Source organism: Acidovorax sp. FG27, from assembly GCF_040365715.1.
Taxonomy (GTDB): domain Bacteria; phylum Pseudomonadota; class Gammaproteobacteria; order Burkholderiales; family Burkholderiaceae_C; genus Paracidovorax.
The window spans coordinates 53,738-108,433 of the sequence record NZ_BAABVY010000007.1; the positions used below are offsets into that span (position 1 = coordinate 53,738).

Here is a 54,696-nt window from a genome sequence, read left to right on the forward strand (position 1 = left end):
GAAGGCGCGCAAAGCGCTCCGGGGGGAAGCCGCTGCTTACTTGATCCAGAGGCGGATCGCGTCCCAGGCGCGGCCGAAGATGCCGGCCTGGTCCACCGCCTCCAGCGCCACCAGCGGCACCTCGGCGATGGGCTGCTCGCCCAGGGACACCTTCAGCGTGCCCACCGGCTGGCCCTTGGTGAACGGCGCGACCAGCGGATCCTGGCGCACGATCTGCGTCGTGACCTTGCCGGCGCTGCCCGAGGGCACGGTCACGACGATGGCGTCGGCGCGGCCGATCTTGAGCGTGTTCTGCGTGCCCTTCCAGACGGCGGGCGTCGCGGCGGGCTGGCCGGCGTCGAACAGCTTGACGGCGTCGAAGGCGGTGTAGCCCCAGTTCAGCAGCTTCTGGGTTTCGTTGGCGCGGGCATTCTCGCTCGTGGTGCCGAGCACGATGGACAGCAGGCGGCGCTGGCCGACGTTCGGGAATTCGCGCTTGGACGTCGCCACCAGGCAGTAGCCGGCCGCCGCCGTGTGGCCGGTCTTCAGGCCGTCCACCGTGGGGTCGCGGAACAGCAGCGAGTTGCGGTTGCTGCCGTTGGACACCGGCGTGCCCGGGTAGGCATACTGCTTGGTGGCGTAGTAGTGCATGTACTCCGGGAAGTCCTTCATCAGCCGGGTGGCCAGCACGCCCAGGTCACGCGCGGTGGTGGTGTGGCCGGGCTCGGTCAGGCCCTCGGGGTTCTTGTACGCCGTGCCCTTCATGCCCAGCGCCTGGGCCTGGTCGTTCATCAGCTTGACGAAGTTCTCTGCCGTGCCGCCCACGCCTTCGGCCAGCGCCATCGTGGCGTCGTTGCCCGACTGCACGATCATGCCCTTGATGAGGTCTTCGACCGGCACCTGCATCTTGGGGTCGATGAACATGCGCGAGCCGGGCATCTTCCAGGCGCGCACGCTCACGGGCAGCTTCTGGTCGAGCGTGATCTTCTTGGCGCGCAGCGCGTCGAACACCAGGTAGCCGGTCATCAGCTTGGTGAGCGAGGCCTGCTCCACCGGCGCGTCGATGTCCTTGGCCGCAAGCACCTGGCCGGCGGTCACGTCCAGCAGCAGGTAGTTGCGCGCGGCGATCTCGGGCGGCTGCGGCGCCTGCACCTGGGCCCACAGGGCGGCAGGCGCGAGCAGGACGGCGCAGACAAGGGTTCGCAGCGAGGGCAGGAAGGACTTCATGGAGGACACGGGCACTTGAGGGAGACGACAGAAAAAGAACGGGGAAAGGCAGGCACCTGCGGTGGACGCCGCAGACGCCGGCGGGCCGGGTCAGACGCCAGCGCCCGGCATCACAGGTCGGACTGCAGGTGGCGGGTGACCAGGTTTTTCAAAAGCGGCAATTGTCCGTGAAAGAAATGGCCGCCTCCGGGCACGACGGTAACGGGCAGTATCTGCGGGCGGGCCCAATCCATCACCGCGGACAGGGGCACGGTGTCGTCGGCCTCGCCATGCACGACCAGCGTGCGCGGGTGTGCCTCGGGCGGTACCGGGGCCACAGTGAAGCGGCTGGCGGCCGTGCCGACCAGCACGGCGCGCTGGATGTCGGCCTGGCGCTCGGCCCAGAGCCGCTCCAGCGCATGGCTGGTGACGAAGGCGCCGAACGAGAACCCGGCCAGCGCCAGCGGCCCCTGCGGCGCGACCTGGCGCACCACGGCCAGCAGGTCGTCCAGCTCGCCCCGGCCTTCGTCGTGCGTGCCGGCGGTGGCGCCCACGCCGCGGAAGTTGAAGCGCACAGCCGTCCAGCCGCTGCCGACGAAGGCGCGCGCCAGCGTCTGCACCACCTTGTTGTCCATGGTGCCGCCGAAGAGCGGATGCGGATGGGCGATGACGGCCACGCCGCGCGGTGCGGCACCCTCGGCCACGGTGGCGGCGTCGCGCAGCGCCTCGATGGCGCCGGCCGCGCCTTCCAGGGTGAGCCGTTCTGTCTGGGAATTCACGATTTTGCTATTAAATCAATAGCTGCCGGCGCTGGATGATCGGGCGCCGGCGGCCTAAAACACTCTGAATCGCTCGATGGTAGGAGCGTTGCGCGGCTCAGCGGCCCACGTCCGGCGGCGTCAGCAGGCGCTCGACGATCTGGCCGTTCTTGAGGTGCGACTCGACGATTTCGTCGATGTCTTCCTTGTCGACGTAGGTGTACCAGGTGCCTTCCGGGTACACGACGGCGATGGGGCCGCCGGCGCAGCGGTCCAGGCAGCCGGCCTTGTTCACCCGCACCTTGCCGGGTCCGGACAGCTTGGCGGACTTGACCTGCGACTTGCAGCGGTCGAAGCCGTCCTGCGCGCCGTAGCGGGCGCAGCTTTCCTCGCCCTTGCCCCGGTCGTTCAGGCAAAAGAAGATGTGGCGTTCGTAGTATTGCGGCGCGGCCGGTGCGTTGTCGGCGGCGGCAGCAGCGGCAGTGGTGGGGTGGTCGCTCATGCGGTCATTCTAGGACGCGCCCCGCAGGGCGCCGGCGCACTCGGGCACTCGGCCGACACGCCGGCCCCGTGCCTTCAACCCGCCGCCGCGGCGGCGGCCGCCGTCTCCCGGTCGCGGCGCGACACGCGCTGCACCACGTAGACCAGCGCCGCATAGGGCCAGAGCCAGCCCAGCCATTGGCCCAGCCCGAAGAAGCGGATGAAGCGGCCCTGCTCCCAGGCCTGCAGCGTCTCGGCGAAGTACGCGCTGGTAGGCGCCTGGTTCAGCAGGTTCAGGTGCAGCGCCAGCGCCAGCAGCAGCAAGGCCGCGCAGGCCCGGCGCGGCACGGCGACGAGCAGCAGCGCCACCACCAGCCCCGCCCAGAGGCCCAGGTTCGCGGGCACGGTGATCCACTCCCAGGCATGGGCCGGCCCCCAGCTCATGGCGGCCGACAGCGCGGTCGCGCCCACCCCCACGGCGACCGTGCCGAGGGCGAACACCGCCCGCCGGCCCAGGTGCCGCATGATGCAAAAGCCCAGCAGGCAGGGAATGAGCACGCCCAGCAGCACGGCCAGCAGCTCCGCGCCCGGCGACAGCGCTTCCAGCGGCTCGGTGCGCACCGGCAGCCATTCCAGGAAGGGCGTGTCCTCCAGCCAGTCGATCAGCGCCCCCTCCAGCCGCTCCCACATCTGCCCCAGGCCGAACGGGACGGCGGCGGGAAAGAGCAGCGCCAGCGGCCAGAGCGCCAGCAGCACCAGCGCGCCGCGCGCGTCGTCGACGAACCAGCGGGCGCGCAGCCGGCTCCAGCGGTCGATGGCGCCCAGCCGCTCCAGCAGCCAGGCCAGCAGCGCGCCCACCAGGGTGCCGGCGGCGTTCAGCGCCAGGTCCATGTTGGACGGCACGCGGCGCGGCAGGTAGATCTGCAGAAACTCCATCGACAGCGACAGCAGCGTGCCCGCCAGGGTGGCCAGCAGCAGCGCCCAGCGCGCCCAGCCGCTGCGCATCATGGCCAGCGCCAGCAGGAAGCCGAAGGGCGCGTAGCCGCCCATGTTGATGTTGACGTCGAACCACGTCCAGTAGGGCGGCGGCATGCGCGCGGTGAGGAAGACCCAGGGCGAGATGCCCTGCTCGCGCCAGCCCTCGAAGGGAAACAGGCTGGCGAAGACGATCAGCGCCGCATAGAGCAGCGCGAGCGGCCAAGCGGAGGTCTTGTGCACGGCGGGTGTCGCTGCGCGGCGCCGGGGCGCGGGTCAGAACGGCTTGACGACCACCAGCACCACGGCCGCCACGAGCAGCAGCACGGGCACCTCGTTGAACCAGCGGAACCAGCGGTGGCTGCGCCGGCTCTGGCCGCTCGCCAGCTTGCGCAGCAGCACGCCGCACGCATGGTGGTAGCCCACGGCCAGCACCACCACCGCCAGCTTGGCGTGCATCCAGCCGTTGCCCGGGCCCCGGCCGATGCCGTAGCCCAGGTAGAGCCAGAGGCCCAGCCCCAGCGCCGGCACCGCCAGCAGCGTGGTGAAGCGCAGCAGCTTGCGCGCCATCAGCAGCAGCCGGTCGCGCTCGGCGGCGGAGCCCGGCGCGACCATGGCCAGGTTGACGAAGATGCGCGGCAGGTAGAAAAGGCCCGCGAACCAGCTGGCCACGAACACGATGTGAAAGGCTTTGACCCAGAGCATGCGGCCAGTGTACGGGCGCCCCATCGGGCCCACGTACCGGCTGCCGCAATGTGGCGCACAATTTCGGCATGCATCTGTCCAGCCCCACCCCGTTCCCCGCCCATCGCCCCCGCCGCCTGCGCCGCGATGCCTTCACCCGCAACCTGGTGCGCGAGAACGTGCTCACGCCGCACGACCTGATCTACCCGGTGTTCGTGCACGAGGGTACGAACCTGCGCCAGCCCGTCACGTCGATGCCCGGGGTGGACCGGCTCAGCCTGGACCTGTTGCTGCCCGTGGCCGAGGACTGCGTGAAGCTCGGCATTCCGGTGCTGGCCCTCTTTCCCTCCATCGACCCGGCGCTCAAGACGCCCGACGGCCAGGAAGCGCTCAACCCCGAGGGCCTGATCCCGCGCGTGGTGCGGGCGCTGAAGAAGGAATTCCCCGAGCTGGGCGTGCTGACCGACGTGGCGCTGGACCCCTACACCAGCCACGGCCAGGACGGCATGCTCGACGAGGCCGGCTACATCATCAACGACGAGACGGTGGAAGTGCTGGTGGGCCAGGTGCTGACGCATGCCGAGGCCGGCGTGGACATCGTGGCGCCCAGCGACATGATGGACGGGCGCATCGGCGCCATCCGCGACGCGCTGGAAGTGCAGGGCCACATCCACACCCGCATCATGGCCTACAGCGCCAAGTACGCCAGCGCCTTCTACGGCCCCTTCCGCGACGCCGTGGGCACGCGCGGCGCCCTGGGCAAGGCGGACAAGAACGTTTACCAGATGGACCCGGGCAACACCGACGAGGCCCTGCGCGAAGTGGCGCTGGACATCGCCGAGGGCGCCGACATGGTGATGGTCAAGCCCGGCATGCCCTACCTGGACGTGGTGCGCCGCGTGAAGGACGAATTCCGCGTGCCCACCTTCGCCTACCAGGTCAGCGGCGAATACGCCATGCTCAAGGCCGCCGCCGCCAACGGCTGGCTCGACCACGACGCCGTGATGATGGAAAGCCTGCTGGCCTTCAAGCGCGCCGGCGCCGACGGCGTGCTGACCTACTTCGCACGCGACGCCGCCCGCCTGCTGCAGCGCCGCTGATCCCACGGCGCCGGACGCCCGGCACTACTAAACTCGTAGCTGTTGGCGCCCGACGGACGGCGCTGGAGCCTGTTTTGACCGAAGAAGCCTCCGCCGGCGCCATCCGCGTCTTCCACATCCAGCAGGGCGCGGCGCGCGAACTGAACGCGCTGCCCACCGCACCGCCCGCGCACGGCTTCTTCTGGATCGCCTGCACCCGCCCCGCCTTCAGCGCCCGGCTGCCCCGCCTGCAGGCCATGCTGCAGGCCACCGCCGGCCTGCACCTGGTGGACCTGCACGTGTCCGACCTGCTGAACGCGCACCTGCCCTCGCACTACGACTACACCTCGCAGTACGACCTGCTGGTGTTTCGCCGGCTCACCGCCACCCAGTGCGACACCGCCGTGCCGCCCGGCGCGGGGGATGCGGGCCCCCCGCAGCGGGGCGGGCCGCCGGTGCTGCGGCGCATCGACACCAGCCCCGTGGGCTTCGCCGTGTTCGACCAGGTGCTGCTGACCGTGCACCCCGAGGACTGCACCGTGCGCGACGCCTTCGCCGCGCGGCTGCTGTCGCCATCGCAGCCGGGCAACGGCGCGGTCGCGCCCTCACCCGGGGCGGCCCCCCCCGGCGCGGCGGCGCAGACGGCACCCCCGCCGCCGCCGGCCGCGAGCGCGGCGGCCGTCACCGCCAGCGAAACCGCGCTGCGCGAGGCGCGCGGCGGCTTCGCGGCCGGCTCGCGCCTGCCCACCAGCCCGGCCGACCTGATGCTGCGGGTGGTGAACCTCATCGTGGACAACTACCTCGATCTGCGGCGCGAACTCTCGCGCCAGCTCGACCACTGGCAGGCCGAGCTGCTCAAGCCCCGCGCCCGCTTCGCCAACTGGAACGCGCTGCTGGAGGCACGGCTCACGCTGCACCAGCTCGACGAGATCTGCGAAGACCAGCGCGCCGCCGTGCAGGACTGGGTGGACACGCTGGAAACCTGGGCGCTGCCGGACACCGTGCCCGCGCTGCGCGAACTGGACCTGCTGAAGGTGCGCAGCCGCGACGTGCTGGAACACATCGAGCGCGTGGTGCACCACGTGCGCCGGCTGGAACAGAGCACCGAGACCGCCGTGCAGATGCATTTCAGCGTGCAGAGCAACCGCACCAACGACATCATGCGCACGCTCACGGCGCTCACCGCCGTGTTCCTGCCGCTCAACCTGATCGCAGGCATCTTCGGCATGAACTTCGAGTTCATTCCGCTGGTGCACAAGCAGGACGGCTTCTGGTGGGCCATGGGCTCGATGACCGTCATCGCCATCGCGCTGATCGCGCTGTTCTGGCGCAAGCGCTACCTGGCCCGCACCGGGCAGGGCTGACGCCCGGGACGGCGGCGCCCGCTCCCCTCACGGTTTTTCCGCGGGCCACGCTACCGGCCGCATTGACCCTGCGCGCATGTCAGACATGGCAAAGGGTGCCGCAACATTAATTGCTTAGTCAATTAATATCGGGGTCATGCAATCCGACGCTTCCGAAGACATCGCCGCCTGCCTGGACCCGCAGTGGCCCGTGCCGCACCCGATCGAGCAGCACCTGGGCTACCAGCTGCGCCGCATCGTGACGCAGCTGAGCGCGCACATCGACCGCCAGGTCGAGCCCCTGGGGCTGACCGATGCCCAGTGGAAGCCGCTGCTGCGTCTGCTGCTGGACCAGACCGGCACCGTCGCCGCCCTGGCGCGCATCTGCCAGCTGGACGCGGGCGGCATGACGCGCCTCCTGGACCGGCTGGAGACCAAGGGCCTGGTGCGCCGCGAGCGCTCGCAGGAAGACCGCCGCGTCGTCAACATCGAACTGACCGACGAAGGCCGCACCGCCGCCCAGCAGCTGCCCGACATGCTGCAGGGCATGCAGCGCTCGCTCCTGCAGGGCTTCAGCGCCGAGGAAGAGGCCCAGCTGCGCGGCTTTCTGGGCCGGCTCTACGGCAACGCCCTGGCGCTGGAGCCGGGCAGTGCGCCGGCCGGCCCGGACAGCTGACACGGCGCAGCACCCCACGCCCCTCCCTTCCCTTCGCCTGTCCCCAGAGCACAACATCATGAAAAACCAGCTCACCCCCTCCCTTACCGCCTCGACGCCGGCGCCTGCCGCCCGCAGCGACGCGGACCAGCCCAGCCCCTTGAAGGGCGCGGCGCTCTACTTCGCCACGCTGGCGCTGGCCATCGCCGCCCTGCCGGGGCTGACCGGCTGCGCCGACATGTCCGGCATCGCGTCGCATGCCCAGATGCGCGACGCGGCCTCGCTGGGCCTGCCCGCCGCGCCGCCGCCCGGCACGCTGCAGGTGGATGCCGCCGTGCCCGCCGACTGGTGGCGCGGATTCGGCGATGCGCAGCTGAACGCGCTCATCGACCGCGCCCTGGCCCAGAGCCCCAACCTGAAGGTGGCCGAAGCCCGCGTGGCCAAGGCCAACGCCTTCACCGAGACCGCCCGCGCCGCCACCGGCCCGCGCCTGAACAGCAGCCTGGACGTGAACCGCCAGCTCTACAGCGCCAACGGCCCCTACCCGCCGCCGCTGGCCGGCAGCACGCTCAACAGCGGCACGGCGCGCCTGACCGGCAGCTGGGAGATCGACTTCTTCGGCGAGCACCGCGCCGCGCTGCAGTCCGCCCTGGGCACGGCCAACGCCGCCCAGGCCGAGGCCCAGTCCGCCCGCCTGCTGCTGGCCGCCAACGTGGCGCGCAACTACATCCAGCTGGCCCGCCTGCAGGCGCAACTGGGCGTGGCCGAGCGCACGCTGGCGCAGCGCAGCGAAACCCTGCAGCTGGTCAAGGACCGCGTGGCCGCCGGGCTGGACACGCAGCTGGAGCAGCGCCAGAGCGAGGGCGGCCTGCCCGAGGCGCGCCAGCAGATCGAAGCGCTGCGCGAACAGATGGCGCTGACCCGCAACGCCCTGGGCGCGCTGGTAGGAGAGCCCAATCTGCCCCTGGCGCTTGAAGATCAAGCGCTGGCAGCTATACATTCGATAGCAACACCCGCCCAGCTGCCGGCCGACCTGCTGGGCCGCCGGCCCGACGTGGCCGCCGCCCGCTGGCGCGTGGAAGCCAGCGCGCAGAACGTGGCCGTGGCCCGCGCGCAGTTCTACCCGAACGTGAACCTGACGGCCTTCGTCGGCCTCTCGTCCATCGGGCTGGACCGCTTCGTGCAGGCGGGCAGCAAGGAATGGGGCGCGGGCCCCGCCATCCGCCTGCCGATCTTCGATTCCGGCCGCCTGCGCGCCAACCTGCGCGGCCAGTCGGCCGACCTGGACGCCGCGGTGGGGAGCTACAACGCCGCCCTGCTGGACGCAGTGCACGACGCGGCCGACCAGATCGCCTCGGCCGCCGCCATCGACCGCCAGGCCGCCGAGCAGCGCCAGGCCGAGGCCGCCGCCGAGAGCACCTGGGCCATCGCCCGCCAGCGCTACCAGGCGGGCCTGGGCACCTACCTGAGCGTGCTGGCCGCGGAAACCACCGTGCTGGCCCAGCGCCGCCAGGCGGTCGACCTGGCCGCCCGGCGGCTGGACAACCAGGTGGCGCTGATGCGCGCCCTGGGCGGCGGCTGGCAGGACACCACCGTGCCCGCCGCGCCCGGCGCCGTCGCCGCCCGCTGAACACCCCCCCATTTTTCGAGTCACGACCATGAACGCACCGCAAACCGCTTCCGCGAACTCCGCATCCCCCGCCCCGCCCCCCGCCGACAAGAAGGCCGGCCGCCGCAAGGCCCTCATCACCCTGGCCGCCGTGGTCGTGCTGGCCGGCGCCGGCTGGGGCGTGTACGACTGGCTGGTGGCCAGCCATTACGAGAACACCGACAACGCCTACGTGCAGGGCAACGTCATCCAGATCACGCCGCAGACCGGCGGCACGGTGATGTCCATCCTGGCCGACGACACCGACTTCGTGAAGGCCGGCGCGCCGCTGGTGCAGCTGGACCCGGCCGACGCCCGCGTGGCGCTGGCGCAGGCCGAGGCGGGCCTGGCCCAGGCCGTGCGCCAGGCGCGCACGGTGTACGTGAACAACGGCTCGCTGAACGCGCAGATCACGCTGCGCCAGGCCGAGGTGACCAAGGCCCGGTCGGACGTGGCCCGCGCCCAGCAGGACCTGCAGCGCCGCCAGTCGCTGTCGGGCAATGGCGCCGTCTCCAAGGAAGAGCTGCAGCACGCGCAGAACCAGGTGGACGCGGCCCGCTCGGCCCTGGCCGCCGCCCAGGCCGGCGTGGAGGCCGCCCGCGAGCAGCTCTCCAGCAATCAGTCGCTGACCCAGGGCGTGCCGGTGCAGGAGAACCCCAACGTGCTGGCTGCCGCCGCCAAGGTGCGCGAAGCCTATCTGGCCGAGCGCCGCACCGCCCTGCCCGCGCCGGTGGACGGCTACGTCGCCCGCCGCACCGTGCAGCTCGGCCAGCGCGTGGCGCCCGGCGCGCCGCTGATGACCATCGTGCCGCTGGGCCAGGTGTGGGTGGACGCGAACTTCAAGGAAAACCAGCTGCGCAACCTGCGCCTGGGCCAGCCCGCCACGCTGACGGCCGACCTGTACGGCAAGAAGGTGGAATACACCGGCACCGTCGCCGGCCTGGGCGTGGGCACCGGCTCGGCCTTCGCGCTGCTGCCGGCGCAGAACGCCACCGGCAACTGGATCAAGGTGGTGCAGCGCGTGCCCGTGCGCATCGCGCTGGACGCGGCCCAGGTCCAGGAACACCCGCTGCGCGTGGGCCTGTCGATGGACGTCACGGTGAACACGCAGCAGCGCGGCGGCGCCCTGCTGGCGGGCGCGCCGCGCACCGAGCCCGTGGCGCAGACCAGCGTCTACGCCGGGCTGGACCAGGGCGCGGACGCGGAAGTGGCCCGCATCATCGCGGCCAACACCGGCGGCGTGAAGACGGCCCGGTCGGTCCACTGAACGGCCGGGCAAGGCAAGAGCGCGCATGACCACCGCCACCGCATCTCCCGCAGACGCCGCCCCGGCACCTCGTGCCGCGCCGGCCGCACCCGCCCCGGGCCCGGCGCCCGGCGCGGCCCACCCGCCGCTGGAAGGCAGCGCCCGCCTCTGGGGCACGCTGGCCTTGTCGGCGGCCACGTTCATGAACGTGCTGGACACCTCCATCGCCAACGTGTCCCTGCCCGCCATCGCGGGCGACCTGGGCGTGAGCCCCACGCAGGGCACCTGGGTCATCACCAGCTTCGCGGTGGCCAACGCCATCGCCGTGCCGCTGACAGGGTGGCTGTCGCAGCGCTTCGGGCAGGTGCGCCTGTTCGTGGCCAGCGTTACCCTCTTCGTCATCGCGTCGCTCTTGTGCGGCATCGCGCCCAACATGGCCACGCTGATCGCCTTCCGCGCGCTGCAGGGCTTCGTCGCCGGGCCGATGATTCCGCTTTCGCAGTCGCTGCTGCTGTCCAGCTACCCCAAGGCGCTGGCCGGGCTGGCGATGGCGATGTGGTCCATGACCACGCTGATCGCGCCGGTGATGGGGCCGCTCCTGGGCGGCTGGATCACCGACAACATGAGCTGGCCGTGGATCTTCTACATCAACGTGCCGGTCGGCATCGCGGCGGTGCTGGTGACCTGGAGCATCTTCCACAAGCGCGAGTCGGAACGCCGCGCGCTGCCCATCGACTCCATCGGCCTGGCGCTGCTGGTGATCTGGGTGGCGGCCATGCAGGTGATGCTGGACATCGGGAAGGAGCACGACTGGTTCGCCTCGCCCTGGGTGGTGGCCTGCGGCGTGGTCGCGCTGGTGGGCTTCGTCGCCTTCATGATCTGGGAGCGCGGCGACGACCACCCGGTGGTGGACCTGACGCTCTTCAAGATCCGCAACTTCTGGGCCGGCGCGCTGGCCACCTCGGTGGGCTACGGCCTCTTCTTCGGCAACGTGGTGCTGCTGCCCCTCTGGCTGCAGCAGTACATGGGCTACACCGCCACGCAGGCCGGCGAGGTGCTGGCGCCGGTGGGCCTGCTGGCGCTGGTGCTCTCGCCCGTGGTGGGAAAGAACATCGCCAAGGTGGACCCGCGCCGCTTCGCCACCTTCGCCTTCCTGGTGTTCGCGCTGGTGCTGTGGATGCGCTCGCGCTTCAACACCCAGGCCGACCTGATGACCATCATGGTGCCCACCATCATCCAGGGCGTGGCCATGGCGTTCTTCTTCATCCCGCTGGTGACCATCACGCTGTCGGAGATCGCGCCGGCCCGCATCCCGTCGGCCTCAGGCCTGTCGAACTTCATGCGCATCACGGCCGGCGCCATCGGCACCTCCGTGTCGACCACGCTCTGGGAGCGCCGCGCCGAGCTGCACCACGCCCAGCTGACCGAAGGGCTGCAGCAGGGCGGCACCGCCGTCACGCAGACGCTGCAGGGCCTGCAGGCCGGCGGCCTGGCGCCCGACCAGGCGCTGGCCCAGGTCGAGCGGCTGGTGAACCAGCAGGCCTATATGCTGGCCGCCAACGACATCTTCTATGCCTCGGCCGTGCTGTTCCTGCTCCTGATTCCGCTGGTCTGGCTGGCGCACCCGGTGCGGGCGAGCGCCGGCAGCGCGGACGCGGCGGCCGGGGCGCACTGATCCGGTGAAGCCGGGGGGGCGCCTCGAACGGATACGCTCGGGGCTGCTCTTTCGCCGCCTTCTTCACGACCCATCATGACCACGCCCGCCGCCACCGAACTCGCCGCCTTCCACACCGCCCTCGCCCGGCTGCGCCAGGGCGAATTGCGCCCGCATGCCTTCAGCGACACGGCGCGGGCGCTGGGCGCGCTGCGCGGCGCACTGCCCGCCCGGTACGACGAGGTGCTGCTGGGCCTGCTGGACCGGCTGGAGTCGGGCGCGCTGTTCGCCGAGGAGAGCTGCTCCTTCAGCCAGCAGGATCTGGTGGACAGCTTGCAGATGTGGGCGGACAAGGCGGGTGCGACGGTCGCGGCACAAACAGGCACCGGGTAGCATGCACCGCTGATCCCAGTACCCCCGGATCAATCCTGGAAAGACACTGCCGCCTTGGCGCGCCCATCCACCGAGAGCGAGAACACATCCGGCCGCGCGTAATGCCCTACGACGTCGAAGTCGTACTTCGCGCGTGTTAGCTCGGCAAGGTCGATCTGCGCAGTCAGCAAGCCTGTCTCGTTCTTCAATGGACCCGCCAGGACATCACCCAGCGGTCCGACGATCATGCTGTTGCCTTGAATCAGCGGCCGGTCTGCGTCCCAGTGCGGCGCGTCGATGCCAAGGGCCTTGGGCGACGGTTTCACTTGGCACGCGCAAACGAGGAACATCCGGCCTTCATGCGCGATATGTCGCATGGTCGCCTGCCAGATGTCGCGGTCGTCGACCGTGGGCGCGCACCAGACCTGCACACCCTTCGCGTACATCGCCGTTCTCAGCAGCGGCATGTGGTTTTCCCAGCAGATCGCAGCGCCGATGCGCCCCGCTGCCGTCTGCAGTACCGGCAGGGTCGAGCCGTCGCCCTGCCCCCAGATCAGCCTCTCTGTCCCGGTGGGCATCAGCTTGCGGTGCTTGGCGGCCAGCCCGTCCTGCGGGGTGAAGAACAGAGCGGTGCAGTACAGCGTGTTTCCGTCTCGCTCGATCACGCCAATGACAATGGCGGCTCCCGTCTTCTCGGACATCGCGGCCAGCGCATCGGTCTCGGGGCCTGGCACATCGATGGCCTCGTGGAAGTAGCGGGCGAAAGCCTCTCGACCCTCAGGTGTGCGGTAACCCAGGTGGGTGCCGAACAGCTCCCCCTTGGGATATCCGCCGAGCAAGGCTTCCGGCATCACCACCAGCACTGCGCCGCTGGCCTTGATCTCGTCCTGATAATCAAGAATGTCTTGCAGCGTTTGCGCAGTGCCCAATGGCGAAGATCCGATCTGGAGAGCGGCAACGGTTTGAGTGTTCATCGGTCGGATGGCTGGTTGGCAGTGAGTGAATGGATGCTTCGATGCTGCACGCGGGCGTCTCGACGATCAACGGTCCCAACTGGCTATCAGATATGAATCCCATCGATTTCTCTCGAGTAGACCTGAATCTGCTGAAGGTCTTCGAGGCGCTGTATGAAGAAGGTGGAGCGGGCAGGGCGGGCGTTCGGCTGCACCTGACCCAGTCGGCCGTCAGTGCCGCGCTGGCGCGCTTGCGGGTGCTCTATGCGGACCACCTCTTCGAGCGAACCGGCCGGGGACTGCGGCCGACACCGCGTGCGCTGGAACTGAGGCCGCTCATCGCGCAAGCGCTCGACGATTGCCGCCAGAGCCTGGCAGCGTCCGCCCAGTTGTCCGGCCAGGCCTCGCGCACGCTGAGGCTGGGCCTGTCGGACGACTACGAAGTGGCGATTGGCGGCCGGCTGATCCAGCTGGTGGCAGCCCACATGCCCGGCCTTCGCCTGATCTTCAGGCAGACGCACAGTCTGGTGGTCAGTGACATGCTGATGTCCCGCGAGATCGACCTGAGCCTAACGGCGGGAGGCACCACGTCCAGCACGCTGGGCCGCGAGGTCATCGGCATGGCCGGATACGCCTGCGTGGGCGACAGCCGCTGGCTGCGCGACGGCCCCCTCCCGCTGGAGGAATACCTGCGCAGAGGCCACCTGCTGGTGTCCGCGCAGGGCTATGTGGGAGTGGTCGACGAAGCCCTCAAGGCGCGCGGCGCGAGCCGCCGGGTGCATGCATCGACCACGCATTTCGCGGCGCTGCCGTACCTGCTGGTGGGAAGCGAGTGCATCGCGACCCTGCCGCAACACGCCGCTCGGGCACTGGCTCGGGCAAGCCCGCTTCACTGGACGGAGTGCCCGCTGCCCCTGCCCCGTTTCGCCGTCGAACTGGGCTGGCGCAAGGACAGTGTCCGCGATGCTGCCATCCAGCGCTTGAAGGCGCTGGTGAGACAGGCCTGCGAGGATCCAGTCCACGGCCTGCAAGGCGGCACGCGCGCATCCTGACTTAGCCTATCCAGGACCCGGTCTCAGCGCCCTGCGCACGCCTTGCACAGCTGCAGCGCCAGCCGCTGCAGCGCCTGCCAGCCGTCGGTGGGCCAGTCGGGCACTTTCAGGCCCTTGACGATGCCGTCCACGGTGTGGGCCGACTGCAGCAGGCGGGCGGCGGCGGCGTCGGAGAAGCGCGGGACGATGCGCTCGAAGAGCCGCTCCTTCGCGCCCCAGACCCGGTTCTCCCGCAAGGCCATGGGCAGCGGCTTGCCGGCGTTCACGGCGTCTTTCACCCGTTTGAGCGCGCGGATGTCTTCGGCCAGCGCCCAGTGCACCAGCACCTCGGCCTCGCCTTCGGCCTGCAGGCCGTCGAGCATGCGCTGCACGCGCAGCACCTGGCCCGAGAGCACGGCCTCGGACAGCTTGAAGACGTCGTAGCGCGCCACGTTCAGCACGGCCGCTTCGACCTGGGCGAGCGACAGCTCGCCCGGCGGGTGCAGCAGGGCGAGCTTGGCGATTTCCTGGTGCGCGGCCAGCAGGTTGCCCTCCACCCGGTCGGCGAAGAACTGCAGCGTGCGCTGGCCTTCGTCGCCCGGCGCCACGCGCTGGCCCTGCGCGCCCAGGCGCTGGGCGATCCAGGTGGGCAGCGCGGCGCGCTCCACCGGGTCGATCTGCACCGTGGCGCCATTCGACTCCAGCGCGGCGAACCAGGCGCCGGTGCGCGTGGACTTGTCGAGCCGGGGCAGCAGCACCAGGGTGAGGGTGCTGTCGTTGCCCTGCGCGGCGGCGGCGATCTGCTGCAGCGCGGTGCTGCCGTCCTTGCCGGGTTTGCCGGAAGGGATGCGGATCTCGACGATCTGCTTGTCGGCAAACAGCGAGAGCGAGCCGCCCGCCGCCAGCACCGCGCTCCAGTCGAAGTGCGCGCCGGCGACGGTGAAGCTGCTGCGTTCGGTGTAGCCCTGCGCCCGCGCCGCCGAGCGGATGGCGTCGGCCGCCTCCTGCTGCAGCAGCGGCTCGTCGCCGTGCAGGGTGTAGAGCGGGCGCAGGCCTTTGTGCAGCTGCGCGGTCAGCTGGTTCAGCGCAATCTGCATGGCAACGGCCCCTTTTCAGAACAAAAACTGGCTGCAGCGCTTATTCCATAAGCGCAACCAGCTATACAAACCATAGCAAATCCGATGAGGAATGGCTGGCCGGCCGGTGGGGCTGGCCCGCGCCGGAACGCCATGGGAGGGGGCTGCATGCCCCCGTCAGGAAGCGGCACCGACCTTCACGGCGGCCAGGCGGCGCATAAGCTGCTGCACCAGGTCGGTCTGCATGTTGCGGAACAGCAGGGCTTCCTCGCCTTCCTTGGACAGCGCCACCGACTCGTTGTAGCTCACGTCGCGCTGCTGCAGCAGATCGGTCGGCGCGATCAGCTCCACGCCCTGCGGGGTGCGCAGGCCGAACCGCAGCCGCAGTCGCAGCTGCAGCTCGCGCACCTGGCCGGAGGCGTTCAGGCCCACCACCACGCGCTCCTGCTGCTCGGAGAGGATGTCGAGGATGGCCTCGGCCTGCGGCAGCTGGGCGGGCTCGGTGAGCAGCGTGAGGTTGCCGCCCGAGCCCTGCAGCGTGCGCCGCAGCTCGCGCGCGATGGCGGAGCCGGGCTGCGACTGCACGTAGAGCGAGCGGAAGCTGAAGTCCGGCGCGCCGCGCAGGCGAAAGCCGCAGGCGGCGAGCGGCGCGGCGGCCAGCCAGACGAGAAGGGAGCGTTTTTGCATGGCGGTGTCGTTCCGGCTCAGATCACGATGTTGACCAGGCGGCCGGGCACCACGATGACCTTCTTGGGCGTGGCGTCCGGGGCGAACTGGCGGAAGGCCTCGCTCGCGACGGCAGCCTGCTCGATGGCGGCCTTGTCGGCCGATGCCGGCACGTGGATGGAGCCGCGCAGCTTGCCGTTCACCTGCAGCATCAGCTCCAGCTCGTCCTGCACCAGCGCGCCGTCGTCCACCTGGGGCCAGGCAGCGTCCAGCAGGTCGCCCAGCACGCCGGCGTAGCCCAGCTCGCTCCAGAGCGCATGGGTGATGTGGGGCGTCGCGGGGTAGAGCACGCGCAGCAAAATGCCGAAGCCTTCGATCAGCGCGACGGCGGCGCCGGCGCTGTCCATCGCCTTGAAGTCTTCCAGCGCGTTGATCATCTTCATCGCGCCGGAGACCACGGTGTTGTACTGCATGCGCTGGTAGTCGTAGTCCACCTGCTTGAGCACGGTGTGGATCTCCAGCCGCAGCGCCTTGGCCTCCTTGCCGAAGACCACGTCCTGCAGGGTGGCGGCGCCGGCCACGCTGTCGAGGGCAGCCGACTTGTCCAGCGCGCCCAGCTTCACGCCGAAGTTCCATACCCGGCGCAGGAAGCGGTAGCTGCCTTCCACCGCCGCGTCGTTCCACTCCAGCGTGGCTTCGGGCGGCGCGGTGAACATGGTGTAGAGGCGGGCGGTGTCGGCGCCGTACTTCTCGATCAGGTCCTGCGGATCGACGCCGTTGTTCTTGGACTTGGACATGGTGCCCACGCCCTCGTAGTCGATGGGCATGCCCGCGGGCAGCGTCACGCCACCGCTTTCGACCGCGTTCTTGAGCTTGGCGCCGACGATCTTGCCGCCGTCATCGAGCACGTGTTCCACGTCGTGCGGCCAGAAGTATTCCTTGCCGCCCTTGTCGGTGCGGCGCGAATAGATGTGGTTGAGCACCATGCCTTGGGTGAGCAGCCTGGTGAAGGGTTCGTCCACCGACACCAGCCCCAGGTCGCGCATGACCTTGGTCCAGAAGCGCGCGTACAGCAGGTGAAGAATCGCGTGTTCGATGCCGCCGATGTACTGGTCCATCGGCATCCAGTACTTCGCGCCGTCGGCCACCATGGCTTCGTCGTTCTTCGGGTCGCAGTAGCGCATGAAGTACCAGGACGAGTCCACGAAGGTGTCCATGGTGTCGGTCTCGCGGCGGGCGGGCTTGCCGCAGACCGGGCAGGTCACGCCGGCATGGAAGCCCTCGTGCTTGTGCAGCGGGTTGCCGGAGCCGTCCGGGATGCAGTCCTGCGGCAGCACCACGGGCAGGTCCTTCTCGGGCACGGGCACGGCGCCGTGCTCGTTGCAGTGGATGATGGGGATGGGCGTGCCCCAGTAGCGCTGGCGGCTCACGCCCCAGTCGCGCAGGCGCCAGGTGGTCTTCAGGTCTCCCAGGCCCTTCTGGTGCAGGGCGTGGGCCACGGCGGCCACCGCGTCCTTGTGGTTCAGGCCGCTGAAGCTGTCCGAATTGATGGTGACGCCGCGCTGTTTGTCGCCGTACCAGTCCTGCCAGCGGTGGTAGTCGTAGTGCTCGCCATCGACCAGCACGACCTGCTTGATCTCGATGCCGTATTTCAGCGCGAACGCGAAGTCGCGCTCGTCGTGCGCGGGCACGCCCATCACGGCGCCGTCGCCGTAGCTCATCAGCACGTAGTTGCCGACCCAGACCTCCACCGGCTCCTCGGTCAGCGGGTGGGTGACGAAGAGGCCGGTGCGCACGCCCTTCTTTTCCTGCGTGGCGAGCTCGGCCTCGGTGGTGCCGCCGGCCTTGCATTCCTCGATGAAGGCGGCGATGGCGGGGTTGCCGCGCGCGGCGTGCGCGGCCAGCGGGTGCTCCGGCGCCACGGCGCAGAAGGTGACGCCCATGATGGTGTCGGCGCGGGTGGTGAAGACGTACATGCGGCCGTCGCCGATCAGCGTGCCGTCTTCGCCGCGGATGTCGTGCGGGAAGGCGAAGCGCACGCCCTCGCTCTTGCCGATCCAGTTGTCCTGCATCAGCTTCACGCGCTCGGGCCAGCCGGGCATGCGGTCGCCGCGCACGTTGTCCAGCAGCTCTTCGGCGTAGTCGGTGATCTTCAGGTAGTAGCCCGGGATCTCGCGCTTTTCCACCAGCGCGCCGGTACGCCAGCCGCGCCCGTCGATCACCTGCTCGTTGGCCAGCACGGTCTGGTCCACCGGGTCCCAGTTGACGACCTGGGTCTTGCGGTAGGCGATGCCCTTTTCCAGCATCTTCAGGAACAGCCACTGGTTCCAGCGGTAGTACTCGGGGTCGCAGGTGGCGACCTCGCGCGACCAGTCGATGGCGAGCCCCATCGCCTGCATCTGCTTTTTCATGTACGCGATGTTCTCGTACGTCCACTTCGCGGGGGGCACGCCGTTCTTCAGCGCGGCGTTCTCGGCCGGGAGGCCGAAGGCGTCCCAGCCCATGGGCATGAGCACGTTCATGCCCTTCATGCGCAACTGGCGCGTGAGCATGTCGTTGATGGTGTAGTTGCGCACGTGGCCCATGTGCAGCTTGCCGCTGGGGTAGGGCAGCATCGAGCAGGCATAGAACTTCGGCCGGCTTGCGTCTTCGGTCACACGGTAGGCGTCTGCGGCGGTCCAGTGGCTGTGCGCTGCGCGCTCGACTTCGGCGTGGTGGTACTTGTCTTGCATGGAAGGGCGGGCCGACGGGGCGCGGCCGCGAACAAAGGGGTAGGCGGGAGTCAGCCGGCGATTTTAGGCGCGATGCGCCGCCAAGCCGGCAGCGGCTAGCGCGCCGGGCGCGGCTCGGCCACGAAGCCGATGCGCGTGAGCCCGGCGGCGTGGGCCAGGCCCATCACCTCCACCACGCGGCCATAGGGCACGGCGGCATCGGCGCGCAGCTGGATCTCGGTGCCGGGGCGCTCCTGCGCGGCCCGCGCCAGCCGCTGGGCCAGCGCGCCGGCCTCCACCGCCTCGCCCTCCACGAACACCTGGCCGGCGCGGTCGATGGCGAGCGCGAGCGACTGCGGCGCGGCGCCGGTGGCGGTGCCCTCGGCACGCGGCAGCTCGAGCCGGATGGAGCTGGCGAGGAGCGGCGCGGTGAGCAAAAAGATGACCACCAGCACCAGCATCACGTCCACCAGCGGGGTGACGTTGATGTCGCTGAACGGGCGCGGCCCGGCGGGGGTGCGGTCGATGCGGCCGAATGCCATGGGGGCGCGTCCCGGGGTCGCGGTCAGGGGTGCGCGCAGGCAGGGGCGGCGGGCGCGCCCGGCGCATCGAGCACCAGCTCGCGCAGGTCGTGCGCGAAGCCTTCCAGCTCGGCCTCCACGCCGCCGATGATGCGGCCGAAGACGTTGTAGGCCAGCACGGCGGGCAGCGCCACGGCCAGGCCGGCGGCGGTCATCACCAGCGCCTCGCCCACCGGGCCGGCCACGCGCTCGATGCTGATCTGCCCGGCCCCGGCGATGGCGGTGAGCGCATGGAAGATGCCCCACACCGTGCCCAGCAGGCCGACGAAAGGCGCCGTGGCGCCCACGGTGGCCAGCAGCACCTGGCCGAACTGCAGGCGGCGCAGCACGCCGTGCAGCGCGCCCCGCAGCAGGCGGGTGAGCTGCTGCGCGCGGCTGGCGCGGGTGGCAAGGGTGGTGGCGGGGTCAGCGGGGTCCACGGCCTTGTTTGCTATATTTTCAATAGCAACAACCATAGGCAGCACCAGCGCCAGGGCATCGAAGGACTCCAGGCGCTGGCGCGCGACCGCCAGGCTGGGTGCCTGCCAGAACGCCGCCGTGCCGCGCAGCACGCCCTGCCGGGCGCCGCGCAGCAGCCAGGTCTTCCAGCAGATGACGACCCAGCTGGCGACCGACATGGCCAGCAGCAGCAGCGCCGTGCCGCGGGTGACCGCATCGCCCTCGCGCCACCAGTGCAGCAGGTCCATGGAAGGCTCCCGGTCGTCGTTGGGTGGGCGAGCCGCCTTAGTTCAGGCCCAGCACGTCCAGCATGTCGAAGAGGCCGGTGCGCTGCGACCGCAGGAAGCGCACGGCCCGCAGGCTGCCCTGCGCATAGCCGGCGCGGCTGGAGGACTTGTGCGTGATCTCGATGCGCTCGCCGGTGCCGGCGAAGAGCACGGTGTGGTCGCCCACGATGTCGCCGCCGCGGATGGCCGAAAAGCCGATGGTGGAGGGGTCGCGCTCGCCGGTCACGCCTTCGCGGGCGTAGACGGCGCAGTCTTTGAGGTCGCGGCCAAGGGCGGCGGCCACCACCTCGCCCATCTTCAGCGCGGTGCCCGAGGGCGCGTCCACCTTGTGGCGGTGGTGCGCCTCGATGATCTCGATGTCGTAGCCGGTGGCGAGCACCTTGGCCGCCATCTCCAGCAGCTTGAAGGTGACGTTGACGCCCACGCTCATGTTGGGCGCGAAGACCACGGCGGTCTTCTGCGCGAAGGCGGCGATCTCTTGCTTCTGCGCCTCGGTGAAGCCGGTGGTGCCGATGACGATCTTCACGCCCAGCTCGGCGCAGAGGGCCAGGTGGGCCAGCGTGCCCTCGGGGCGGGTGAAGTCGATCAGCACGTCGGCGCTCTTCAGGCCTTCGCGCAGGTCGTCGGTGATGGCCACGCCGCTGGCCTGGCCCAGGAAGGCCGTGGCGTCCGAGCCGATGGCGGGGCTGGCCGCCACGTCGAGCGCGCCGGCCAGCACGCAGTCGTCGGTGGCGCGCAGCGCCTCGATCAGCATGCGGCCCATGCGGCCGGAAGCGCCGGCGATGGCGACGCGGCAGGGAGCGGTGGAAGGTGCGGTCATGGCGGGCAGGAAGGGAGGTCGGGTCGGCAGCCGGCCGGCACAAGGGGCGGGCGGCTCGGGCGGCAACGGAAAGGAGACGCGCTCAGCGCACCGTGGATTCGAGCGGCGGGTAGCTCGACGCTGGCGGCGGGACGGGGCTGGAGGCGGGTTCGGGCAGCGGCGCGGCCTTGGGGAAGCGGGCCAGTTGCGCCTCGGTCGCCTCGAGTTCGGGCACCTTGGACTTGGCGCGCTTGGAGCCCAGCGTGGCCACGAATTCGGCCTCGGTCGGCATCTCGTCGCCCTCCACGCGGTCGAGCACGTCGCCCTTGAAGAACACGGTCAGCTTGCGGGTCTGCACCTCGACGTCGGGGCGCTTGAGCGTGAACACGTATTCCCAGCGGTCGCCGTGGAACAGGCTGGTGACCAGCGGCGTGCCGAGGATCTCCTTGACCTGCTGGCGGCCCATGCCGGGCTGCAGCGCCTGCACCTGCTCGCGCGAGACGAAGTTGCCCTGCACCACGTCGACCTTGTAGGGCGTGATCACGCTGGACACCCGGTTGCTGACGTTGTCGAAGGTGCCGCACGCCGCAAGGCTTGCGCCGGTCAACAGGAGGGCGGCCCAACGGGCGCCAGCACGGACGTGAACAGACATGGAGAGGGCCATAGCGATATGATCGGTCCATTGTAGCGGCTGGTTTTCAGAGGCCGTTGCGCGCCTGTCTCGCCCTGCCGCGGAGGCGGATTTCCCGGGCGCCGGTACGCCCTGCGGCACACGAAAGACTCCTGTCATGACCAATATCGACGAACTCAAGAGCACGGGCCTGAAGGCCACGCTGCCCCGCCTGAAGATCCTGGAGATCTTCCAGAAGGGCGCGCAACGCCACATGACGGCCGAAGACGTGTTCCGCGTGCTGCTGGAAGAGCGTTCCGACATTGGCCTGGCCACCGTGTACCGCGTGCTGACGCAGTTCGAGCAGGCCGGCATCCTGAACCGCAGCAATTTCGAGAGCGGCAAGGCGGTGTACGAGCTGAACGAAGGCCAGCACCACGACCACTTCATCTGCACCGTCTGCGGCAAAGTGGAGGAGTTCTACGACCCCGAGATCGAAAAGCGCCAGCAGCTGGTGGCCAAGGCCAAGGGCTGGGTGGTGCACGACCATTCGATGGCGCTGTATGGCCAGTGCGCCACCTGCGCCAAGCTGGGCACGGCGCCGAACCACCGCTGAACCCCGCCGGCGGCGGGCCGGGCGGCCGGAGTGCGGGCCGCCCGCACTCTCAGGAGCCGTCGCGCTCCATGGCGCGCCGGTGGCGCTCCACGAATTCCTGGTACGTGTCGATCCCGCGCAGGTTGAGGATGGTGTTGCGCACGGCCGCCTCCACCAGCACGGCGATGTTGCGGCCGGCCACCACCTGGATGACCACCTTCAGCACGGGCACGCCCAGCACGTCCTGCGTGAGCGGCTCGTAGGGCAGGCGTTCGTATTCGCGCTCCAGCGTTTCCTTGCGCACCAGGTGCACGATGAGCTTCAGGCGCATCTTGCGGCGCACCGCCGTCTCGCCGAAGATGGCGCGGATGTCGAGCAGGCCGATGCCGCGCACTTCCAGCAGGTTCTGCAGCAGATCGGGGCACTTGCCCTCGATGGTGGTCTGGTTGATGCGAAAGAGATCGACCGCGTCGTCCGCCACCAGGCCGTTGCCGCGCGAGATGAGCTCCAGCCCCAGCTCGCTCTTGCCCAGGCCCGATTCGCCGGTGATGAGCACGCCCAGCCCCAGGATGTCCATGAACACGCCGTGCATGGTGGTGCGGTCGGCGAAATGCTTGGAGAGATACGCCCGCAGCACGTCGATCACGAAGGCCGAGGATTCGTGCGTGGCGAACATCGGTATCTGCGCCCGCTCGCACATGGACAGCAGCGCATCGGGCGCGCTCTGGCCGTCGGCCAGCACCAGCACCGGCGGCTCCAGCGTGACGATGCGCGCGATGCGGCGCTTGCAGTCTTCCGGCGTGGCGTTGGTCAGGTAGGCGATCTCGCGCTCGCCCAGGATCTGCAGCCGGTAGGGGTGGATGTAGTTGAGGTAGCCCACCAGGTCGGCACCCGAGCGGGCCGAACGCACGGCGACTTCATCGAAGCGGCGCTCGGACGCGCCCAGGCCCGCCAGCCATTCCCACTTCAGCGGGCCACGGAATTCCTCGAACAGGACATCGGCGCTGACGACGTTCGGCTTCACGGCGGTGGATCCCTCGGTGGGTCAGTGGGAGGCGGCGTCGGCCGCCAGGACGGGGCTGTGGCGCTCAGGCGGTCTGGGCCGACTGCCAGTTGGCGATCAGCGCATGCAGCTGCGTGGCGTCGGTGCTGGACTTGATGCGTTCGCGCAGGCCGCTGTCGCTCAGCAGCTCGGCGATCTCGGAGAGGATCTCCAGGTGCTTTTGCGTGGCGGCCTCGGGCACCAGCAGGAAGATGAGCAGGCCCACGGGCTGCTCGTCGGGCGCGTCGAAGCCGATCGGGTTGGCCAGCTGGAACACCGCCGCCATGGGGGACTTCAGCCCCTTGATGCGGCCATGCGGAATGGCGACGCCGTGGCCGAGGCCCGTGGAGCCCAGCCGTTCACGGGCAAAGAGGCTGTCGGTGATGAGCGCACGGGACAGGCCGTGCTGGCTTTCGAACAGCAGCCCCGCCTCTTCGAAAGCGCGCTTCTTGCTGGTGGCATCGACGCTCACGAGCACTTGGGCCGGAGGCAGGATGGAGGCGAGACGGTTCATAGTAGGAAAAACGATTATGCACGTCCCGCGAACGGACCTGTCGAAAACCCTGAGGAAGCTCTCACGCGGCGGCTGGATCGACGCTGGCGTGAAAGCGCATTCGTAAAAATCGGCCCTGGAGTGTAACTACGGGCTACGCCAACGAGAACCGCCCCGAAAAGGGGCGGTTGCCGCCGGAATCAGCCGGCGCGCTGGGGTGGGTCAGGGGAGGCGAATACCGTCCGCGCCGTCAGGCGGCGGCCGCCTCGGCCGGCGTGGCGGCCCGCTTGAGCGGTGCATGGCTGTGGTCCTGCAGTCGGTCCTTGTGGCGCACGACCTGCCGGTCGAGCTTGTCGACCAGTTCGTCCACGGCGGCATACAGGTCGGCATGGCAGCTTTCGGCGAAGAGGTCGCTGCCCTTCACGTGCACGTTGCACTCGGCGCGTTGGCGCTTGTCCTTTTCCTTCTGGTTTTCCACACTCAATATCACTTTGACATCGACCACCTGGTCGAAGTGGCGCGTGATCCGCTCCAGCTTGGAGGTCACATAGCTGCGCAAGGCGGGGGTCACTTCCAGATGGTGGCCGCTGATCGTCAGGTTCATAGACAGGTCTCCTGTGGTTACCGTTGAAGAACATGGCCGCCCGTGCCGGTATGGGCGGCGTGCCGAACTCGATGCATGCGTCGCTCGTTGGAATTGACTATGCGCCGGCCCACCGTGAAAAGCAAACCGGTGCCCGATAGGCGTTTGCGGACAAGGGTGACAGGGTGATGGACGGCCGAAAAACCTTCACAATGGCTGAGTTCGCCGGGCAGCCCCCCGTCTTGGGCCACCACACGGATGCCCCGGCTGCCTGAGGGCCTTGCCTGCCCGCACCTGCGGCCACCGGGAGGAGCGCCCCCCGGGCCGGCCGCTAAAATCCGCTCGCCCGTCCGCAGGCCCGCCGCGGGCCCTCGGCTTTTTCCCCGCACTCCACCGTCCCGCCCCCCCGCAACAACCGCCGCCATGATGACCCCCAGCGCTTCCGCCCTGCACACCTCAGCCCTCACCTCGCTGCCGCTACTGGCCCGGGGCAAGGTGCGCGACAACTACGCCGTGGGCGACGACCGCATCCTGATGGTGGCGAGCGACCGCCTGTCCGCCTTCGACGTGATCATGGGCGAGCCCATCCCCGGCAAGGGCGAACTGCTGACGCAGATGGCGCTGTTCTGGTTCGACAAGCTGGGCCACATCGTGCCCAACCACCTGACAGGGGACGACCCCGAGAGCGTGGTCACGCCCGCCGAGGTGCCGCAGGTGCGCAGCCGCTCGATGCTGGTGCAGCGCCTGAAGCCCATTCCGGTGGAAGCCGTGGTGCGCGGCTACCTGGCCGGCAGCGGCTGGAAGGAATATCAGGAATCGCGCGCCGTGTGCGGCGTGCCGCTGCCCGAAGGCCTGACCAACGCGGCGCGCCTGCCCCGACCCATCTATACGCCGGCCGCCAAGGCCGCGATGGGCGAGCACGACGAGAACATCACCTTCGAGCGCACGGTGGAGATGATCGGCATCGACCTGGCCACGCGCATCCGCGACATCAGCATCGCGCTGTACGAAGCGGCGGCGGCGATCGCGCTCGACAAGGGCATGATCATCGCCGACACCAAGTTCGAATTCGGCCTGACGCCCGCCGGCGAGCTGGTGCTGATGGACGAGGTGCTGACGCCCGACAGCTCGCGCTACTGGCCGGTCGAGGGCTACGAGGCCGCTCTGGCCGCCGGTGAGAACCCGCCCAGCTACGACAAGCAGTTCGTGCGCGACTGGCTGGAGCAGGCCCAGGTGAACGGCAAGCCCTGGAACAAGACCGCCCCGGCGCCGCGCCTGCCGCGCGAGGTGGTGGAAAAGACGGCCGCCAAGTACCGCGAAGCGCTCCAGCGCCTGACGGCCTGAGCCCGCCCGGGCCGCCTTTTCACTGCGGCAGCATCGGCGGCTCGTCCTCGTCGATGCGCCGCTCGCCCCATTCCTGCGCCCTGAAGCGCAGCAGCGGCTCCAGGTCGATGTTGCGCAGCACCAGGTCCCGCCCCTCCTGCGCATAGCTCGCCACCTGGCCCAGCGCCCGCAGGAAGGCCGGCCCCGTGCCGCCGCCCTGCAGGCAGAGCCGCACCGACGTATCCAGCACCTGAAAGCGCAGCAGCCCGCCCTCCTGCGCGAATTGGGCGACGAAGCGATTGCAGCCGTCGCTGCCCGTGGCGCGGTCGCCGCCCCGCTGCAGCACCAAGTGCGGCGCGGCCTGGCCCTCGGCCGGCGCGTCGATGCTTGGCTCGCCCTGGATGGCCACCAGCTTCCAGTAGGTCTGCTGCAGCGGCATCGATGCGGCCACGTTGGCGCGGTTCAGCAGCACCGGCGCCAGCACCACGTCCACATGCCGGAAGGCGGGGTCGAACAGCACCGGATGCACGCCGGGTGTATCGAGCAGGATGGCGCCCTGGCGCCGCACGGCGGCGCGCACCTCGTAGCGGCCCTGTGGGTGCAACTGCTCCTTGTGGAACGACAGCCGCAGCGCATAGGGCAGCGGGCCGGCCGGGTCGATGCGCTGGCGGGCCAGCACCACGGGCGGGTCTTCGGGGCGCGAGACATCGACCAGCGCGGCGTCGAACACGGCGTCCGGCGGCACGTAGAGGCGCTCGCGCGAAACGACCGAGCCGGTGACCTCGATGTCGGGCGCCTTCGTGGCGCAGCCGGCCAGCGCCGCTGCAAGGCAAAGCGCCACCAGCGGGCCGGAACGCGCGCGGCCGGTCTTGCCCAAATCCTTCAGCTCAGCACGACGCTGGAGAGGCGCCGGCGGTAGCTGGCCAGCACCGGGTCCTGCGGCGGGATCTGGCCCTCGGCCACCTTCACCTTGGGCGGCTCGATGATCTCGAGCACCGCCACGTAGGTCTTGCGGGCGGCCTCGTCGTTCCAGCCCTTGTCGCGCATCAGGATCTCGAGCAGTTCGTCCATCGCGTCGGTCCAGCACTGCTGGGCGATCAGCCACTGCGCGCGGCCGAAGCGGGCGTCGAAATCCCGCTTGTTGGCGGCAATCTTCGTATCAAATTCGGCTCCGGCGCTTGATACATCAGCGGCCATAGCTACAGAATCGATAGCATCCATCCACACCTTCAACGCGCCCAGCTTGCGCGAGACGCCGGCCTTGGCGATCACCGGCGCGAAGGCGACCTTGGCGTCGTCCTCGCGGCCCTGCTGCAAAAGCGCCTTGACGTAGTCGAAGCGCGCGTCGTCGTTGGCGGGGTCGGCGGCGACGGCCTGCTGGAGCTTTTCCAGCGCGGCGGCGGGGTCTTCCTGCGCGGCGAGCGGGTCGGGCACCTCGTCCTGCGGCTCGTCGAACGCGTCGGCCGGGGGCAGGTGCTTGTCGAGGAAGGCGCGCACCTGGCCCTCGGGCTGGGCGCCGGTGAAGCCGTCCACCGGCTGTCCGTTCATCAGCAGCACGCAGGTGGGAATGCTGCGGATGCCGAACATGGCGGCGATCTGCTGCTCCTGGTCGGAGTCGATCTTGGCGAGCTTAAAGCGGCCGGCGTAATCGACCTCGAGCTTTTCCAGGATGGGGCCGAGCGACTTGCACGGGCCGCACCAGGGCGCCCAGAAGTCCACCAGCACGGGCACTTGCATCGAGGCGGCGATGACCTCGGTTTCAAAATTCTCTACGGTGATGTCGATCATTGCTGTGAGGCCCGTTGGCGTGCGCGCCGCCCCGGGCGCGCGCACAAAAGTAAAATCGCGGGTTCCACTTCGGCGCGCCGTCTCAGCCTGGCGCGCGCACTCCACATGAAACCCCTCCAGATCGGCGTGGTCATGGGCTCTTCCAGCGATTGGGAGACCATGCAGCACGCAGTGCAGATTCTCCAGCAATTCGATGTCGCCCACGAGGCACGCGTGGTATCGGCCCACCGCATGCCCGACGACATGTTCGCCTACGCCGAGGCCGCGGCCGGCCTGGGCCTGAAGGCCATCATCGCCGGCGCCGGCGGCGCGGCCCACCTGCCCGGCATGATCGCCGCCAAGACCACCGTGCCGGTGCTGGGCGTGCCGGTGGCGAGCCGCCACCTCTCGGGCGTCGACTCGCTGCACAGCATCGTGCAGATGCCCAAAGGCATTCCGGTGGCGACGTTCGCCATCGGCGCGGCGGGCGCGGCCAACGCGGCGCTGTTCGCGGTGGCGCTGCTGGCCAATGAAGACCCGGCCCTGCGCGCGCGCCTCGACGCCTTCCGCGCCGAGCAGACCGAAGTCGCACGCGGCATGACGCTGCCGCCGGTGGCGTCGGCATGACGCGGACGCCCGACATGAGCGCCGCCGGGCCGTCCCAAGGCGCGAAGGCCCCCTCGGGGGGCAGCGACCCAGCGCAGCGGCGGAGCGTGGGGGCTGCATTGCTTCCCGGCGCCACGCTGGGCGTGCTGGGCGGCGGCCAGCTGGGCCGCATGTTCGTGCATGCCGCCCAGGCCATGGGCTACTTCACCGCCGTGCTGGACGCCGACCCGGCCAGCCCCGCCGGCCTGGTGAGCCACCACCACATCCAGACCGCGTACGAAGACCCGGACGGCCTGGCCCGGCTCGCGGCCCTGAGCGACGCCATCACCACCGAATTCGAGAACGTGCCGGCGCAGGCCCTGCGCACGCTGGGCGCCGAGCGCCCGGTGGCGCCCGCGGCCGGCGCCGTCGCCATCGCGCAGGACCGCGCCGCCGAGAAGGCGCATTTCGACCGCTGCGGCGTGCCCTGCGCGCCCTACGCCGTGATCGGCTCGGCCGAGGAACTGGCGGCAGTCGATGCCGACCGGCTGCTGCCCGGCATCTTGAAGACCGCCCGCATGGGCTACGACGGCAAGGGCCAGTCGCGGGTGAAGACGCGCGAAGACCTGGCCGCCGCCTGGCAGGCCATGGGCGGCGTGCCCTGCGTGCTGGAAAAGATGCTGCCGCTGGCGCTGGAGTGCTCGGTGATCGTGGCGCGCGGTGCCGATGGCGCCTGCGTGCACCTGCCGGTGCAGCGCAACCTGCACCGCGCCGGCATCCTGGCGGTGACCGAGGTTCATGAAGGAAATGTGCCTCCCGCGCTCGCGGAACAAGCGGTTGCTGCTGCGAAATCGATAGCAGAAGGCCTGCAATACGTGGGCGTGCTGTGCGTGGAGTTCTTCGTGCTGGAGGACGGCGCCCTGGTGGTCAACGAGATCGCCCCGCGCCCGCACAACAGCGGCCACTACAGCCAGAACGCCTGCGACGTGTCGCAGTTCGAGCTGCAGGTGCGCGCCATGGCCGGCCTGCCGCTGACGCAGCCGCGCCAGCACAGCCCCGCCGTCATGCTCAACCTGCTGGGCGACCTGTGGTTCGCCCGGGGCCCGCATGCGCAGACCCCGCCCTGGGCGGCGGTGCTGGCGCTGCCGGGCACCCATCTGCACCTCTACGGCAAGGCCGATGCCAAGCCCGGCCGCAAGATGGGCCACCTGAACGTGACCGCCGCCACGGCCGAGGCCGCGCGCGCCACCGCGCTGCAGGCCGCCGCGCTGCTGGGCATCGAACCCTTCTGACGGCACAGGGCACCGCATGATCCTCGACGGCCAACGGCCCGACTCCATCGCCGCCGCCGCTACGGCGCTGCGCGGCGGCGCCCTGCTGGGCCTGCCCACCGAAACGGTCTACGGCCTGGCGGCGGACGCCGCCAGCGATGCCGCCGTGGCGCAGATCTTCGCCGCCAAGGGCCGGCCCAGCGACCATCCGCTGATCGTGCACGTGGCCGACGCCAGCGGCATCGCCCGCTTCGCCCGCGACGTGCCGGCCTTCGCCCAGGCCCTGGTCGATGCGTTCTGGCCCGGGCCGCTCACGCTCATCCTGCCGCGCCGGCCCGGCGTGGCCACCGCCGCCACCGGCGGGCAGGACAGCGTGGGCCTGCGCTGCCCCGCGCACCCGGTGGCGCAGGCCGTGCTGCGGGCCGCGGCGTCCGGCGACGCGGCGCTGCCCGGCGAGCCCGTCTGGGGCGTGGCCGCGCCCAGCGCCAACCGCTTCGGCCGCGTCAGCCCGACCACGGCGCGCCACGTGGCCGAGGAATTCGGCGACGCCCTGCTGGTGCTGGACGGCGGCCCCTGCGAGGTCGGCATCGAGTCGACCATCATCGACTGCACGCGTGGGCGGCCCGTGCTGCTGCGCCCGGGCGCCATCACGCGTGCCCAGGTGGCGGCCGCCTGCGGCATCGACCCGCTATCGAAAGAGGAGCTGCCGGACCATACGCCACGGGCGTCCGGCACGCTGGAGGCCCATTACGCCCCGGCGGCCCGCGTGCGGCTGATGGACGCCCGCGCGCTGCAGGCCGGGCTGGACGTGCTGGGCGCCGACGCCGCGCACCTGGCCGTCTACGCCCGCGCCGCGCTGCGCACCCGCTCGGCGCGCGTCGTCATGCGCCGCATGCCCGATGACGCGGCGGCCGCGGCCCAGCAGCTGTTCGCGGCACTGCGCGGCTTCGACGATGCCGGCGTGAAGCTGATCTGGATCGAGACCCCGCCCGGGTCGACCGACTGGGAAGGCGTGCGCGACCGGCTGCAGCGCGCGGCCGCGGCAGGCTGATCGCACGGCCCGGGGCCCATGGCGTTCGTGCCTTCTCGGGGGCGCCACCGCCGCGATCGCCCTCGTTGCAGGCCTTGCCGGGCGTAGTCGTTAAACTCAGGCCACTAATTCTGGAGAAACACAACATGGCAGCAAACTGGATGCGCCGCAGCCTCGTGGTCGCCGCTTGCGCGTCGGCCGCATTGCTCGCGGCCTGCGGATCGAGCACCACCGAATCGGCCCTCTCGCCCAAGCGGTTCATCGCCTTCGGTGACGGCCTGACCGACGCCGGCCAGGGCGGCGGGGGCAAGTACTCCGTGAACGACGGCTCGATCAACAACTGGGCCGTTCAGCTCGCCTCCCGCTACGGCCAGAACATCACGCCGGTGTCCGCCGGGGGCCTGGGCTATGCGCGCGGCAACGCCCGCGTCGTGGCCACGCCCGACGCGGCGGGCAACGCCGCCACGCTGACCGTCAAGCAGCAGATCGACGCGTTCCTGGCCGGCGGCACGTTCGGCGCGGACGACCTGATCGTCGTCAGCGGCGGGGTGAGCGACGTGATCGTCGGCATGCGGGGCGTGCTGGCCGGCACGCAGACGGAAGAGGCCTACGTGGCGGCCATGCGCACCGCCGGCCAGGACTATGCCAAGCAGATCCGCCGCCTGTCCGACGCGGGCGCGCGCCACATCGTGGCCACCGGCACCTACGACCTGAGCCGCTCGCCCTGGGCCACGGCCATCAACCGCACCGACCTGCTGAGCCGTGCGAGCAGCGCCTTCAACCAGGGCCTGTTGGTGGACCTCGTCGATCTGGGCAGCACCGTGCTGTACGTCGATGCGGCCTACTACGTGAACCTGATGCAGGGCTCGCCGTCCGGCTACGGCTTCGACAACGCCACCACGGCGGTGTGCACGTCGGTAGACGCCGGCCCGGGCATCGGCATCGCCGCGGGCGAGGTCAACTCCTCGCTGTGCAACACCTCCACGCTGGTGGCCGGCGCCAACCAGGACAAGTTCCTGTTCGCCGACAAGGTGTACCTGACGCCCTCGGGCTATCGCCAGTTCGGCAACTACGCCTACGACCGCCTGCGCGTTCGCTGGTAAGACCGACTGACCGACCGACCGGGGGGCAGGCAGCGCCCTCCCGGATCGCCCATGAAAAAGCCGACCTCCTGGGTCGGCTTTTTGCTGTCTGGCGGCAGCCGGGCGCTTCGTGGGCGCCGGCCGCGCGTTCCTCGGGGTGGATCAGAACCGGTAGCCGATGCCCACGGCGAAGACGTTCGGGTTGAGGCGGATCGGAATGCTCTGGCCGCTGGAGAGGTGCGTGCGTGTCTTCAGGAAGCTCTTGTAGTAGGCCGCATCGACGAACCAGCGTTCGTTGAAGTTGTATACGAAGCCGACCTGCGGCGTCAGGCCGAAGCGGTCGTCGATCTCGGCCGTGGTCGGGTTGGCGGGCGTGCCGCCGCTCAGGGCGTTCAGCGTGGCGGTGGTGCGTTCCTTGAAGAACTTGGCGTAGGTCACGCCCAGGCCCAGGTAGGGACGGAAGTTGGCATTGGCCTCGCCAAAGCGGTACTGCGCGAAGACGGTGGCGGGCAGCACCTTGGTTTCGCCCACCTTGCCCGCGCCCGCGATGGCGCCGTCGCCGTAGAACGAGTGCTTGAAGGGCAGGCCGATGGGCACGTCGATGGCCCAGTTGTCGGTCAGCATGTAGTTCAGGCCGCCGGTCAGCGCGCTGGCGGAACCGACGTCCACCCGCGTGCCGGGGAAGCTCGGCGCGCTCAGGTCGCCGCTGCGCGTCTGGGGCGCGATGTGGGTCGCGCCGATGCGCACGCTGAGCGTGCCGGCCACCTGGGCTTGCGCGGCGGTGGCGAGAAGGGCGGTGGCAAGGGCCGCTGCGGCCCGGACGATGTGCTGCTGGTTCATGGCGATGGGTTCCTGCGTCGAGGGGGCGCTGCGGCCGTTCACAGCCAGCCGGCCTGCGCGAGGGCGCGCGACACCAGCTGGCCGACCAGCTGGTGGCCGTACGGCGTGGGGTGGAAGCCGTCGGCGAAGCCATAGGTCTGCCACCAGTTGGTGCCGCCGGTGGCGCCCGCGGGCGGGGTGGCGGCCGACAGGGCGGCCGCGGTGCAGGTGGGGAAGGTGTAGGTGGGCAGGCCGTCGCTGCCGACGCCGGTGACCGGGCAGGCGGCGGTGGTCACGTTGGTTAGCTGGTACTGGGCGGGGTTGGTCGCCTGGTCCTTGAACGAGGAATAGAGGTCGGCGATGACGATGCGGCTATCGCCCGTCACGCTGCTGGCCAGTTGGGTGTTGAAGGCCTGCACCCAGCCGTCGAACACCGCCTCGGCCTGGGCCGCCGCCGGTGCGCCGCTGGCGGCGGCCACCGAGGCCAGCACCGTGCGGAAGCGCGGCGTGAGGGTGATGCCCGGCATGTTGACGATGGCGACGCGCCTGGCGCCCTTGTCCAGCGTGTGCGTCTTGATGGTCGTGGCGAACTGGCCGGCCAGCACCTGCATGTAGCGCCCGCCGACCTGCGCCAGGCCGGTGGCGCCGGCGGCGAAGGCGGCGTTCACCGTGGCGGTGTCCAGCACGGTACTCAGCACGGCCCGGTAGGCGGCGCCGCCGTCGCGCGGCACCCGCAGGTAGGCGCCGATGAGGTCCGCCGCGTCGTTGCCGCCGCCGTCGATCAGCACCAGCTCGCCGCCGTTGTAGCCGGCGGTGCCGGCATCCTGGATCTGGCGGGTGATGGACACCGGCGAGGCCGGTGCCGTGAAGTTGTTGATGCGCCCGCCGGCCACCGCGTAGTTCGTGCAGGTGGCGTTGACGCCGAAGCTGGTGCCGTTCGACGTGTAGTGCGGGCAGAGCGTCTGGCCGTAGGTGGTGGCCACGCGCTCGGGCCAGATGGGGGTGGAGCCGGGGCCGGTCGGGGCCGAGCCCTGCACGGTGGCCTTGAAGCCGAAGGTGCCGCTGTCGGCCAGGCTGTCGCCCATCACGCGCACGGAATTCACGCTGACGGCCGTGGAGGTATCGGAGCCACCGCCGCCGCAGGCGGACAGCAGGGCGGCGACGGCGGAGGCCACGGCGGCGCGCGCCGCCCATTGCATGCGAGGTTTCATCTAACGACTCCTGTTATAAATAGAACGATCGTTCTTTTTTCGGTGGCCCATCGTAAGCCGGGACTTCCCAGGCCATGGAGCGGGTAAACACCGAGGGGCGGGCCGAGCGATGTGGCCCGGTCAGTCCGCCCGCCCGGTATCGGCCGCCGCCCACTCCACCAGCGCCTCGATGGCGGGGCGGGCCGCCGGCGCGTTGGCGTGGTTGACGAGCGCCACCAGCACGTAGCGCCTGCCGCTGGCGGCATGCACGTAGCCGGCCATGGCGGTCACGTCGCGCAGGGTGCCGGTCTTGAGGTGGGCGCTGCCGGTGGCCCGGCCCTGCGTGCGGCGCAGCGTGCCGTCCACCCCGACGATGGGCAGCGAGGCCATGAGCTCCGGCATGGCGGGCGACGCCCATGCGGCCTGCAGCATGCGCGCCAGTGCCTGCGCGCTGACGCGGCCCTCGCGGCTCAGGCCCGCGCCGTTGTCCATCACCGGGGCGTCGCCCGCCGCGCCGAAGCGCTGGCGCCACCACTGGCCGACCACCGCCCGCGCGCCGTCGAAGGTGCCCACGCCGCCCCGCTGCAGCGCCAGCGTGAGGAACAGCTGCTGGGTCATCACGTTGTTGCTGTATTTGTTGATGTCGCGCACCACCTCGGCCAGCGCCGGCGAGCGCACGCTGAAGGCCGGCGCCAGGCCGGCCGGCACGCGGCCGTCGCGCACGCTGCCGGTGAGCCGCCCGCCCAGCTCGCGCCACATGCCTTCGACGGCGCGCGCCGCGTAGCCCGCCGGGTCGGCCGGGGCGACGGCCCACTGGCGCTCGCCGCAGGCGGCGGGGTAGACGCCCTGGAAGGCCACGCGCGCGGCATCGGCGAAGTCGGCCTGCAGGCCGGCGCGCCAGTCGCCGCAGGCCGCGCCCGGCGCCGCCAGCGGCACGGTGGCCTGCAGCTGCGCCGGCGACAGGGGCGGCTCGTAGCTCACCCGGGCGAAGCCGGCCTGCGTATCGGGCAGGAAGGTCATGGCCAGGGTCTTGTAATTGACGAGCAGCGCGTCGGGCGCCGCGTTGTAGGGCCTGAGCGGCTCGCCGTCGAAGAGGCCCGCGTCGTGCGGCGGCACGTCGAACGCGCTGCGGTCGAGCACGATGTCGCCCACGATCACCTGCACGCCCTGCGCCCGCAGCCGCTGCATCAGCAGCCAGAGCCGCTCCACGACCAGCTTGGGGTCGCCCTGGCCCTTGATGTACACGTTGCCGCGCAGGCTGCCGCCCTGGGGCGCGGCGTCCAGGTAGACGGGCGTTTCCCAAGTGAACGCCGGGCCCAGCAGCTCGAGCGCGGCATAGGTGGTGACTAGCTTCATCACCGAGGCCGGATTGGCCGGCGCCTGCGCCCGGTAGGCCAGCCGGGGCGGCACGCGGCCGTTGGCCTCCACCACCACGGCGGACAGCGCCTCGCGGGGCACCTTGGCGCGTGCGAGGGCGGCGTCGACGGCGGGCGGCAGGGCGGGGGCGGCGGGGGTGACGGCAGGTGCGACGGCAGACGCAGGCGCCTGTGCCCGGGCGAGCGGCGGCACCAGGGTTGCCAGGGCGATGCCGCAGGCGGCCGCCGTGCGCACGGGAAGCCAGGACAGCGGGCGGCGGGCGCGGAAGAATGAAACCATGCGGCAAAGTCTAGCGTTCGGCCGCGACGGGCCGCGCGCCCGGGCCCAGCGCCGATAATCGGCGGCCGCCCCCTCCCTCCTGCCCGTCCCGTCCGGGGCCCGCCGCCCCTCGGGCGCCCGGCCCGGCCCACCTTCCATGCACCTGCTCGCCTTCGACACCAGCACCGACACCCTGTTCATCGCCGTGCAGCGCGGCGCGCAGGTGTACGAGCACCGCGGGCCGGGCGGTGCGCAGGCGTCGGCCTCGCTCATTCCGGCGATCCGCACGCTGATGGCCGAGGCGGGCGTGGAGTTCGACACGCTGGGCGCCATCGTCTTCGGCCGGGGGCCGGGCTCGTTCACCGGCCTGCGCACCGCCTGCGCCGTGGCGCAGGGCCTGGCCTTCGGCGCGCGCGGCGGCCAGGGCGTGCCGGTGCTGCCCGTGGACACGCTGCTGGCCGTGGCCGAGCAGGCCCGCGCCGACCATGGCTGCACAGAGGTGCTGGCGGTGCTGGATGCGCGCATGGACGAGGTCTATGCCGCCGCCTTCGAATACGGGGCGGACGGCGGCTGGCAGGCACCCGCCGACTTCACCCTGTGCGCCCCGCAGGCGCTGGCCGCGCCGGCGGGCTTCACGGTGGCGGGCAATGCGCAGGCGGCCTACGGCGACCGGCTGGCGCCCGCAGCCCCGCACGTGCACGCCCTGCCCACGGCGGCGGCGCTCCTGCGGCTGGCGCCGGCCCTGCTGGCGGCGGGCGCCGCGCTGCCGGCCCAGGCGGCGCTGCCCCGCTACATCCGCGACAAGGTCGCCCAGACCACCGAGGAGCGCGCCGCCATCAAGCGTGCCGCTACCGCTGCCGCCGCAGAGAGGGCACCGACACCATGAGCGCCCTGCCCCGCCCATCGGTCCCGCACCCCTCCGAAGCGCGCTTCGAGCCGCTCACCGTGCAGCGGCTCGAGGCCCTGCTGGCGGTGGAAGCCGCGGCCTACACCCACCCCTGGACGCGCGGCAACTTCATCGACGCGATGGCCGCCGGCTACCAGGCGCAGCTGCTCATGGCCGGCGACACGCTGATCGGCTACTTCGTCGCCATGCGCGGGGTGGACGAGGTGCACCTGCTCAACATCACCGTGGCGCCGGCCTTCCAGCACCAGGGCTGGGCGCGGGTGATGCTGGACGCGCTGGCCCTGTGGTCGCGGGGCCAGCAGGCGCAGTGGCTGTGGCTGGAGGTGCGCATCGGCAACCTCCGGGCGCGCCGGATCTACGAAGCGCATGGCTACCAGGTGGTGGGCCAGCGCAAACGCTATTACCCCGCCCACGCCGACGAGCGCGAGGACGCCATCGTGATGAGTCTGAAACTATGAGCCTGGACCTCGACGCGCGCCAACGCGCCATACTGCAGGAGATGGGCATTTCCGTCTGGGCGCCGCTGCCCGCAGCGCCCACCGGGGACACGGCCGCTGTGACGGCGGCACCCAGGGCCGAGGCGGCAGCGCCGGCCGCACCGCAGCCGGTACGGGGGCCCGCACAGGCGGCGCCCATGCCGCCACCGGCCCGCGCTCCCGCAGCGGCGCCGGCACCCGCGCCCCAGCCCCCGGCCGCGCCCACGGCAGGCCCTGGCCTGGTCTGGCATGCGCCGGTCACCGTATACCCCCAGGCCGACCCGGCCACCACGCCCACCGGGCTGGGCGCGGGCTGGCTGGTGGTGGTGGAAAGCGCCACGCCCGGCCAGCCGCTGCAGGGCGATGCGGGCCGGCTGCTGGACAACATGCTGCGCGCCATGCAGCTGCACAAGCACCCACGCACCCATGTCGCCACCCTGGGGCGTGCCGGGGTGCCCGGTGCCGAAGGCCCCGCCGAGCCGGCCGACGGCATGGCCCAGGCGCTGGAGCAGCTGCGGCCCGCGCTGGTGCTGGTGCTGGGCCTGGGCGCCGCCCGCGCGGTGCTGGGCAGCCGCGAGCCGCTGGGCCGGCTGCGGGCGGGCGTGCAGTCGCTGGCGGGCCGGGGCGACGTGCGCGTGCCGGCCGTGGTGAGCTACGACCCGGCCTATCTGCTGCGTGCGCCCGACGCCAAGGCCGGCGCCTGGGCCGACCTGTGCCGGGCGCTCGCGCTGGTGCGCGGCGCGGCCTGACCCCCGGCCGCGCATGCCGCGCCCAGAGGCCGGGCGGCCCCTGGGCGATGCCATAATTCGCCGCTTTCGTTCTTCGCCAACGCCAAGACCACACCCATGGAAACCTACCCTAGTTGGTAGCTTTCAGCTCCCGGCCGGTTCACTGCCAAGGGGTTGAAAGCGCACCCCACGCCCCCTCGCAGTCGACCCACAACACACCGGGAGTGAGCCCATGCTCAACATCTTTTCGCTCGCCAACGGCCGGCTGGTCCAGGAAGAAATCGAGTCGCTGGAAGAGTTGGCGCAGTTCCAGCCCATCTGGGTCGATCTGGAATCGCCCACGCTGGAAGAAAAGCGCTGGATCAAGCAGCACTACGGTCTCTCCATCCCGGAAGACGCGATGGACGAGGACATCGAGGAATCCGCCCGCTTCTACGAGGAAGACAACGGCGAGCTGCACATCCGCAGCGACTTCTTGATCGACGACGACGAAGACCCGCGCTCGGTGCGGGTGGCCTTCATCCTGAACCTGGTCAACGACTCGCTCAAGAGCAAGGGCGTGCTCTTTTCCATCCACGACGAGGACGTGCCCGTCTTTCGCCTGCTGCGCATGCGCGCGCGCCGTGCGCCCGGGCTGATCGAGGACGCCCGCGAGGTGCTGCTGAAACTCTTCGACGCCGACGCCGAATACTCGGCCGACACGCTGGAGAACATCTACGACGAGTTGAAGGAAGTCAGCACCCAGGTGCTGGCGGGCGACGTGACCGACACCCGCGCCGGCGAGGTGCTGGCGGCCATCGCCCGGCAGGAGGACCTGAACGGCCGCATCCGCCGCAACGTGATGGACACGCGCCGCGCCGTGAGCTTCATGATGCGCAGCAAGATGCTGAACGCCGAGCAGTTCGAGGAGGCGCGCCAGATCCTGCGCGACATCGAATCGCTGGACAACCACACGGCGTTCCTCTTCGACAAGATCAACTTCCTGATGGACGCCACGGTCGGCTTCATCAACATCAACCAGAACAAGATCATCAAGATCTTCTCGGTGGCGAGCGTCGCGCTGCTGCCGCCCACGCTGATCGCGAGCGTCTACGGCATGAACTTCCAGCACATGCCGGAGCTGGAATGGACCTACGGCTACGCCTACGGCATCGCGCTGATGGTGGCGAGCGCGGTGGGCCCCATGTGGTACTTCCGCAAGCGTGGGTGGTTGAAGTAACCCCTGCGCGCAAGGTCGACCGGCCCATCCCCATCCGTTCGGGCTGGGCCTTGGAATTTTTAGCCAAATCGGGCTCCAGCGCTTATTCCACCAGCGCCAACAGCTATTCTTTTCATAGCAAACGCATGAATTCGCCGATGATTTCATGGGCATAGCGGCTCGCGACCTCGGTGACGAAGCGGGTGAAGTCCACGTGCGCCGTGTCGTCGGCGCGGTCGGAGATGGTGCGCATGGCGGCGAAGGGCAGGCCGTAGTCGGCGCAGACCTGGGCCACGGCGGCGCCTTCCATCTCCACGGCCAGCACGTCGTGGCCGGCGGCGGACAGCGACCGGCGCAGGCTCAGCGCCGCGTCGGCGGCGCCCACGAACACGTCGCCGCTGGCGATCAGGCCGGCATGGCGGCGCGGGCCGCCGGGCATGCGCTCCAGGCAAACGTCGACCGCCCGGGCCAGTTGCGCGGTCAGCGCCGCATGGCAGGGCCAGCGGGTGCGGCCGTAGCCGGGCACTTCCCAGCGCGGAAAGAGCGGCGACGCATCCATGTCGTGCTGCAGGAAGTCGTGCGCCACCACCACGTCGCCCACCGCCACGCCCTCGCCCAGCCCGCCGGCCACGCCGGTGAAGACGATGCGCGCCACGCCGAAGTGCTCGACCAGCGCAGTGGCCGTGGTGGCGGCCGCCACCTTGCCGATGCCCGACAGCGCCAGCACCACGGAAAGGCCCTGCAGTTCGCCACGCCAGAAGGCGCGGCCCGCATGGGTGATGCGCTGCGGGTGCGCGAGCGCGTGGACCAGGCCGGCCTGCTCTTCGGGCAGGGCGCTGAGGATGGCGGTGGCCATGGGCGATGCCGCGCTCTAGGCCGGGCGCGCGCCGGGCCGGCAGCCGCCGCGCAAGGGGATGGTCATTTCTTGTCGCGCAGCTCGCGCCGCAGGATCTTGCCGACCGGCGTCTTGGGCAGCTCGGTGCGGAACTCGATCACGCGGGGCTGCTTGTAGCCGGTGAGGTTCGCCTTGCAGAATTCACGCACCTGGGCTTCGGTCAGCTCCGGGTCCTTCTTCACGATGACGAGCTTCACGGCCTCGCCGGTCTTCTCGTCGGGCACCCCCACCACGGCGCATTCCATCACGCCCGGCAGCCCGGCCACCACGTCCTCCACTTCATTCGGGTAGACGTTGAAGCCGCTCACCAGCACCATGTCCTTCTTGCGGTCCACGATCTTGAAGAAGCCGCGCTCGTCCATCACGCCGATGTCGCCGGAGCGGAAGTAGCCGTCGGCCGTCATCACCTTGGCGGTCTCGTCGGGCCGCTGCCAGTAGCCGGCCATCACCTGCGGGCCCTTGATGGCGATCTCGCCGGGGCGGCCCACGCCGGCGACGTCGTTGCCCTCGTCGTCGATCAGCTTCATGTACGTGCTGGGGATCGGCACGCCGATCGTTCCGGTGAATTCCGTCGCCGTCACCGGGTTGCAGCTGGCCGAGGGGCTGGTTTCCGACAGGCCATAGCCCTCGCAGATCGGGCAGCCGGTCTTTTCCAGCCAGAGCTTGGCCACGGCGCCCTGCACCGCCATGCCGCCGCCCACCGACACGCGCAGGTTCTTCCAGTTCACGGTATGGAAGTCGGGGTGGTTGGCCAGGCCGTTGAAGAGCGTGTTGACCGCCGGAAAGCTGTGGAAGGTGTGCTTGGACAGCTCTTTCAGCACCGCCGGCAGGTCGCGCGGGTTGGGGATCAGGATGGTCTTGCCGCCGGTGCGCAGCGACAGCATCATGTTCACCGTGAAGGCGAAGATGTGATAGAGCGGCAGCGCGCATACGCTGGTGGGCTGCTCGCCCGCCGGCACCTTGGCCATCGCGGGCATGTTCCAGGCTTCGGACTGCAGCACGTTGGCGATCACGTTGCGGTGCAGCAGCACGGCGCCCTTGGACACCCCCGTGGTGCCGCCCGTGTACTGCAGCAGGGCGACGTCGCCCGGCTGCAGGGCGGGCTCCACCAGCGCCGGGCCGGAGGCTCCCTTGGCCAGGGCGTCGTTGAAGCGCACCGCGCTGGGCAGGTCGAACTCGGGAACCAGCTTCTTGACGTTGCGCACCACGTAGTTCACGACCAGGCCCTTGAGCAAGCCCAGCCGGTCGCCCATCGACGCGAGCACCACGTGCTTGACCTGGGTCTGCGCGATGCAGGACTGCAGCACCTTGGCGAAGTTCTCGATGATGACGATGGCCTTGGCGCCCGAATCCTTGAGCTGGTGCTCCAGCTCGCGCGCCGTGTAGAGCGGGTTCACGTTCACCACCACGAAGCCGGCGCGCAGCACGGCCGCTACCGCCACCGGGTACTGGGGCACGTTGGGCATCATCAGCGCCACGCGGTCGCCCTTGGCCAGGCCCAGGCTCTGCAGGTAGGCGGCCAGGTGGCGGCTCTGCGTGTCGGTCTCGGCGTAGGTCACGTCGCGGCCCATGAAGCTGTAGGCGACGCGGTCGGCGTATTGGCGGAAGGCCTCCTGCATCAGTACGACCAGCGATGGGTATTGCGCTGCGTCGATGTCGGCAGGCACTCCCTGCGGATAGGCGGCGAGCCACGGTCGGTCGGTCATGCTTGTCTCTCCAGTGTCTGGTCGGTCATTTGGAATGCCGCGCATTGTCTCTGCGCGGGCACGGGCGGCGTGTCGGTACTTTCGCTAGCGCTTTCGCGGGGCGCCCGGGCCCGCGTAGGCACTTCCGGGCGCTCAGCGCGGCACGGTGAACGGGAAGGGCGGCACGACGAAGCGGCCGTCCATCATGCCCGTGCTCAGCCGCGCGGCCTCGGCCAGCCTGTCGCCATAGGCCAGGGCGGGCCGGCCGGCGACCAGGAATTCCTCGTTGTTGCGCGTGTCGGGGCGCAGCAGGCGCTGGTCGGCCACCACGTCCACGGCGATGAAGGCACCGCCCGTGCCCGCATAGCGAAAGAGGATGTGCGAATACGGCGTGGGCAGCTCGATCTTGTGGCGCGCCATCCATTCGGCCAGGCGCAGCCGGTTCTCGCCCAGGTAGTTGGCCGTGTCGGCGCGGCGCTTGTAGCGCAGGCAGTCGATGCGCACCGGGCTGCCCTGGGCGGCGTCCTTCACCTCCACGCCGTCCTGGCGCGGGCACGGCGCGGTCCAGAAGGTGGTGTCGCGCAGGTAGTTGGAGCTGTTGGTCTGCACCAGCATCACGGCCAGCAGTTCCCGGGCCGGGCCGCGCAGGCCCATGGCCACCATGCTGAGCGGGATGTCGTTGGCGGTGTCGTCGGGCAGCACATCGATCACTTCGTCGGCGCGGCCGAGCGGCTCCCAGGCGGCGCCCGGGGGCATTTCCAGCTGGGCGCGGCCCACGCGCGGGAGATCGGGTTGCAGCGGCGCGCAGGCGGCCAGGCCGAGGGCGCCGGCGGCGATCAGCAGCGGGGCCAGCACGGCGCGGCCGGCACGGAAAAACTGGGGCATGGAAACGGTCCTCGTTGGTCGGAGCTTGGCGCAGCCGCCGCCGGGAAGCGAAGTTCCTCCGCCCGGCGCCTGCGCTCGATGGGCCGGAAGGTTACCTGATCGCACCGGGCACCCGGCGCAAAGCAAAAGGGCCCGGGGCGCTGCGCTGCGCCGCCGGGCCCGGGCCGCCCCGCCGGCCGGGGTGGCGTTCAGCCGATCAGCGGACCACCTGGGCCAGCGAGCCGGCGGCGTAGCGCGCGGCCATGTCCTGCAGGCTGTGGCCCTTGACCTTGGCGCCCTGGCCTTCGCAGCCGAATTCGATGTAGCGCTGCTTGCAGACCTGCTTGGCGGCTTCGCGGGCCGGCTTGAGCCATTCGCGGGCGTCGAACTTGTCGGGGTTCTCGGCCAGGAACTTGCGCACCGCGCCGGTCATGGCCAGGCGGATGTCGGTATCGATGTTGATCTTGCGCACGCCGAACTTGATGGCTTCCTGGATCTCCTCGACCGGCACGCCGTAGGTTTCCTTCATCTTGCCGCCGTACTGGTTGATGATGGCCAGCAGCTCGGCGGGCACCGACGAGGAGCCGTGCATCACCAGGTGGGTGTTGGGGATGCGCGCATGGATCTCCTTCACGCGCGAGATCGCCAGGATGTCGCCCGTGGGCTTGCGGCTGAACTTGTAGGCGCCGTGGCTGGTGCCGATGGCGATGGCCAGCGCGTCGAGCTGGGTGGCCTTGACGAAGGTGGCCGCCTCTTCCGGATCGGTCAGCATCTGGCTGTGGTCGAGCTTCACGTCGGCGCCGATGCCGTCTTCCTCGCCCGCGTCGCCGGTCTCCAGGTTGCCCAGGCAGCCGAGTTCGCCTTCCACCGTGGCGCCCACCTTGTGGGCCATCTCCACCACCTTGCGGGTGACGTCCACGTTGTAGTCGAACGAGGACGGCGTCTTGCCGTCCGACATGAGGGAGCCGTCCATCATCACCGAGCCGAAGCCCAGGTTCAGCGCGCCCTGGCACACCTCGGGGCTGGTGCCGTGGTCCTGGTGCATCACCAGCGGGATCTGCGGGTACATCTCGGCTGCCGCCTGGATCAGGTGCTTGATGAACGCTTCACCGGCATATTTGCGGGCGCCGGCGCTGGCCTGCAGGATCACGGGCGCGCCGGTTTCCTTGGCGGCTTCCATCACGGCCTGCACCTGTTCCAGGTTGTTCACGTTGAAGGCGGGAATGCCGTAGCTGTTTTCAGCGGCATGGTCGAGCAGTTCGCGCATCGAGACGAGAGGCATGGGGTCGAGTCCGTTCAGAGGAGGTGAAGGAGGGCCGGTGCCCCGGTGCGGCGAAGCCGTCCGGAGCCGGTAACCGTGTGGTAACCGGCGATTTTATCGCTCCTGCGTGTCAGCGGAGTTCGCCAAAACGATACGCCAGCAGGTGGTGAAGGGCGCAGGGGCGGCCGCTGGCCCGAAGCGCCCCCCGTGCACCTGCGCCACGCGGGTCACGATCTCGTGCCCCAGGCGCAGGCTGTCCACGGGTGGCGGGCAGGCCGGCGTGCCGGCGCGGGCCCCGTCGTCGCACACCTGCAGCCAGACGGCCGGGGCCGCGTCGGCTCCGGCACCGGCTTCGGCACCGGCTTCGGCACCCCCCTCCGCATCCACCTCTACATCCGCGTCCGGGGGCGCGCCCACCCCCACCTGCACCTCGATGCGCGTGCCGGCGGGCGTGTGGCGCAGCGCGTTCTCCAGCAGGTTGCGCACGGCCAGCTCCAGCAGCACCGCATTGCCGTGCAGCACGGCGGGCGCTGGCGCCGCGACGGCGATGCTGCCGCCGCGCTCCCACGCGGCCTGTGCGTATTCGGCGCTCACCTGGCGCGCCAGCGCGGCCAGGTCCAGGGCTTCCGCTTCCTGCAGCCGCGTGCGGCTGGTGCGCGCCAGCGCCAGCAGCTGGTTGAGCACGTGGCCGGCACGCAGCGCGTCGCGGCCGATGCGGTCCAGCGCCTGGGCTTGCTGCTCGGGCGGCAGCCCCCGCGCCAGTGCGTCGGCATTGAGCACGATGGACGAGAGCGGCGTGCGCAGCTCGTGCGCCACCTCGTTGGCCAGCCGGCGCTCGCGCGACAGCACCGCCTGCTGCCGGTCCAGCAGCGTGTTGATCGACGCCACCACCGGCGCGAATTCGCGCAGCGGCGTGCGCGCGGCCAGCCGCTGGGTGCCGGCCACGTCCAGCGCGGCCACGTCGTGCGACAGCGAATAGAGCGGCCGCAGCCCGCGGCGCACCGCCAGCCCCAGCGCCAGCGCCACCACGGGCAGCAGCCAGAGGCCCGGCTCGATCATCTGGCCGGCGATGTCTTCGGCCAGGTCGTCGCGCTCCTGCAGGTCGAGCAGCACCATGACCTTGCGCTCGCGCTCGGCGTCCCACTGCGAGAAAGCGCGCCAGGCGGGCGCGTCGGGCGATCCCAGCCGCAGGTCGGCAAAGCCCTCGGGCGTCTCGAAGGCGGGCAGCGGCGCGGTGCCGGTGTGGGTCAGCAGCCGGCCGGTGGCGTCCCACTGCGCCACGCTGAGCGACTGCTGGTAGTCGTGCGCCTTCAGCCACGGCATGTCGGTGCGCCGGGTGGCGCGGGCGGAATCCACGGCCCCGCCGGGCGCCAGGTTCAGCAGCAGGGCCGCCACGCTGGCCAGGTGGCCGTCGGTCAGCTCGTCGGCCTCCTGCACGCCGGTCTGGTAGGCCATGACCACGAAGCTGCCCCACACCAGGACCAGCGCGCCCAGCGTCCAGCACAGCAGCAGCCAGGTCAGCGAGCGCTGGCGGCGGGCCGGGGCGGCGCCCCTCCCGGCGGGCGTGGGCGTGGGCGTGGGCGTAGGCGTAGGCGTAGGCGTAGGCGTGGGCGTGGGCGTGGGCGCGGACTCGGGCAAGGGCGCGGTGGGCGGCGAGGAAGACGTCATGCCGCTGGCTCCGCCGGGATGAAATAGCCCACGCCGCGCATGGTCACGATGCGGTCGTTGCCCAGCTTGCGACGCAGATGGTGGATGTGGACTTCGATGGTGTTGCTCTCCACCGCCGTCTGCCAGCTGTAGAGGCGTTCCTCGATCTGCTGGCGCGACAGCACGCGGCCACGCGACTCCAGCAGCACCCGCAGCACCGAGAACTCGCGCGGCGACATGTCCACCAGCACGCCGGCCCGCCGCACGGTGCGCGCCGCCGGGTCCACCTCCAGGTCGCCGTGGCGGATGGTGGGCGCCGCCCGCCCGGCCGAGCGCCGCAGCAGGGCGCGCAGCCGGGCCTCCAGCTCGTCCACGTCGAAGGGCTTGGTCAGGTAGTCGTCCGCGCCCAGGTCGAGCCCGGCGATGCGCTGGCGCACCTGGTCGCGCGCGGTCAGGATCATCACCGGCGTGGCCGGGTCGGGCAGGGCCGCCTCGCCGGGGGCCGGCGCCGGGCTGGCGCGCAGGCGCTGCAGCAGCTCGCCGCCATCCAGGTCCGGCAGGCCCAGGTCGAGCAGCACCGCGGAGAACGACTCCGCGCGCAGCGCGCTCCATGCGGCGGCCACGCTGCCGCACACGTCCACCGCGTAGCCACGCTGCTGCAGCGTGGCGCTCAGGCCGCCGGCAATGCCGGCATCGTCTTCCACCACCAGGATTCGCATGGCGCGATTGTGGCGCGGCCGGCGGCACGCGGGTGCGCCGGGCTTGCCGGCCCGTCGCCGCCCAAGCCATAAGACGGCGTTAAGCCCGCGCAGCTAACGTGCCGCAACCACTGCACTCCGCACTTCGTCATGCCGCCCGCTCCTTCCCTGGCCACGCCTGCGCACCTTGCGCCGCATTCTTCCGCCGCCACCCCGCCACGCACGCGCCGTGGCGGGTGGGACGACCGGGCCCTGCTGGCCATTCCCGCCGCCGCCCTGCTGCTGGCGCTGTGGGATGCCAGCTCGCTCGATCTGCTGCTGGCGCAGTGGTTCGGCACGGCCGGCGGCTTTCCGCTGCGCGAGTCGTGGTGGCTGTCGAAGCTGCTGCACGACGACGTGCGGCGGCTGGCCTGGGCGGCGGCCACGGCGCTGGTGGTGGGCGTGTGGCTGCCCTGGGGCCCGCTGCGCCGCATCGACCTGCCGCGCCGCGCCGCGCTGGCGGTGGCGCTGCTGCTGTCTCTGGCGCTGGTGGCGGCGGGCAAGGCGCTCAGCCACACCAGCTGCCCATGGGACCTGGCGGAGTTCGGCGGGGTGGCGCGCTACGTGTCGCACTGGCAATGGGGCCTGCGCGACGGCGGCAGCGGCCACTGCTTTCCGGGCGGCCACGCGTCGGCGGGCTTCGCCTTCCTGTCGCTCTACTTCGCCTGGCGCGACGACGCGCCCCGCCTGGCTCGCTGGTGCCTGGCGGCCGCCCTGCTGGGCGGGCTGGCGCTGGGCGCGGTGCAGCAGCTGCGGGGCGCGCATTTCCTCAGCCACAACCTGTGGACGGCCTGGCTGTGCTGGACGACCTGCTGGGCCGTGGATGCCGTGCGCGGGCGCTGGTTCGGCGCCGGCGCGGCGCGGGCCGCGCTCAGTTCGCCCGGCAGATCTTGAGCATGTTGGTGCCGCCCGGCGCGCCCATGGGTTCGCCGCAGGTGATCACGTAGAGATCGCCCTGCTGCACGATGTTGCGGGTCTTCAGGTGCCCCTCGGCCTGCTCCAGCGCGGTGTCACGGTCCACACTGGTGTCCATCAGCAGCGGGCGCACGTTGCGGTACATGGCCATCTTGCGCTGCGTGGCCACCTTGGGGGTCAGCGCGTAGATCGGGATGTGGATGCGGTGGCGGCTCATCCAGAGGGCCGTGGAGCCGCTGTCCGTGAGCGCCACCAGCGCCTTGGCGCCCAGGTGGTGGGCGGTGAAGAGCGCGCCCATGGCGATGGACTGGTCGATGCGGCCCAGCGTCTGGCCGATGAAGTCGGAATCGCGCTCGGGGTCTTCGGCGGCCTCGGCGGCGGCGCAGATCTTGGCCATTTCCTCCACCGTCTCGAGCGGGTAGCGGCCGGCCGCCGTCTCGGCGCTCAGCATCACCGCGTCGGTGCCGTCCAGCACGGCGTTGGCCACGTCGCTCACCTCGGCGCGGGTGGGCACGGCGTTGGTGATCATGCTCTCCATCATCTGCGTGGCGGTGATGACGACCTTGTCCATGTCACGCGCCATGCGGATCATCTTCTTTTGCAGCGCGGGCACGGCGGCGTTGCCCACCTCCACCGCCAGGTCGCCACGCGCCACCATGATGCCGTCGGACACGCGCAGGATCTCTTCGAGCAGCGGCACCGCCTCGGCCCGCTCGATCTTGGCGATCAGGCCCGGACGGTGGCGGTATTCGCCCGCCGCCACGTTGCACAGCTGGCGCGCCATCTCCATGTCGGTGGCGTTCTTCGGAAAGCTCACGGCCACGTAGTCGGCCTGGAAGCTCATCGCGGTCTTGATGTCCTCCATGTCCTTGGCCGTGAGCGCGGGCGCCGTAAGGCCCCCGCCCTGCTTGTTGATGCCCTTGTTGTTGGACAGCTCGCCGCCGATCTTGACGGTGGTGTGCACCTCCTCGCCGCGCACGGCGGTCACCACCAGCACGATCAGGCCGTCGTTGAGCAGCAGCACGTCGCCGGCCCGCACGTCGCGCGGCAGCTCCTTGTAGTCCAGGCCCACGCCATTGACGTCGCCCGGCTCGTGGCGGGAGGCGTCCAGCACGAAGGGCTGGCCGGCCTGCAGCATGACGCGGCCTTCGGCGAACTTGCCCACGCGGATCTTCGGGCCCTGCAGGTCGGCCATGATGGCCACCTCGCGGCCGGCGCGCTGCGCGGCCTCGCGCACGGCGGCGGCGCGGTCGATGTGGTCCTGCGCCTTGCCGTGGCTGAAGTTCAGCCGCACCACGTTGACGCCGGCGCGGATCATCTGCTCCAGCAATTGCGGGTCGCTGGAGGCGGGCCCGAGGGTGGCGACGATCTTGGTGGCGCGGCGGATCTGCATGGCTTGTCTCTTCCTTCTTCGGCGATGTAATCGGATTTCAATTCTGGCATGGCACCGGTTACATGCCGGTTACCACACCACGCCGCAAGGCCGGAATTCAAGCCAAAACCGCCTCCAGCGCCCGTCCATCAAGCGCCTACAGCTATCATATGCATAGCAAATGATGGCGGCGGCCTAGCCGCGCATCAGCGCCTCGATCTCGCCGCCGTCCACCGGCACGCCCCGGGTGATGAGTTCGCAGCCGCCCTCGGCCACCACGGCGTCGTCCTCGATGCGGATGCCGATGTGGTGGAAGGCCTCGGGCACGCCGGGCGCGGGCCGCACGTAGAGGCCCGGCTCGATGGTCAGCACCATGCCGGGGTGCAGGATGCGGCTGGGCCGGTTGGTGATGGCCTCGCCCGAGAGCGGGTCGCGCCGCTGGCTGGTCTGGCCGACCTCGGTGGGCTCCACGTAGCTGCCGCAGTCGTGCACGTCCATGCCCAGCCAATGGCCCGTGCGGTGCATGTAGAACTGGAAGTAGGCACGGCTGTCGATCACGTCCTGCACGCCGCCCACCTTGTTCTTGTCGAGCAGCCCCAGGTCCAGCAGGCCCTGCGACAGCACGGCGACGGTGGCGTCGTGTGGGTCGTTGAAGCGGGCGCCGGCGCGGGTCGCCGCGATGGCCGCCTCCTGGCTGGCCAGCACCAGGTCGTACAGCGCGCGCTGCGGGCCGGTGAAGCGGCCGTCGGCCGGGAAGGTGCGGGTGATGTCGCTGGCGTAGCCGTCGAGTTCGCAGCCGGCGTCGATCAGCACCAACTCGCCCGCGCGCACCGGGGCGGCGTCGGCGCGGTAGTGCAGCACGCAGGCGTTGGCGCCGGCCGCGACGATGGAGTTGTACGCCACGGCCTGCGAGCCCTGGCGGCGGAATTCGTGCAGCAGCTCGGCGTCGAGATGGTATTCGCGCACGTCCTCGCCGGAGCGCAGCATGCGGGCGCTGCACTGCATGGCGCGGATGTGCGCCTGGGCGCTGATGGCGGCGGCGCGGCGCATCACGTCCAGCTCGTGCGCGTCCTTCACCAGCCGCATCTCGTCCAGCAGGGTGCAGAGATCGCCCTGCTCGGCCGGGCAGAGCGCACCGTAGCGAACCCGGGCGCGCACCTGGTTCAGCCAGCCTTCCACCCGCGCCGCCAGCCCGGCATGGGTGGCGAAGGGGTACCAGACGCGGGCGCGGTTTTCCAGCAGGCGGGGCAGCTGGGTTTCGAGCGTTGCGGCGGAATGCGCGGCCTGCACGCCCAGCGCGTCGACCGCGGCCTCGGGCCCCAGGCGGTAGCCGTCCCAGATCTCGCGCTCCAGGTCCTTGGGCTGGCAAAAGAGCGTGCTCGTGCCGTCCGCCGCCAGCACCAGGCAGGCGCCGGGCTCGGTGAAGCCGGTGAGGTAATAGAAGTAGCTGTCGTGCCGGTAGAGGAAGTCGCTGTCGCGGTTGCGCGAGCGCTCCGGCGCGGTGGGAACGATGGCGATGCCGCCTTCGCCCAGTTGGGCGGCGAGGCGGGCGCGGCGCTGGGCGTAGAGCGCGGTGGTCGGCTGGTTCATGGGGGCATTCTCGGCGCAACCGGCCGGGCCGCCTGGACGCCTTCCCAATCTCCTTACATTTGGCAGCAATCTGGAGCGGGTCCGACGGCTTCAACCATTGAGTTCGGCCAGCCGCTCGGGCGTGCCCACGTCCGTCCAGCGGCCGGTGTGCAGCGCCGCGGTGACGCGGCCGGCGTCCATGGCCCGGCGCAGCAGCGGGGCCAGCGGGGCGCGCACGCCCTGCGGGTTGCCGGGCGGAATGTCGCACCAGGGCGCGGTGAACAGCTCGGCCCGCAGCACGGCGATGGTGCTGTAGGTGTAGCGCGGCCCCGGGTGGTCGGTGGGCAGGTTCAGCGCCCGGCCGTCGGGTGCCAGGCCGAAGTCGCCGCGCAGGTGGTGCGCGGGGTTGGGTACCAGCCAGAGGTGGGCCAGCGCGTCGCTGGCCGCAAAGCGCTCGGCGGCTTGCGGCTCGAAGACGAAGTCGGGCGCGAACACGTCGCCCGCCGCGAGCCAGAACACCGGGCCCAGCTGGGGCAGCGCGCGGGCGATGCCGCCTGCCGTCTCCAGCGCATCGCCGAAGTCGGCGGCCTCGTTGGAGTATGAAATCGATAGCACCCCGCCCAGACTGCCCGGGCGCGGAAGGCTGAAAACACCCCCAAAGCGCTCGCTGACCTGGTCGCCCAGCCACGCGGTGTTGACGACGGCGCGCGGCACGCCGGCTTCGGCCAGCGCCCGCAGGTGCCATTCCAGCAGCGGCCGGCCCCGCACGGCCAGCAGGGGCTTGGGCGTGGTGTCGGTCAGCGGGCGCATGCGCTCGCCCCGGCCGGCGGCCAGCAGCATGGCGGGAGGTTGGCGGGTCATCGTGGACGTCATGGTCGGCAAGGGGCTTCAGATCGGGGTGAGCGCGCCGCGCTGCAGGGCGTGGCGCTGCACCTGATCGGGCGCGAAGAGCGCCAGCAGCGCGTCCATCAGCGCCTCGGCCCGGGGCGACTGGTCGCCGCCGAAATTGCATACGTACACGTCGAGCGTGACGGCGCCCTGCTCGGGCCAGGTGTGCACGCACAGGTGCGATTCGGCCAGCAGCACGGTGGCGGTGACGCCGCCCGGGCCGTGCGCGGTGGCTGGGAAGGTGTGGAACAGCTGGCCCACCGCCTGCAGGCCGGCGGCCGCGACGGCGCCCGTGCAGGCGCTGGCCAGCAGCGCGGCGTCCAGCAGCCAGTGCGGCGCGCAGCGGCAGCCCTTCAGATCGGCGGTGAGGTGCAGGCCTTGCATGGGGCTGGACTTTAGTGCATCCCCGTGCGGCACGGCCGGCCGGTAAAATGCGCGGTTTCCTCCCACAGCCCCTTCCGGAGCCGCCCTCGATGGCCAATTCTCAACAGATGGCGAATGCGATCCGCGCACTCGCAATGGATGCAGTTCAACAGGCCAATTCCGGCCACCCCGGCGCCCCCATGGGCATGGCCGACATGGCGGTGGCGCTCTGGGGCCGGCATCTCAAGCACAACCCCGCCAACCCGCAGTGGGCCGACCGCGACCGCTTCGTGCTGTCCAACGGCCACGGCTCCATGCTGCTGTATGCGCTGCTGCACCTGAGCGGCTACCCGCTGCCCATCGAAGAACTGAAGAACTTTCGCCAGCTGCACAGCAAGACGGCCGGCCACCCCGAATACGGCATCACGCCCGGCGTCGAGACGACCACCGGCCCGCTGGGCCAGGGCATCACCAACGCCGTGGGCTTCGCCCTGGCCGAAAAGCTGCTGGCGACCGAATTCAACCGCGAAGGCCACGCCGTGGTGGACCATCACACCTTCGTGTTCCTGGGCGACGGCTGCCTGATGGAAGGCATCAGCCAGGAGGCGATCTCGCTGGCCGGCGCCTGGAAGCTGAACAAGCTGATCGCCCTCTACGACGACAACGGCATCTCCATCGACGGCCAGGTCGCGCCCTGGTTCATCGACGACACCCCCGCCCGCCTGCGCGCCTGCGGCTGGAACGTGATCGGCCCGGTGGACGGCCATGACGCCGATGCGGTCGATGCCGCCATCGCCAGCGCCAAGACCAGCGCCGACAAGCCCACGCTGATCGTCTGCAAGACGGCCATCGGCAAGGGCTCGCCCAACCGCGCCGGCACCTCCAAGGCGCACGGCGAACCCCTGGGCGCCGACGAGATCACGCTGACCCGCAACGCCCTGGGCTGGACCAGCGCGCCGTTCGAAGTGCCCGCCGAGGTGTACGCAGACTGGGACGCCAAGGCCGCCGGCAGCGCCGCCGAGGCCGCCTGGAACGAGCGCTTCGCCGCCTATTCCGCTGCATTCCCCGAGCTGGCCGCCGAGTTCACCCGCCGCATGGCCGGCGACCTGCCCAAGCACTTCGCCCAGACCGCCGTCGACACCGTGGTGGGCGCGCACACCAAGGCCGAGACCGTGGCCAGCCGCAAGGCCAGCCAGCTGGCGCTGGAGTCGTTCACCGCGCAGCTGCCCGAGCTGCTGGGCGGCTCGGCCGACCTGACCGGCTCGAACCTGACAAACACCAAGAGCACGCCCGCGCTGCGCTTCGACGAAGCCGGCAAGGTGGTGCAGATCGAAGTCGCCCTGGGCGCCGAGACCGCGAAGGTGGGCGGGCGCCACATCAACTACGGCGTGCGCGAGTTCGGCATGGCCGCCATCATGAACGGCATCGCCCTGCACGGCGGTTTCATTCCCTACGGCGGCACCTTCCTCACCTTCAGCGACTACAGCCGCAACGCCATCCGCATGGCCGCGCTGATGAAGCTGCGCGTGGTGCACGTGTTCACGCACGACTCCATCGGCCTGGGCGAGGACGGCCCCACCCACCAGTCGATCGAGCACGTCGCCAGCCTGCGGCTGATCCCGAACCTGGACGTCTGGCGCCCGGGCGACACGGCCGAGACCGCCGTGGCCTGGAGCGTGGCCCTGTCCAATCGCGACAAGCCCACCGTGCTGGCCCTCTCGCGCCAGAACCTGGCCTACGCCCCCAAGCGCGACCTGGGCGACATCTCGCGCGGCGCCTACGTGCTGTCCGAGCCGGCCGATGTCGGCATCAAGAAGAGGCCCCAAGCCGTCATCATCGCCACCGGCTCCGAAGTGCAGCTGGCCCTGGCCGCGCAGAAGCTGCTGGCCACGATGAAGATCGCCGTGCGCGTGGTCTCCATGCCCAGCACCACCACCTTCGACCGCGAAGACGCGAAGTACAAGGCCAGCGTGCTGCCGGCCGGCGTGCCGCGCATCGCGGTGGAAATGGGCTCGTCGGACGGCTGGTGGAAGTACGGCTGCGCCGCCGTGGTCGGCATCGACACCTTCGGCGAATCGGCCCCGGCCCCGGTGCTGTTCAAGCACTTCGGCTTCACGCCCGAGAACGTGGCCGACACGGTGCGCGTGGCCATCGGCGCGGCCCGGCTGAAGAAGCAGCCCGCCGCCAAGAAGGCATCCGCCTGAGACCCCTTCGTGCCCGCCGCGCCCGCCCCGCAGCGGGCCGGCGTGGCTGTCCCCGGTTTTCAACTTTGCAACTTTGGAGAGACAAACCATGACGATCAAGATCGGTATCAACGGCTTCGGCCGCATCGGCCGCAACGTGCTGCGCTCGGCCGTGCAGAACTTCAGCGACATCGAAGTCGTGGGCATCAACGACCTGCTGGAGCCCGACTACCTGGCCTACATGCTGCAGTACGACAGCGTGCACGGCCGCTTCGAGGGCACCATCGCGGTGGAAGGCAACACCCTGGTCGTCAACGGCAAGAAGATCCGCCTCACGCAGGAACGCGACCCTGCCAACCTGAAGTGGAACGAGGTCGGCGCCGACATCGTGATCGAGTCCACGGGCCTCTTCCTGGACAAGGCCACCGCGCAGAAGCACATCGACGCCGGCGCCAAGAAGGTGCTGCTGTCGGCCCCGTCCAAGGACGACACGCCCATGTTCGTCTATGGCGTGAACCACCAGACCTACGCCGGCCAGGCCATCGTGTCGAACGCTTCGTGCACCACCAACTGCCTGGCCCCGCTGGCCAAGGTGCTCAACGACAAGTGGGGCATCAAGCGCGGCCTGATGACCACGGTGCATGCCGCCACCGCCACGCAGAAGACGGTGGACGGCCCGTCCAACAAGGACTGGCGCGGCGGCCGCGGCATCCTGGAGAACATCATCCCCTCCAGCACCGGCGCGGCCAAGGCCGTGGGCGTGGTCATTCCTGAGCTGAACAAGAAGCTGACCGGCATGTCCTTCCGCGTGCCCACCTCCGACGTGTCGGTGGTGGACCTGACGGTGGAGCTGGAAAAGGAAGCCAGCTACGACGAGATCAAAGCCGAGATGAAGGCCCAGTCCGAAGGCGCCCTGAAGGGCGTGCTGGGCTACACCGAAGACAAGGTCGTCGCCACCGACTTCCGCGGCGACACCCGCACCTCGATCTTCGACGCCGACGCCGGCATCGCGCTGGACAAGACCTTCGTCAAGCTCGTGTCCTGGTACGACAACGAATGGGGCTATTCCAACAAGTGCCTGGAGATGGTGCGCGTGATCGCGGCCAAGTAATCGCCCGCCCGCGCAACTCCACGCCAAAGCCCGGAGCCGACAAGGCCCCGGGCTTTTTTTTCCATTTTTGAGCCCGAATCCAGCCGTGTGCAGAAGCGCCAGCTTGGGCCTGGGCGCTGACAGATGCCACGGGCGAGGCTCGCAGGCAAAGTGACACGAACCTGAGCAGGTTCACGCGCCACGCTTGGCCTGCATCAAGGCGCTCACGTCCTTGCGCTGGGGCAGACCGGCATCCAGTAACGCTGCACGTCAGCGACGCACCGTAGGCTGCGGCGAGTCAGCCTGGATCGATTCCAATGCCTTGCGAAGCTGCCCAGGCGCCATGCCGAACTGCGTTCGGAAATGTCGAATGAGATGCGACGCATCGGCAAAACCGCATTCGAATGCGATTTCATTGACGGGCATGTCCGAGGTAGTGAGCAACCACCTTGCGTACTTCAAGCGAATGCCCCGGTAGTGCTGCGAAGGACTCATGCCGACCTCGGTCATGAAGGCCCGCTCCAATTGCCGAACACCTGCACCGACCAGGCGCGCAATGACGGCGATGGACAGTGGTGTCGCCAGGTTCTTTTCCATCAACAGCACCGCCTGGCGAAGCATGTCGCGTTCGGTGCTGATGTAGCCGAGCGCCTGCCGCTTGCCCATCTGGCCCTGCGCCTGGCGGCGCGATACGGTCATCTGATGGATGACTTTCGCCGAAGACCCGGGCCCGCAGTGGCGGCGCGTCAGTTCGGCGACCAATTCGATGACCGAGATACCGCCGGCACACGTGATGCGGTCACGGTCCAGGAAGAAGTCGGTGTGGGTCACGAAGGCCTGCTGCGGGAAGAAGCGTTTCCAGTCTTCGACGTGGTACGGATGAACACAGGCCACCCGCTGGTCCATCAAGCCCAGGCGCGTCAGTACGAAGCTGCCAGTGCAAACGCCGATCAGCGGAACACCGGCGTATGCCACGTCCTTCAAGTACCGCGTATAGCCCGGCGGCACGCGATCGATCTCCGACAGCAGGCCGCCGATCACGGCCAGATAGTCGAACTCATATCGCGAAGAAAAGACTTCCTGCACCGGCACCTCGACCCCGCAGCTGGCTCGCACGCGCTCGCCCTCATGACCCAGTACGCGCCAGCCGCAGTGAATTTGGCGGCTGCGGTCTCCCACGTCGGCCGCATGGCGCAGCGCGTCGCAAAGCCCCGCCAGCGACAGCAATGGAAATCCAGGCCACAGCAGGATGGCGATGCGCAAGTCGACTTC

The 54,696-nt window shown here is 70.3% G+C and carries 53 protein-coding genes (1 of these 53 running past the window's edge); 21 read left to right on the forward strand and 32 right to left on the reverse strand.

Features of this window, described 5'->3' with window-relative positions; translation table 11 throughout:
* Positions 1 to 36 precede the first annotated feature (36 nt).
* The 5 genes from ABWV53_RS04610 to ABWV53_RS04630 all read right to left on the reverse strand — a co-directional run bounded on the left by ABWV53_RS04610 (position 37) and on the right by ABWV53_RS04630 (position 4,103).
* Positions 37 to 1,206, reverse strand: a complete 1,170-nt coding sequence (locus tag ABWV53_RS04610) for a D-alanyl-D-alanine carboxypeptidase family protein (RefSeq protein WP_353363408.1) — start codon at positions 1,204 to 1,206, stop codon at positions 37 to 39.
* 110 nt (positions 1,207 to 1,316) lie between these two features.
* Positions 1,317 to 1,964: an alpha/beta hydrolase gene (locus tag ABWV53_RS04615; RefSeq protein ID WP_353363410.1), complete on the reverse strand. Its 648-nt coding sequence runs from the start codon at positions 1,962 to 1,964 to the stop codon at positions 1,317 to 1,319.
* Positions 1,965 to 2,061: 97 nt separating this feature from the next.
* A complete protein-coding gene (locus ABWV53_RS04620) occupies positions 2,062 to 2,445 on the reverse strand; it encodes a (2Fe-2S) ferredoxin domain-containing protein (protein WP_353363412.1) in 384 nt (127 codons plus the stop codon).
* A 74-nt stretch (positions 2,446 to 2,519) separates the two neighbouring features.
* Positions 2,520 to 3,641 (reverse strand): VanZ family protein, encoded by a 1,122-nt coding sequence (locus ABWV53_RS04625; protein ID WP_353363414.1) that lies wholly within the window; start codon positions 3,639 to 3,641, stop codon positions 2,520 to 2,522.
* Between the two features lie 33 nt (positions 3,642 to 3,674).
* A complete protein-coding gene (locus ABWV53_RS04630; protein WP_353363416.1) occupies positions 3,675 to 4,103 on the reverse strand; it encodes a CopD family protein in 429 nt (142 codons plus the stop codon).
* 68 nt (positions 4,104 to 4,171) lie between these two features.
* On the opposite strand from ABWV53_RS04630, the gene hemB reads away from it, so the two are divergent.
* The 7 genes from hemB to ABWV53_RS04665 all read left to right on the forward strand — a co-directional run bounded on the left by hemB (position 4,172) and on the right by ABWV53_RS04665 (position 12,100).
* Positions 4,172 to 5,182: a porphobilinogen synthase gene (gene hemB / locus ABWV53_RS04635; RefSeq protein ID WP_353363418.1), complete on the forward strand. Its 1,011-nt coding sequence runs from the start codon at positions 4,172 to 4,174 to the stop codon at positions 5,180 to 5,182.
* A 74-nt stretch (positions 5,183 to 5,256) separates the two neighbouring features.
* Complete coding sequence (locus ABWV53_RS04640) at positions 5,257 to 6,525, forward strand: magnesium transporter CorA family protein (RefSeq protein WP_353363420.1); 1,269 nt, start codon at positions 5,257 to 5,259, stop codon at positions 6,523 to 6,525.
* A 136-nt stretch (positions 6,526 to 6,661) separates the two neighbouring features.
* On the forward strand, positions 6,662 to 7,180 hold the full coding sequence (locus ABWV53_RS04645) for a MarR family winged helix-turn-helix transcriptional regulator (RefSeq protein WP_353363422.1): 519 nt from the start codon (positions 6,662 to 6,664) through the stop codon (positions 7,178 to 7,180).
* Between the two features lie 58 nt (positions 7,181 to 7,238).
* A complete protein-coding gene (locus ABWV53_RS04650; protein WP_353363424.1) occupies positions 7,239 to 8,789 on the forward strand; it encodes an efflux transporter outer membrane subunit in 1,551 nt (516 codons plus the stop codon).
* Between the two features lie 28 nt (positions 8,790 to 8,817).
* Positions 8,818 to 10,074 (forward strand): HlyD family secretion protein, encoded by a 1,257-nt coding sequence (locus ABWV53_RS04655; protein WP_353363426.1) that lies wholly within the window; start codon positions 8,818 to 8,820, stop codon positions 10,072 to 10,074.
* A 25-nt stretch (positions 10,075 to 10,099) separates the two neighbouring features.
* The gene (locus ABWV53_RS04660; RefSeq protein WP_353363427.1) at positions 10,100 to 11,728 is read left to right on the forward strand and encodes a DHA2 family efflux MFS transporter permease subunit; all 1,629 of its coding nucleotides are present in this window, start codon (positions 10,100 to 10,102) and stop codon (positions 11,726 to 11,728) included.
* Positions 11,729 to 11,803: 75 nt separating this feature from the next.
* Positions 11,804 to 12,100 carry a hypothetical protein gene (locus ABWV53_RS04665; RefSeq protein WP_353363151.1) on the forward strand — a complete coding sequence of 99 codons (297 nt, stop codon included), beginning with the start codon at positions 11,804 to 11,806 and terminating at the stop codon, positions 12,098 to 12,100.
* A 29-nt stretch (positions 12,101 to 12,129) separates the two neighbouring features.
* Here the strand turns inward: ABWV53_RS04665 and ABWV53_RS04670 are convergent, their stop codons facing one another.
* Positions 12,130 to 13,053: a carbon-nitrogen hydrolase family protein gene (locus tag ABWV53_RS04670; protein WP_353363149.1), complete on the reverse strand. Its 924-nt coding sequence runs from the start codon at positions 13,051 to 13,053 to the stop codon at positions 12,130 to 12,132.
* A 92-nt stretch (positions 13,054 to 13,145) separates the two neighbouring features.
* On the opposite strand from ABWV53_RS04670, the gene ABWV53_RS04675 reads away from it, so the two are divergent.
* The gene (locus ABWV53_RS04675; protein WP_353363155.1) at positions 13,146 to 14,084 is read left to right on the forward strand and encodes a LysR substrate-binding domain-containing protein; all 939 of its coding nucleotides are present in this window, start codon (positions 13,146 to 13,148) and stop codon (positions 14,082 to 14,084) included.
* A gap of 23 nt (positions 14,085 to 14,107) precedes the next feature.
* Here the strand turns inward: ABWV53_RS04675 and holA are convergent, their stop codons facing one another.
* The 7 genes from holA to ABWV53_RS04710 all read right to left on the reverse strand — a co-directional run bounded on the left by holA (position 14,108) and on the right by ABWV53_RS04710 (position 21,273).
* Entirely contained in the window at positions 14,108 to 15,160 is a 1,053-nt protein-coding gene (gene holA, locus ABWV53_RS04680; RefSeq protein ID WP_353363147.1) for a DNA polymerase III subunit delta, read from the reverse strand.
* 156 nt (positions 15,161 to 15,316) lie between these two features.
* Positions 15,317 to 15,826, reverse strand: coding sequence for an LPS-assembly lipoprotein LptE (locus ABWV53_RS04685; RefSeq protein ID WP_353363429.1), 510 nt, complete (start codon positions 15,824 to 15,826; stop codon positions 15,317 to 15,319).
* 17 nt (positions 15,827 to 15,843) lie between these two features.
* Positions 15,844 to 18,537 carry a leucine--tRNA ligase gene (leuS, locus tag ABWV53_RS04690; protein WP_353363431.1) on the reverse strand — a complete coding sequence of 898 codons (2,694 nt, stop codon included), beginning with the start codon at positions 18,535 to 18,537 and terminating at the stop codon, positions 15,844 to 15,846.
* 95 nt (positions 18,538 to 18,632) lie between these two features.
* Complete coding sequence (locus ABWV53_RS04695) at positions 18,633 to 19,058, reverse strand: ExbD/TolR family protein (RefSeq protein WP_353363433.1); 426 nt, start codon at positions 19,056 to 19,058, stop codon at positions 18,633 to 18,635.
* Positions 19,059 to 19,081: 23 nt separating this feature from the next.
* Entirely contained in the window at positions 19,082 to 19,783 is a 702-nt protein-coding gene (locus tag ABWV53_RS04700; RefSeq protein ID WP_353363435.1) for a MotA/TolQ/ExbB proton channel family protein, read from the reverse strand.
* Positions 19,784 to 19,820: 37 nt separating this feature from the next.
* Positions 19,821 to 20,642, reverse strand: a complete 822-nt coding sequence (gene dapB, locus ABWV53_RS04705) for a 4-hydroxy-tetrahydrodipicolinate reductase (protein ID WP_353363437.1) — start codon at positions 20,640 to 20,642, stop codon at positions 19,821 to 19,823.
* 82 nt (positions 20,643 to 20,724) lie between these two features.
* Positions 20,725 to 21,273, reverse strand: a complete 549-nt coding sequence (locus tag ABWV53_RS04710; RefSeq protein WP_056668926.1) for an outer membrane protein assembly factor BamE — start codon at positions 21,271 to 21,273, stop codon at positions 20,725 to 20,727.
* Positions 21,274 to 21,409: 136 nt separating this feature from the next.
* On the opposite strand from ABWV53_RS04710, the gene fur reads away from it, so the two are divergent.
* Positions 21,410 to 21,847 carry a ferric iron uptake transcriptional regulator gene (fur, locus tag ABWV53_RS04715; RefSeq protein ID WP_353363439.1) on the forward strand — a complete coding sequence of 146 codons (438 nt, stop codon included), beginning with the start codon at positions 21,410 to 21,412 and terminating at the stop codon, positions 21,845 to 21,847.
* A gap of 49 nt (positions 21,848 to 21,896) precedes the next feature.
* On the opposite strand, the gene hprK is transcribed toward fur, so the two are convergent.
* From hprK to hpf, 3 genes are all read right to left on the reverse strand, one after another.
* Positions 21,897 to 22,850 carry an HPr(Ser) kinase/phosphatase gene (hprK, locus tag ABWV53_RS04720; protein WP_353363441.1) on the reverse strand — a complete coding sequence of 318 codons (954 nt, stop codon included), beginning with the start codon at positions 22,848 to 22,850 and terminating at the stop codon, positions 21,897 to 21,899.
* Positions 22,851 to 22,914: 64 nt separating this feature from the next.
* Positions 22,915 to 23,382: a PTS sugar transporter subunit IIA gene (locus ABWV53_RS04725; RefSeq protein ID WP_353363443.1), complete on the reverse strand. Its 468-nt coding sequence runs from the start codon at positions 23,380 to 23,382 to the stop codon at positions 22,915 to 22,917.
* Between the two features lie 229 nt (positions 23,383 to 23,611).
* Positions 23,612 to 23,965, reverse strand: a complete 354-nt coding sequence (hpf, locus tag ABWV53_RS04730; RefSeq protein WP_056668938.1) for a ribosome hibernation-promoting factor, HPF/YfiA family — start codon at positions 23,963 to 23,965, stop codon at positions 23,612 to 23,614.
* Positions 23,966 to 24,367: 402 nt separating this feature from the next.
* Between hpf and ABWV53_RS04735 the strand changes: the two genes are divergently transcribed.
* Complete coding sequence (locus ABWV53_RS04735) at positions 24,368 to 25,288, forward strand: phosphoribosylaminoimidazolesuccinocarboxamide synthase (protein WP_353363446.1); 921 nt, start codon at positions 24,368 to 24,370, stop codon at positions 25,286 to 25,288.
* A 19-nt stretch (positions 25,289 to 25,307) separates the two neighbouring features.
* Here the strand turns inward: ABWV53_RS04735 and ABWV53_RS04740 are convergent, their stop codons facing one another.
* Complete coding sequence (locus ABWV53_RS04740; RefSeq protein ID WP_353363448.1) at positions 25,308 to 26,144, reverse strand: META domain-containing protein; 837 nt, start codon at positions 26,142 to 26,144, stop codon at positions 25,308 to 25,310.
* A gap of 5 nt (positions 26,145 to 26,149) precedes the next feature.
* Entirely contained in the window at positions 26,150 to 27,055 is a 906-nt protein-coding gene (gene trxA / locus ABWV53_RS04745; RefSeq protein ID WP_353363450.1) for a thioredoxin, read from the reverse strand.
* 105 nt (positions 27,056 to 27,160) lie between these two features.
* Here trxA and purE point away from each other — a divergent pair, with 105 nt between their 5' ends.
* The 4 genes from purE to ABWV53_RS04765 all read left to right on the forward strand — a co-directional run bounded on the left by purE (position 27,161) and on the right by ABWV53_RS04765 (position 31,023).
* Entirely contained in the window at positions 27,161 to 27,661 is a 501-nt protein-coding gene (gene purE, locus ABWV53_RS04750) for a 5-(carboxyamino)imidazole ribonucleotide mutase (RefSeq protein ID WP_353363452.1), read from the forward strand.
* Positions 27,658 to 28,911, forward strand: a complete 1,254-nt coding sequence (locus ABWV53_RS04755) for a 5-(carboxyamino)imidazole ribonucleotide synthase (protein WP_353363454.1) — start codon at positions 27,658 to 27,660, stop codon at positions 28,909 to 28,911. The genes purE and ABWV53_RS04755 overlap by 4 nt, the downstream gene beginning before the upstream one ends.
* Before the next feature lie 16 nt (positions 28,912 to 28,927).
* A complete protein-coding gene (locus tag ABWV53_RS04760; RefSeq protein WP_353363456.1) occupies positions 28,928 to 29,941 on the forward strand; it encodes an L-threonylcarbamoyladenylate synthase in 1,014 nt (337 codons plus the stop codon).
* A 125-nt stretch (positions 29,942 to 30,066) separates the two neighbouring features.
* A complete protein-coding gene (locus ABWV53_RS04765) occupies positions 30,067 to 31,023 on the forward strand; it encodes an SGNH/GDSL hydrolase family protein (protein ID WP_353363458.1) in 957 nt (318 codons plus the stop codon).
* Positions 31,024 to 31,164: 141 nt separating this feature from the next.
* Here the strand turns inward: ABWV53_RS04765 and ABWV53_RS04770 are convergent, their stop codons facing one another.
* The 3 genes from ABWV53_RS04770 to dacB all read right to left on the reverse strand — a co-directional run bounded on the left by ABWV53_RS04770 (position 31,165) and on the right by dacB (position 34,667).
* Positions 31,165 to 31,842, reverse strand: coding sequence for an OmpW/AlkL family protein (locus ABWV53_RS04770; RefSeq protein ID WP_353363460.1), 678 nt, complete (start codon positions 31,840 to 31,842; stop codon positions 31,165 to 31,167).
* A 38-nt stretch (positions 31,843 to 31,880) separates the two neighbouring features.
* Positions 31,881 to 33,032: an SGNH/GDSL hydrolase family protein gene (locus ABWV53_RS04775; RefSeq protein WP_353363462.1), complete on the reverse strand. Its 1,152-nt coding sequence runs from the start codon at positions 33,030 to 33,032 to the stop codon at positions 31,881 to 31,883.
* A gap of 120 nt (positions 33,033 to 33,152) precedes the next feature.
* Complete coding sequence (gene dacB / locus ABWV53_RS04780) at positions 33,153 to 34,667, reverse strand: D-alanyl-D-alanine carboxypeptidase/D-alanyl-D-alanine endopeptidase (RefSeq protein WP_353363464.1); 1,515 nt, start codon at positions 34,665 to 34,667, stop codon at positions 33,153 to 33,155.
* 136 nt (positions 34,668 to 34,803) lie between these two features.
* On the opposite strand from dacB, the gene tsaB reads away from it, so the two are divergent.
* The 4 genes from tsaB (at position 34,804) to corA (ending at position 37,976) form a co-directional block, all read left to right on the forward strand.
* Positions 34,804 to 35,532, forward strand: a complete 729-nt coding sequence (gene tsaB / locus ABWV53_RS04785) for a tRNA (adenosine(37)-N6)-threonylcarbamoyltransferase complex dimerization subunit type 1 TsaB (protein WP_353363466.1) — start codon at positions 34,804 to 34,806, stop codon at positions 35,530 to 35,532.
* A complete protein-coding gene (rimI, locus tag ABWV53_RS04790; protein ID WP_353363468.1) occupies positions 35,529 to 36,011 on the forward strand; it encodes a ribosomal protein S18-alanine N-acetyltransferase in 483 nt (160 codons plus the stop codon). Before tsaB ends, rimI begins: the two co-directional genes overlap by 4 nt.
* Positions 36,008 to 36,778 (forward strand): uracil-DNA glycosylase family protein, encoded by a 771-nt coding sequence (locus ABWV53_RS04795; RefSeq protein ID WP_353363470.1) that lies wholly within the window; start codon positions 36,008 to 36,010, stop codon positions 36,776 to 36,778. The genes rimI and ABWV53_RS04795 overlap by 4 nt, the downstream gene beginning before the upstream one ends.
* Positions 36,779 to 36,989: 211 nt before the next feature.
* The gene (gene corA, locus ABWV53_RS04800; RefSeq protein ID WP_353363472.1) at positions 36,990 to 37,976 is read left to right on the forward strand and encodes a magnesium/cobalt transporter CorA; all 987 of its coding nucleotides are present in this window, start codon (positions 36,990 to 36,992) and stop codon (positions 37,974 to 37,976) included.
* A gap of 112 nt (positions 37,977 to 38,088) precedes the next feature.
* Here the strand turns inward: corA and ABWV53_RS04805 are convergent, their stop codons facing one another.
* The 6 genes from ABWV53_RS04805 to ABWV53_RS04830 all read right to left on the reverse strand — a co-directional run bounded on the left by ABWV53_RS04805 (position 38,089) and on the right by ABWV53_RS04830 (position 45,026).
* The gene (locus tag ABWV53_RS04805; RefSeq protein ID WP_353363474.1) at positions 38,089 to 38,811 is read right to left on the reverse strand and encodes a 5'-methylthioadenosine/adenosylhomocysteine nucleosidase; all 723 of its coding nucleotides are present in this window, start codon (positions 38,809 to 38,811) and stop codon (positions 38,089 to 38,091) included.
* A gap of 62 nt (positions 38,812 to 38,873) precedes the next feature.
* On the reverse strand, positions 38,874 to 40,556 hold the full coding sequence (locus ABWV53_RS04810) for a long-chain-fatty-acid--CoA ligase (RefSeq protein ID WP_353363476.1): 1,683 nt from the start codon (positions 40,554 to 40,556) through the stop codon (positions 38,874 to 38,876).
* 132 nt (positions 40,557 to 40,688) lie between these two features.
* Positions 40,689 to 41,420: a hypothetical protein gene (locus ABWV53_RS04815; protein ID WP_353363478.1), complete on the reverse strand. Its 732-nt coding sequence runs from the start codon at positions 41,418 to 41,420 to the stop codon at positions 40,689 to 40,691.
* A gap of 196 nt (positions 41,421 to 41,616) precedes the next feature.
* The gene (gene fba, locus ABWV53_RS04820; RefSeq protein ID WP_353363480.1) at positions 41,617 to 42,681 is read right to left on the reverse strand and encodes a class II fructose-bisphosphate aldolase; all 1,065 of its coding nucleotides are present in this window, start codon (positions 42,679 to 42,681) and stop codon (positions 41,617 to 41,619) included.
* A gap of 93 nt (positions 42,682 to 42,774) precedes the next feature.
* On the reverse strand, positions 42,775 to 44,328 hold the full coding sequence (locus ABWV53_RS04825; RefSeq protein ID WP_353363482.1) for a histidine kinase dimerization/phospho-acceptor domain-containing protein: 1,554 nt from the start codon (positions 44,326 to 44,328) through the stop codon (positions 42,775 to 42,777).
* Positions 44,325 to 45,026 (reverse strand): response regulator, encoded by a 702-nt coding sequence (locus ABWV53_RS04830; protein WP_353363484.1) that lies wholly within the window; start codon positions 45,024 to 45,026, stop codon positions 44,325 to 44,327. Before ABWV53_RS04830 ends, ABWV53_RS04825 begins: the two co-directional genes overlap by 4 nt.
* A 129-nt stretch (positions 45,027 to 45,155) precedes the next feature.
* Here ABWV53_RS04830 and ABWV53_RS04835 point away from each other — a divergent pair, with 129 nt between their 5' ends.
* A complete protein-coding gene (locus ABWV53_RS04835; protein ID WP_353363486.1) occupies positions 45,156 to 45,938 on the forward strand; it encodes a phosphatase PAP2 family protein in 783 nt (260 codons plus the stop codon).
* Here ABWV53_RS04835 and pyk read toward each other — a convergent pair.
* From pyk to speD, 4 genes are all read right to left on the reverse strand, one after another.
* The gene (pyk, locus tag ABWV53_RS04840) at positions 45,916 to 47,352 is read right to left on the reverse strand and encodes a pyruvate kinase (protein ID WP_353363488.1); all 1,437 of its coding nucleotides are present in this window, start codon (positions 47,350 to 47,352) and stop codon (positions 45,916 to 45,918) included. The two genes, ABWV53_RS04835 and pyk, sit on opposite strands and share 23 nt — an antisense overlap.
* 174 nt (positions 47,353 to 47,526) lie before the next feature.
* The gene (locus ABWV53_RS04845; RefSeq protein WP_353363490.1) at positions 47,527 to 48,921 is read right to left on the reverse strand and encodes an aminopeptidase P N-terminal domain-containing protein; all 1,395 of its coding nucleotides are present in this window, start codon (positions 48,919 to 48,921) and stop codon (positions 47,527 to 47,529) included.
* A 90-nt stretch (positions 48,922 to 49,011) separates the two neighbouring features.
* On the reverse strand, positions 49,012 to 49,761 hold the full coding sequence (locus ABWV53_RS04850; protein WP_353363492.1) for a nucleotidyltransferase family protein: 750 nt from the start codon (positions 49,759 to 49,761) through the stop codon (positions 49,012 to 49,014).
* Positions 49,762 to 49,788: 27 nt separating this feature from the next.
* On the reverse strand, positions 49,789 to 50,172 hold the full coding sequence (gene speD / locus ABWV53_RS04855; RefSeq protein WP_353363494.1) for an adenosylmethionine decarboxylase: 384 nt from the start codon (positions 50,170 to 50,172) through the stop codon (positions 49,789 to 49,791).
* A gap of 89 nt (positions 50,173 to 50,261) precedes the next feature.
* Here speD and tkt point away from each other — a divergent pair, with 89 nt between their 5' ends.
* Together tkt and gap are read left to right on the forward strand one after the other, a co-directional pair.
* Positions 50,262 to 52,355, forward strand: coding sequence for a transketolase (gene tkt, locus ABWV53_RS04860; protein WP_353363496.1), 2,094 nt, complete (start codon positions 50,262 to 50,264; stop codon positions 52,353 to 52,355).
* Positions 52,356 to 52,443: 88 nt separating this feature from the next.
* Entirely contained in the window at positions 52,444 to 53,445 is a 1,002-nt protein-coding gene (gene gap, locus ABWV53_RS04865) for a type I glyceraldehyde-3-phosphate dehydrogenase (RefSeq protein WP_353363498.1), read from the forward strand.
* 249 nt (positions 53,446 to 53,694) lie between these two features.
* On the opposite strand, the gene ABWV53_RS04870 is transcribed toward gap, so the two are convergent.
* A protein-coding gene (locus ABWV53_RS04870; RefSeq protein WP_353363500.1) for a helix-turn-helix domain-containing protein crosses the window boundary here: on the reverse strand, positions 53,695 to 54,696 show its 3' portion. 111 nt of this gene lie beyond the right edge of the window; 1,002 of the gene's 1,113 nt are visible here — the last part of the coding sequence; its start codon lies beyond the right edge, outside the window; its stop codon occupies positions 53,695 to 53,697.

Bases quoted from the DNA above. Each gene is read 5' to 3' on its own strand.
- corA (WP_353363472.1), top strand. From the start codon at position 36,990: ATGCTCAACATCTTTTCGCTCGCCAACGGCCGGCTGGTCCAGGAAGAA.
- ABWV53_RS04805 (WP_353363474.1), bottom strand. From the start codon at position 38,811: ATGGCCACCGCCATCCTCAGCGCCCTGCCCGAAGAGCAGGCCGGCCTG.
- gap (WP_353363498.1), top strand. From the start codon at position 52,444: ATGACGATCAAGATCGGTATCAACGGCTTCGGCCGCATCGGCCGCAAC.
- ABWV53_RS04660 (WP_353363427.1), top strand. From the start codon at position 10,100: ATGACCACCGCCACCGCATCTCCCGCAGACGCCGCCCCGGCACCTCGT.
- ABWV53_RS04795 (WP_353363470.1), top strand. From the start codon at position 36,008: ATGAGCCTGGACCTCGACGCGCGCCAACGCGCCATACTGCAGGAGATG.
- dacB (WP_353363464.1), bottom strand. From the start codon at position 34,667: ATGGTTTCATTCTTCCGCGCCCGCCGCCCGCTGTCCTGGCTTCCCGTG.
- fba (WP_353363480.1), bottom strand. From the start codon at position 42,681: ATGCCTCTCGTCTCGATGCGCGAACTGCTCGACCATGCCGCTGAAAAC.
- rimI (WP_353363468.1), top strand. From the start codon at position 35,529: ATGAGCGCCCTGCCCCGCCCATCGGTCCCGCACCCCTCCGAAGCGCGC.
- ABWV53_RS04830 (WP_353363484.1), bottom strand. From the start codon at position 45,026: ATGCGAATCCTGGTGGTGGAAGACGATGCCGGCATTGCCGGCGGCCTG.
- ABWV53_RS04775 (WP_353363462.1), bottom strand. From the start codon at position 33,032: ATGAAACCTCGCATGCAATGGGCGGCGCGCGCCGCCGTGGCCTCCGCC.
- dapB (WP_353363437.1), bottom strand. From the start codon at position 20,642: ATGACCGCACCTTCCACCGCTCCCTGCCGCGTCGCCATCGCCGGCGCT.
- ABWV53_RS04770 (WP_353363460.1), bottom strand. From the start codon at position 31,842: ATGAACCAGCAGCACATCGTCCGGGCCGCAGCGGCCCTTGCCACCGCC.
- ABWV53_RS04610 (WP_353363408.1), bottom strand. From the start codon at position 1,206: ATGAAGTCCTTCCTGCCCTCGCTGCGAACCCTTGTCTGCGCCGTCCTG.
- ABWV53_RS04630 (WP_353363416.1), bottom strand. From the start codon at position 4,103: ATGCTCTGGGTCAAAGCCTTTCACATCGTGTTCGTGGCCAGCTGGTTC.
- ABWV53_RS04810 (WP_353363476.1), bottom strand. From the start codon at position 40,556: ATGACCGACCGACCGTGGCTCGCCGCCTATCCGCAGGGAGTGCCTGCC.
- ABWV53_RS04760 (WP_353363456.1), top strand. From the start codon at position 28,928: ATGATCCTCGACGGCCAACGGCCCGACTCCATCGCCGCCGCCGCTACG.
- pyk (WP_353363488.1), bottom strand. From the start codon at position 47,352: ATGCAGATCCGCCGCGCCACCAAGATCGTCGCCACCCTCGGGCCCGCC.
- ABWV53_RS04700 (WP_353363435.1), bottom strand. From the start codon at position 19,783: ATGGACCTGCTGCACTGGTGGCGCGAGGGCGATGCGGTCACCCGCGGC.
- ABWV53_RS04685 (WP_353363429.1), bottom strand. From the start codon at position 15,826: ATGCAAAAACGCTCCCTTCTCGTCTGGCTGGCCGCCGCGCCGCTCGCC.
- ABWV53_RS04735 (WP_353363446.1), top strand. From the start codon at position 24,368: ATGATGACCCCCAGCGCTTCCGCCCTGCACACCTCAGCCCTCACCTCG.
- ABWV53_RS04655 (WP_353363426.1), top strand. From the start codon at position 8,818: ATGAACGCACCGCAAACCGCTTCCGCGAACTCCGCATCCCCCGCCCCG.
- tkt (WP_353363496.1), top strand. From the start codon at position 50,262: ATGGCCAATTCTCAACAGATGGCGAATGCGATCCGCGCACTCGCAATG.
- ABWV53_RS04815 (WP_353363478.1), bottom strand. From the start codon at position 41,420: ATGCCCCAGTTTTTCCGTGCCGGCCGCGCCGTGCTGGCCCCGCTGCTG.
- ABWV53_RS04675 (WP_353363155.1), top strand. From the start codon at position 13,146: ATGAATCCCATCGATTTCTCTCGAGTAGACCTGAATCTGCTGAAGGTC.
- hemB (WP_353363418.1), top strand. From the start codon at position 4,172: ATGCATCTGTCCAGCCCCACCCCGTTCCCCGCCCATCGCCCCCGCCGC.
- hpf (WP_056668938.1), bottom strand. From the start codon at position 23,965: ATGAACCTGACGATCAGCGGCCACCATCTGGAAGTGACCCCCGCCTTG.
- trxA (WP_353363450.1), bottom strand. From the start codon at position 27,055: ATGATCGACATCACCGTAGAGAATTTTGAAACCGAGGTCATCGCCGCC.
- ABWV53_RS04835 (WP_353363486.1), top strand. From the start codon at position 45,156: ATGCCGCCCGCTCCTTCCCTGGCCACGCCTGCGCACCTTGCGCCGCAT.
- ABWV53_RS04620 (WP_353363412.1), bottom strand. From the start codon at position 2,445: ATGAGCGACCACCCCACCACTGCCGCTGCTGCCGCCGCCGACAACGCA.
- ABWV53_RS04670 (WP_353363149.1), bottom strand. From the start codon at position 13,053: ATGAACACTCAAACCGTTGCCGCTCTCCAGATCGGATCTTCGCCATTG.
- ABWV53_RS04725 (WP_353363443.1), bottom strand. From the start codon at position 23,382: ATGAACCGTCTCGCCTCCATCCTGCCTCCGGCCCAAGTGCTCGTGAGC.
- speD (WP_353363494.1), bottom strand. From the start codon at position 50,172: ATGCAAGGCCTGCACCTCACCGCCGATCTGAAGGGCTGCCGCTGCGCG.
- ABWV53_RS04710 (WP_056668926.1), bottom strand. From the start codon at position 21,273: ATGTCTGTTCACGTCCGTGCTGGCGCCCGTTGGGCCGCCCTCCTGTTG.
- ABWV53_RS04665 (WP_353363151.1), top strand. From the start codon at position 11,804: ATGACCACGCCCGCCGCCACCGAACTCGCCGCCTTCCACACCGCCCTC.
- tsaB (WP_353363466.1), top strand. From the start codon at position 34,804: ATGCACCTGCTCGCCTTCGACACCAGCACCGACACCCTGTTCATCGCC.
- ABWV53_RS04650 (WP_353363424.1), top strand. From the start codon at position 7,239: ATGAAAAACCAGCTCACCCCCTCCCTTACCGCCTCGACGCCGGCGCCT.
- ABWV53_RS04755 (WP_353363454.1), top strand. From the start codon at position 27,658: ATGACGCGGACGCCCGACATGAGCGCCGCCGGGCCGTCCCAAGGCGCG.
- ABWV53_RS04765 (WP_353363458.1), top strand. From the start codon at position 30,067: ATGGCAGCAAACTGGATGCGCCGCAGCCTCGTGGTCGCCGCTTGCGCG.
- holA (WP_353363147.1), bottom strand. From the start codon at position 15,160: ATGCAGATTGCGCTGAACCAGCTGACCGCGCAGCTGCACAAAGGCCTG.
- ABWV53_RS04825 (WP_353363482.1), bottom strand. From the start codon at position 44,328: ATGACGTCTTCCTCGCCGCCCACCGCGCCCTTGCCCGAGTCCGCGCCC.
- ABWV53_RS04845 (WP_353363490.1), bottom strand. From the start codon at position 48,921: ATGAACCAGCCGACCACCGCGCTCTACGCCCAGCGCCGCGCCCGCCTC.
- ABWV53_RS04645 (WP_353363422.1), top strand. From the start codon at position 6,662: ATGCAATCCGACGCTTCCGAAGACATCGCCGCCTGCCTGGACCCGCAG.
- ABWV53_RS04695 (WP_353363433.1), bottom strand. From the start codon at position 19,058: ATGGCATTCGGCCGCATCGACCGCACCCCCGCCGGGCCGCGCCCGTTC.
- fur (WP_353363439.1), top strand. From the start codon at position 21,410: ATGACCAATATCGACGAACTCAAGAGCACGGGCCTGAAGGCCACGCTG.
- purE (WP_353363452.1), top strand. From the start codon at position 27,161: ATGAAACCCCTCCAGATCGGCGTGGTCATGGGCTCTTCCAGCGATTGG.
- leuS (WP_353363431.1), bottom strand. From the start codon at position 18,537: ATGCAAGACAAGTACCACCACGCCGAAGTCGAGCGCGCAGCGCACAGC.
- ABWV53_RS04850 (WP_353363492.1), bottom strand. From the start codon at position 49,761: ATGACCCGCCAACCTCCCGCCATGCTGCTGGCCGCCGGCCGGGGCGAG.